We start from the raw sequence: 56149 nt of genomic DNA, 5'->3' as shown, positions 1-56149 counted from the left end.
CTTGAAGCCACTAATCAGTATTTAAAAGAACATCATACAGTTACTCCCGAGTTCGAAAAGTTAATTGCTGAGACTATGCCTAAAATAGACAACCTCCAAGCCGCGAATGGGGTGATGCGGGATGTGTTGAGGGACATGATCAAGATTGCAAAATATGCAAATCAACAAGTGCAAAGCGGAATGGTCAATGAAATTATAAAGCGTGGAGAATTATCGCTATCTGCTACACCAACTGAGGCCAGGGAACGGGTGCGGGGGCTGGTTGAGGCCTTAGAAAAATTAGCAAGGTTAGGAAATGGAGACCGATACGGCAACAGTATAGGTAATGAAATAGCTCAGGACGCCCTAGCAAAGTACCGAGGAAATAACGACGGTGAGTGACAAAATAGAAAACCAGCATATAGGTGGAGAAGTTATGAGTAGACAAATTTTTTTTTATTGGGGTATGGCTATAGTTCTCTTTGGGTTTGTTTTCGGTATAGCAGAATCGTATTGTTTCGGTTGGAACCCAAAACCTATGTCTTTTGCTGAAGTAATATGTGATTATATCTCCGCCGTATTGATAATAATCGGCGGAGTACTGTTAATTCTTTTCTTATCCAAGAAAGACAAACCTATTTTTGAATACACTTATTATTACAAAGTATATAATACATGGTGTTCACGAGCTTTCGGACCGAAACCGGAAGATGTTAATCATATTTACGGTAGATATACTATGCAGCGAGAGACTACATATACCAAGAAAGAAATCGAGTTTGGTCGTAATGTAATTATAAAATCTCACGTATTCAGCGATCCGGATGTGTCTCCGAAAGATGTTGTGTTTATAACAAAAGAAGAATACGAAGCCGGTACTGGCGGAGATAGCAAAGCCATAGGCTATCACTGGAATCGCGATAGTAAGGAGCCAATAAAAAATGAATATAATAATTGACATTAGCAAATGGGGTGGCTTCTGGACGGCTAATTATCCAGGAGCAAAGGGTATAAAACTAGGTTGGATCGGTTTTTTTTGGACCGGAAACGACGTGATTAATCAAGCAGCCGCTTGGAAAAAGACTGCTGCTGAAGCAGAAGAATTAGCTATTATAACGCTCAAAGACAATGTGAAATTGCTTGAGTTAATAGAGGAGGCATTGGCAAATGCTGATATCAATGCATTATCTAAGGGACTGTGTAGTACGATTAAACAGCGTACGCAAGCTGCTCGACAAAGCAAAGGATGACGAAGAGAACGGCATCGACCTTGACACTGTTAAATCAAATTTCTTTGGCATTACACTGGATATGCTCACCGCTTTGTCAGAATGCGAATTTAGCCTAACTAAACCATACATGTTCACTGGCTCATTAGCAACGCTTAAGCTTATGATAAAGTCAGTTCAGGCAACCCAAGACAAGAAGATCTTTATCGAAGCTATCGATGCTATAATCGCACCGTTTCAAGAATTCGATTACGAATCTTTTGATGCGTATGCCTATAAAGAAAACTTCCGATACGCGCATAGCTACAATGAAGCCGGTGTCGATTCGGAAGTAATAAGAGAGGTTGCTCGTTCTATACATTTGGATAATGATCGCGTCGTTAATGTGATCGATCCACGCTGCATTCAAGGAGTCAACGCGGAAAATTTTAAATCAAATTTCCATAATGCAAGACTATGGGGAATGGGATTATCGTCTAAACGTATCGATGAAACTAAAAAGAAATTTCATCGATACGTCATGGGCTCGTTAAAGGGTTCTAATGTAAGCAATGATGCGTTTGACGTGTTGATTCTGCAACCAGAGATTAGTCTGGACCGTGTCGGTGAAAGAATATTGCTTAAAAAAGAAAAGGAATTAATACATAAATCTATTAATTACTTGCGCCCTGGTGGGGTGATGGTATTAGCTTTGCCGTATTTCCGTTTTTACAAAGATATTTGTTTGTTATTGTCGAAGAACTTCGCTAACTTACAGATCCGAAAATACCAAAGCGAAGCTTTCTCTAAATCTGGATTTGTTTATGTCACCGGTGTCCGTAAGACTATCAAAGAAGTCGATGAAGATGCTTATGAAATACTTAGGTACGCATTTAATATCGAAAACATTCCTGACATAACAGAAGAACCACTCGAACAAATTACCTTACCCCAGAATGATTTAGAAATTAAATTATTTCGCGGTAGTATATTAGATCCTGATGAAATAAAGCGTATCTACGAAACTTCTCCTTGCGTGAGCCAATTTTGGAACGCGCAAAAAGTAGAGAAGTTATCAGAACACGCAAAAAATCCATTGTTGCCTTTCAATGAAGGACAACTGGGCTTAGTTTTATGCTCCGGCTGTCTGGACGGAGTGGTCGATGAAGGAAATGGACATTTCCATGTCGTTAAAGGTCGTGTCGTAAAGAAAATAGATAACGATAGCGACATCGATATGGAGAACAATCAAATAGAGGTTGTTGAAACGACTTCTAATCGTGTCGAAATCAACGTGTTTCTACCAGACGGAACACATAAAATATTAGCATAAAGATCTGGAGGGATAACCATGGCTGGTTTAACCAATGTAAATGTAGGCAATAGCTCCTACGTAAGTGGAAACATTGTTTCTTACGATATCAATAAACATGAAATTGTCTTTTTGTCGCTACTTGGATATTCAAGTGTTATTAAAGTGATCACAAAGGACATTAACCATCGTAATCAAGTCAGTATTGGAAGTCGATATTTTACAAGTGTACCAAAGGCTTATGAAATCATCAATTCGAAACAAGCCGATTCTGATTTTTCGCACGCCATTATTTATCGAAAAGACAATGTGTATACCGATGATCAAGGGAATGAGCAAATTCTCGCTTATATTTTCACTGAGTTACCTGCCGATTATAAATTCGACAATATCATAGATATTTATCCCGAAGAGCTCCTCAATAATATCTATGATAAAATTTATGCTCATGTTTCAGCGCCAGTATTGCGTGAATGGATGCCATATATAGTACGTAACTTAATAGCTAACAACTGTCTTGTTGAAGTTACAGTTATTAAGCCAGACGAAGTTAACATGAGAGTTTTTCGCATAGCATTTCAGTTTAGATTCTTGTCGGGATTAATCTCTAAAGGACTAGATGAGCGAGAAATTACTATCAACGGATGCGAGCAATCATCTGAAGAAATTATCGAGATAACCGGTCTCGATAGTTACCTGAATACTTTCGCTGAAACTCTTGCTGGCAAGATCCAACAAAGCTTCGTACCTAAGTTTATTCCTGGACAAGATAATTACAGTGAAGCATTACAGAATTTTGCTGATTATACTTCCTTGCGTGGCAACTTGGTATTGTATGAAGCGCAGAAGTCCACTATCCAAGCAGCTTCAAATAATCTAGATAAAAATGGCGTGGTTTACATAATTGGGGAAATGGGTTCAGGTAAAACGGGAATGGGTATTGGTACTGTAATGACTAATGCGAAGAAGACAGCCACCACAAACCTCATATTATGCCCGGGACACCTAGTTGAAAAGTGGAAGAGTGAAATCTTACGTCTTGCTCCGCTGTCTGAAGCAGTTATCGTTGATGATTTTAATTCCTTTAAAGCTTTAGAAAGCCGAATTACGGACCGTAGCCGCAAGAAACATCTCTGGTTAATATTAAGTAAAGAAACGGCTAAATTTGGTTATGAAATGCGGCCTGCTGTTAAATGGTCCAGAGGCACAGGCGAACGCCGTCGACCTTGTTATGTATGCCCTGAATGCGGCCAACCAGTATTTAAAATTGTTCACGTTGGCAGCGGCCGTCGCCGTACTGCAATAATGCAATTTCTAACTGAACGTGATTTCACGCAAGAGTACGCTCACAATCTCGTGTGTGGCAATCAAGTGAAGAAATGGAATAAAAAGACCAGAGAATACGAAGAAGTAAAGTGTGGCGCTAAACTATGGGCACCGGTTATCAAAGACGAAAATGCTACCTGGACGAAATTTGGTGAAAGCGGTTGGATTGAAAATCAACACATCGGCAATATTTTTAATAGACTTGCCGACACCAACGATCTTTCTAAAGAAGATACTAAATTAATGGTGGCTATTAGCGATTCCATGGATACAGGCAAGGTTGTTCAACATGCTCCTCGTAAGTATCCTATCGCAAAATATATTCGCAAATATTTCCGGCATAAAATTGATTACCTTTTGGCCGACGAGCTCCATTTGTATAAATCTGGTGACTCGGCTCAAGGCGAAGCTTTTGGTGATCTAGTACAAGCAGCTAAGAAATCTATTTGCCTGACTGGTACTCTTGTGAATGGATATGCATCTGGCATATTTCATATTCTGTTTCGTACCTTCGCTCATACCATGAAGAAGGAAGGTTATGATTTCAACGACGAAGAACAATTTTCTAGGGACTTCGGTGTAACTAAGAAAACATCTCGTTTTGAATGGAATAATGGCCAACAAGGAAGTCGTAGCGGTACTAGTAAAGTAAAGGCGTTGCCCGGAATAAGCCCATTGGTATTCACTAAGTTCTTGCTTGAAAATGCTGCTTTTATAGGGCTAGCAGATATCTCTGATGGATTACCTAGTTATACAGAAATCCCTGTACCTATTGAAATGGATCTCGAACTCAAAACTGCTTACGATAATCTTGAAAGAGATGTACGCAATTCATTTGGCGGCCGTAGGGGACGTGGCGGTATGAAGACTATGTCACAAATGCTCCAAAGCTTATCCGTGTATCCTGATCAACCTTATAGGCAGCCTCCTATTATCCATCCGGATACTGGAGAAGTTATTGCTACTCCCGATGAGTTAAGCGAAGAACCACGAGCCAAAGAAGCACGCTTCATGGACTTGGTTCGCGCTAAAGTGGCAGCTGGTGAAAAAGTCCTAGTGTATTATCACTGGACGAACCGTACTAACTTGGGAGCCCGTTTGTCTGCTATGCTTACAGCAGAAGGTTTTAGCACAGCAATTCTCACTTCTCACGTTAAATCGCGGGATCGCGAAGCTTGGATCAAGGAAAAAGTAGCGGAAGGTATTGATGCACTCATCTGTAATCCTGCGCTCGTTGAGACTGGTCTGGATTTGTTAGACTTTACTACAATAATTTATTATCAAGTGGGCTACAATCTACCTACGATGCGCCAGGCTAGCCGTAGAAGTTGGAGACTCAGCCAGACTCATGATATCGAGGTATATTTCCTGTATTATCAAGGTACTGTTCAGGAACAATGTTTAAGCTTAATGGCCACAAAACTTCAAGCGGCCATGAGCATCGAAGGTAAGTTCTCTGAAGAAGGACTCAATGCAATGAGTAACAACGAAGATCTGCTTACTCAAATTGCCAACAGTGTAGTCGAAGGTATTCGTAACTCTGTCGACATTCAAGTATTCCAGAAAACTTCTGTAAGCAGTAACCGTACTGAGAATATTGATACTGCAGCTATTACTCGCATATCAGTTCGCCATGATCTTAAACCTTATTCTATTTTTGTGCAGCATGGAAAGGGTAAAAAGAGTAAGAAAAAAGCAGAAACAACAGCTACGCAACTTTTAGTAAGAGAGTTATTTCGATTTCCTTCAAAGGTTGCAAATCTATATTAAAAAGCATGGATAATAAAAAGAGTCATTCTTTCTATTCAAGGATGACTCTTGCTTCTTTTTTATTAATTACTCGTTCTTCTATTTGGTTCATAATATTGCTAGTGTGCGGGCTTGAACTTCTAAGCTCTTTAATAAAATCAGATTCCAGTTCGGCAGCAGTAATAGGTTCTTCTTCGGCAAATAAAGAACTCATAACAGTAGGAGAAGTGGTAACCGGGACAAATGCGGCTTGTTTTTCGTTACGGTTTTTCTTTTCTTCATCGTCGAAGATAAATTTATAAAGAATTTTACCTAACTGTTCCGGTTTTTTATCTTTTGTCTTTACATGTGAATCAAAGTAAGCAATGTTTCTGCGTATTATATTCCATGATTTTTCATGAATAACCTTTTGAGCTAAACTGCGTGGGAATCCACGATGAATTAGATCATCTGTCATGTCTATCTTATCCATAAAAACTTCGATCGACTGACCTGGCTTCTCTTCAACCGTCCAGTTCCAGCCGAGAGTAGCGTAATTGCCGCCATGTCCAGTTTTATCTTCGACCTCTTCATATTCAACTTCGACAGGGCACTTACTGTGATTATTGATGTCGCGCCTAGACGGCACTAGTGCATTTTGATTAAAAGCTCCAACACTAAAGAGCGAGGAGTTTTCACCTTTTTCTTTTTTGCCGCCAAGCACAGAAAACATCATTTCTTCCTTGGCGATAAATACAGGATTCTGCTTTTTATTATCTAGCCAGGCTCGTATAACCTTTGCAAGAACTCTTGATGTGTATTTCGATCTAAAATCATACAACATAGTGAGTCGATAGATAGGTGTTTCAGGGTTCGCAATCAAGTATGGGATAAATTCTTCGTTAAAAATACCTAAAAGAAGATTTGATTCTTCCACGAAAGAAATCTTCTGAAATACTGGAATGCCATCGAAGGAAAATAAGTCTCCAGGTCGTTTCTTTTTAGTCGGATCAAGCTTGTAAAAAACCTTTCCAGGTAGCGTCACAGCGGCGGCGGCACACTGGCGTTTTACGTTGCTCAATTTCCTATTCGTGAGTTTAGCGATACTCCGAATGTCTACCGGTATTTCTTCTTTTGGAAATCTAGGGTCGAAATACGCCAACATGGTGTGCGTAGCCAATCCTTCAGCTTTATCAAGAGGCAAAGCTCCAAGTGATATTTCATTAGAATAAGGGACACGAGTGTTCTCATTTACCACCTTGCGTAGCATTTAGTAGCCTCCATTCATCACTGTATGACATCAATTTCTGTCAAAAGTTTCTTTTTCCTGCTTGGTAAGTATTGTTTTTGCTCAAAACCTTATTCATGATAAAAACCTATTCTTGATTAAACGTTTAGTTCTTTGTGTGTTATTATTTCACATAAAGACATACATATATAGGGCTATTTCGCTGTGGATAAGTCTTGGAAGCCGCGGTATTGCTAGCTCATACAGATAAGATTAAAACCTTATCCATAAGTATCAAAACCTTATCCGTATTTTTGTTACTGCATCGATAAGATTTTGAGCTACAAGGATAAGGTTTTAGCCTTACACTGTGGATGAATAAGGTTTTGAGCCATTATCTGTAGATGAAAAAGCATGGATAAGGTTTTGATACCAATATTTAAGCATGGATAATAAAAAGAGCCATTTATGAAAAGCATGAATAATGTTTTGAGCACGGATAATGTTTTGAGCAAAAATATTCATTTTGGCAAAATTGTATTTTTACATCCTGTAAATAGGCCCTAAAATAGCGTAATAAATTAACAGCAATTCTGTTCAATTTAAAAGGGGGCCTTGCTATTAATTATGGACTTAATTACTCTCCACAACAACATTGCCTGCAAACATCATATACTTGCATCTTATCTTAGAAATAAACAGCGCGCCATTTCTTCTTCTCTTTTCATTTCTAACCTTAATGCTGGGCTTAGAAGAGATCTTATGCAGACGAAGATGGTCGATGCTATACATGCAAGGGTTAAGAATGCAGATAACCTTATGATCGTAACGCACATTCGTGGAGAAAAGCATTTATATATGCTCAACACACTAACAGATGAAATACGCTATGTACAGGAGGGGTAATACAGGATGTTGGTTTTAAAAAGGGTACAAAATTTCAATGAATTTTTAAAATGTGGCTTGTCTGAACAGGTACTGATGTATGGTGACTTTTACTATGAAGATACTGACGATGGTTTGATTGTCAGTGCCACCTATTATCACGAACTCAAGACTAAAAAAGAAGAAGAAGAGTTCGATTATACCAAGCTAAATACCGCTACTTCTGAGAAAGAGTATAGCGATATGCTCAAACAAGCCGAACGCGAATATCTCAATGAGGTCATTTTCGATCGGAAGATTCTCGGCAAGGACATTAAGTAGGGGGCAGTTGAACTATGGCTGAAGAAACTAAAACAAATACGACGAACACGGCAACTAAATTGGCTAGGTATGATATATTAAGTTCCCAATACGAATCGAATGGAGATCCTGGATGTGTTTCAAGTGGTTCGGGTGATGCCGGTGGTGTATCATATGGCCTTTGGCAATTATCTTCTACCGCCGGTTCAGCAAAATCATTCGTAGAGTTCTGTGTGAGCCAAGGGTATTCTTGTGGGCCTACTTTAAGTGCAGCAGGAGATCCCGGTACGGATAGCTTTAGCTCAGCATGGAAGACAGTAGCTACACAAGATCCAACAGGTTTTACAGAAGCACAATATCAGTATATATTAGGTGCGTATTTTGAACCAGGTTGCGCGGCAGCAGCTTCGGTGGGTATTGACTTAAACAAGCATTCAGATGCATTAAAGTGTGTGGTATGGTCTGCTTCGGTACAGTATTCTTCAGGTAATATTGCAGATCTATTTCAGGATGCAGCCACTGTTCTTAGTCAACCTATATCTGTACTTGATGATGCTAAGTATGATAGTGATTTGATTCAAGCTATTTATCAAGTACGAGCAACAGATGAATGGACCAGCGGCAGTCCGGATCTACGACCAGGATTACGAGAGCGTTTTACGAACGAATGCAATGATGCTCTTATTCTATTATCAGGCGATGGAGCCGCCATTAGCAAACTTCTTATTAGAGGTAAAATAGCAGACGGTAAAAACGGAAAAGCATCAGACGATGGATTTTCTATCAAGATGAAAAGACACGGTAAACATGCCGATTCTGTAATAACTAAATTACCAAAAGGTAAGACTTTTTGTGAACCGGTCTATCCAGACTTAGTAACTGTTTCGGACAAAATTCCTCAATGGCTATTGGAAAAAGCAAATATTGCCACTGAAAAAATGGTCGACACTGGCATGTTAGTATATTCAATCCCTACACAAGTCCTAGAGGATGCTTGTGGCGGTGATTTAGATGCAATTCTTGGCGGTGCGGCCAATGCAAAAGAACGGCAGAGAATATTTGATCCGACGAAATACAAAAGTGAATTCAAAAAATCAAATCCCGGGAAGCCAGCCAATAATAACGATCCGTTTCCGGTTGATTTAAAGATAGAAGAGTTGGAAACTCACAAGCCTACGGTAAAGGTACATACGATTACGTGCTGCCCCGAGGCAGTATCTACAGCTAAGGCTGTTATTAACGTGTCAGACCGTGCTGAGAAGCGTATAGTTAAGCTTGAGAACATGATGGCAACTATGCTTCGATATCTTTTTAGAATAGGCACTAGAATGAACGTGAACTGTGTTTATTACGGTGGTCAAACTCCTTTCGAAAAGTATAATGCTATTCGTTGCTTGCAGGATGATCGAATCTCTGACGGGCAGTCAATGTCTTTAGATCAATGTATGAACTGCACCAGGTATGAACCAATTATAGGTCAGGTGTATGAAATTATGAATGATCTTGGAGTTAACTTAGCATCGGTGCTTGACGATAATCAAATGGCTTACATGGATATGAAAGACTATGTTGACTTTACAAGAACAGAGAACTACCATGAAGAAAAAGAAAAGGCAGAAATCAATATGTCTGGTGTTACTACTCGTAGCGCTCTGGAAAAGGACTTTAAAGATACTTGGCCAGCAGGCATAAAAATGAAATGGGATCTCGTTCCAGTTGAGCAGCAAAAGCCACATATCAACTGGCGTCAGAATATTAATGACGACGGTACCAAACTTAAAAAGTTAACATCGTTTCCCCAGGACGAAAAAAATATTGGCACCCCAATCACAACTAAACCTGCCAATACTAGTATTATGAAGAAAAACGCCGATGCAATGGATGCTAATTCAAATGCTGTACTACAGTCGAGAATTGATGTAGGTAAAGCAGCTGGCGCAGGTATGACAGACGAGCTTGTCAATAAAATGAAAGCCGGACTGGAAAAAGAAATCAAGTCTAAAATGAATGGCGATGCAGATATAGATCCACTTATTATCGCCGCGATTATGGCTATCGAAAATGTTTCTGATCCAGGACCGGTAATTAATAGGTATTCAGAAGTTATGGAGACGCTGCAGATCAAAAATCCGGCGATCGTAATTTCTGCATATAAAGCTGAAGCGACAACATTTCTTGGTGATGAAACAATTACTCCAAAATTACCACGCATTGATAAGGTTGTTAAGCCAGACGCTACGGACTCCGGTGTAGTAACAACTTTCAATTTAAACTGGGATAGTCGAGAAACCTGGTTATGGACTCAATTCTTTGAGCCAATGGAAATAAATCTGAATACTATCGGTGCAGCTAGTTCAAAACCTGATATGCTAAATTTTTTCCCAGAGGTTTGCTATATGTATATGGAATTAACCAAGGTAGCTAGGAGCAGTAAATTTGACGGAGATATTTTTGCTTTTCCATTTATAGAAGAGCAATTAAAAGGTGTCTGGTATGTATCTAAGTTTGGCATGAGGCAACTTGATAGCGAGACAGAACCAAGAATGCATCGAGGAATCGACTTAGCAACCGGAGACGAAGGAGCTGGCATGGAAATTCATGCAATTGCTGATGGCGTAGTTGTTGACGGATCTGGCTGGGCCGATTGGAACGGCGTTCTTATCCAACATGAGAACAACTATTTTAGCAGGTATCTTCACAATAGCTCGGTATTAGTTAGTGCTGGCCAGACCGTATTAAAAGGCGATGTAATAGCAGGAGTTGGATGTACGGGAAGTCCAGGTTGTTATCATCTGCATGTGGAAATAGGGCAAGGAGATATTTATCAAAAGGAAACCCTAGATCCAATGATGTTTTGGCCACTGCTTGAAGATAAATTAGGAGACGGAGGGGCACCTTTGTCTGAAAGATAATTGTTAATATAGGCATGTTAACCCCGTAATATGTACAATGAACAAAATAAAAAGGGGGACTTAACATGTCTATTATAGCTGTTAACGCAGGCCATTATTTGGGTGAGGATAACTACGATCCGGGCGCATGCAACGAGGAAATGGGCTTAAAGGAAGCTGAAATCAATGTTGCGGTTGCTCACAAAGTAGAGCAGATACTTGCTAACCGGGGCCACAAAGTAGTTTATATCCACGCTGGAGAACTTAATGAGATTACAGATGCTTCTAATACAGCTGGTGCTGATGTGTTCGCCAGTATTCACTGTAATAGCGCTGCCGATCCTGATGCCCATGGTGTCGAAACTTTCGCTTGTGCAGGAAGCACTGAAGGGCTCAAGCTTGCAAAGCTTGTACAAAAACAATTAGTGGCTTGTCTGGGCTTAACTGATCGAACTGTAAAAACTAACGGCTTGTACGTAACTCGGAACACAGATGCCATAGCGATTCTAGCAGAGATTGGATTCATTTCTAATCCTGAGGAAGCTACTCAAATGGCAACCGAGCAGTTCCAAGATAACGCGGCAGCCGCTATTGCTCAAGGGATTCTCGATTACCTTTGTTAAAGTAAGGGCCCATTAATTTGGTGGGCCTTTTCTTTTTTGTCTAAAATTGGTATACTTAGTAAAGAATTGATAAAATATTAATAATTATGGGAGTGGATGATTTGAAAGAAAAAGTAAAACTATTCGCAGCAAGTTTCTTGATGGCGATAATGCTAATGCTAGCGCCGAGTATAGGCGACGCGGCTATGCTTCGACCTTCGCCAGAGTCTGGGTCTAACGAGTTTGGCCAAATACTCGATGATTTTATGCTAAAAGAAACATTAACTTTTGGAAAGTATTATACCGTAGAAAAAAAGTATACAAACAATGGTGTTACGACTTATGTTATACAACAAGGGGCTATAACTAGGGCTAGTGAGACCCTAGAAATAAGTGCCAATTCAGAAACCGGATTTATCACAAAATTCACGTATAGATTTTTTTTACCAACAGCAAACAGTAATATGATGGAATCAATTTATAATTCATGGGGAGCACAAGTAAAACAAAGATATGGGAATCCTACCGAAGAAGGACGAACCGAATTTGGACATCCTTATGGAAAATTTATTGAAAACGGTAAATATAAATACAGAATCGCATCAGAGGTAGTTTCAGGACTCGGTCATTCGACAGCTGCTAGCAGGGGCTCAGGAATATTTACAGTTGAGATAGAAGCTTTATAATAGGTAAAAGCTCACTTCATGGTGAGCTTTTATTTTTTGTTTGTAGTGTATAAGAACTTTTCAATCAGTAATATGCAATATGAATACCTCCTCACAATACTCTTCTCTTCCATATTATCATCCTCCAATCCCCCTCTCAGTAGTCGACTTTATGTCGGCTATCTTTTTTGTCCGTTTTTAGGGGTAAGCCAATCATATTAACCTCTTTCTAAAAAACGCGTAGCGAGGCTAATAACGAGTGGTAAACTGTCAGATAATTTAAGTAAAAATTAAAAGAAGCTGGTAAGGGTTTAACTCTCCCCTATCAGCTTCTTTTTTTAAACATTTCACATGCGAGCGCCCTCTATTGAATGAAGGTAACGGATTCGGCTGCATGTATGTTATTGTACATCCTGGTCAAGTAACAACCCATGAAGTCTGCGGTAGTTGAGCTTTCTAACCACCGCCAGAATTTATAACTAATCATTTGGTGTGGCGTATTGTTCACTATGAAGATTTCATTGCTGCCATGTCGCTTAACTAAATCAAGATGCACATGAAAAACATTCTCTACCGGATGGAACCCAGGCACTTTCCAATCAATAGCTAGTCCTACGGAATAATGCTGAGCATTTGATGTAGTTTTAGAACTGAACAAAGAGTAGTTTGTTTTTCTAATGAGCTCATCGATGGAGATAGTACCCATAAAATCATTCTCTCCTCGCATCGACACAATATTTTTCGCCACAATCGCAACACTCGTAAGTAGTCTCAACATCGGAAGTAGTTTTAACGGTTACGCTGGTGGACCCGCAAGATGGACATTTCATCTTTACGTCGCCTCCTTTGTAATTTATATACAAAGTATACCACATTGCAAAGGACCGGCACAATATAGCGAAAGAATTTTAAACGCCGTCTTCATCTTCTGCGTCAGTGTCTCTTCCATTAGGAAACATTGTAGAATCATCGCCTAGCTCTGCTTTAATCTCGGTATACAAATTTTTGACTTCCTCATAAGACTGCTCTTTAAGTTTAGCTTCATCTTCACCATTGTGTTCGACTAGAAAGTTAATCATATCTTGTTTTACCATATAATGTACCTCCAGATTTATATGTATTAAAATTATATCATTTTACAAAGGTGACGTACTTACTTACTTCTTTTTACTATTACCAAATTTTTCATACGCCTTATCGACTACTTTTCTGCCGGCAACCATCCCCAATACTGCAACAGCCGAATACACAACTGGAAGTACAACACCTCGTAATAAGAAGTTACCCATGGTGACGCCTCCTAATTTATTATAAAAATATAAAGTTATGCAAATTATACCACTATTTCTTCTTTTAAATCAACATATGGCATAGCATTTAGTTCAGCTAAACTTTTGTCGGAGTAGCGGTCTAGAAATTTAGCCATAGCAGCTTTATCCATGTGGACGTACCTCCAGTTATATATTTACAATCGGAAAACATTGTATTTAATTATAACACTGAAGGAGATTAAGGAACAAGGGAGAAATGGCCTTAGTTGAAATAATAAAAAATATAGTTTATGAAGTAAAATAATGTAATTTATAAAAAATAAATGTGCAGGATGTTTTCCACTACCTATAAATGAAATTATAACAAGTCGAGGAAGTAATTTACATGCGGACAAGGCCGTGATATAATTAGGGCAATTATAACAAGTGGAGGTGCATGCATGGGACTAGATCCAGTAAATTTAAAAGCAGGGCACGAGCAATGGGAAGAATTTGTATCTGCTCTTCGTGGCAATCGACAATTAATTCAGTATGATTATCGTAACGAAGACGGAAGGCTATTCTCATGCGTTGCTGATTCGCTCGAAGAATGTCGTCACCGTCGAGATCTGTATGTTAACAAGAGAAAGTTGGTGAAAACAATTGACGGAGCAGAAGAGTCTACTACCGATTAAAAATAATATATCCAATGTCGAAATTATTGATCTTAATTTATTTGATGCGGAATCATTCGTAAATAATTATAAAGAATACCTCGTTAGAGAGCTGGCTGACGGGAAGCCGTCTGACGATACAAAAATTACATACTTCTCAAATATTGATCAGTTTCTGCGTTGGTGCAAAGAAGCTAACTGTAGTTCCCTCTCTCTTAGCGAATTCCATCTCAAGGGATATCGGGAGCTGCTGTGGCAGCGCGGCTACAAAACGCAAACTGTCGCTCTTAAATTAACAGCAATACGTCGCTTCTATCAATGCGCACTGAAGCTAAAATTAATTGAAGAAAATCCAATGAAGGATGTGCGGCCAGGTAAAGATCCCAACTCTTCTCTCCCTGAGGTGCAGTATCTTACTGCTGGCCAACTGGAATATCTGATCCGGTTGATACCGGTTAAAGACGGAGAAGGTAACTACCATGAAGAGAACTTTCGGAATCGATTAATTATTATTATCATGGGTATCGAGGGGCTGCGGACCATAGAAGTGAAACGGCTCAATGCGGAAGATATTAATTGGCATCTTGGTACAATTTTAGTTCGAGGTAAAGGTCATAATGATTTAATCTACCCCAGAGAAGATGTTATGGCTATGATAAAACAATACATCGATAATAAAACCTATCCGGTGCTCAAGGAGAAATATGGTACGCCAGTATTTACTGTAGTCAGCAACAATAATATGCACTGCCGTATTTCGCGCCAGGCGATCCGTGACGCGGTTGACTTCTGGTTTGAAAAAGCAGACATAAAAAAGAAGGGCGACAAGAGCGGCTTATCGTGCCATCTCCTTCGCCACACTTGTGGTACATTATTGTATGCTGAAACCAAAGACCTACAGGTAGTTAAAGAAACACTGCGTCATCGTGATCTGAAAATGTCGAGTAAGTATGCTCATCTGCAAAACAGATTGCTTAATCGTTACACAAAAGCTATACCGGTAAAGATAACGTAAGGAGTATTTAATGTCAGGGATATAATTGGTAAATATTTTGATGAGGTGATGAATGTGGCTAATTTTATTCCACATAGAGAAACTTTGGCAAGATATTGTAATACGGGGATAGAAGTAGTCGTTATTGGTACATTCGTTGGGCGAAGAAAAATCGTTGACTATTGTTATGATGAGAGAAGAGGGGTATTCAAACCTGAAAACCAAATAGAGCCAGAATGCAGAAATCTCATAAAAAAAATGAACCCTGATTTGCCGACTAGACCAGTTAGCCGCGTGAATTGGGCCTCGACGATTGTGTTTGTAAAAGGAGTAAGGGGATTCGGATCTATAAATGAAGATCATATTAATATACAAGAAAATATAATGCGTTGTACACCTGGAACAATTGTTAAAATATGGGGATGGGTAATTAAATATGAAGACAACAGCAAAGTTGATGGATATGATTATGGGATAGATACGCGAGGTTATTTTCAGTTTGATTATAATACTGAAAGGTGGACATAATCATGGAAAAAACACTATTAGAGAAATTAGTTATTATCGTAGCTGAAAAACAAATCATTGCGCCGGCAACCAGCGTTGCAAGAGAAATGATTTTATCAAGGCTCTCAAAAGAAGAGATCAATGAATACTTTATAGGTGATTCAAATCCGGCTAATTAGGAGGGATATACTGTGGTATATCAAAAGAAAGCTAAATATGAAAGTATCTATCAATGGTTAGATAGTAAAAAGGGGACTTGTTTTTATTGCTATGAAGACAAGCCAGTAGCTATTAAGCTTTTCGTAAACGGAGAAGGAGTGTGCCAGGATTGCTTGGATCGTTTCGAGATTGGTCATTTCGGAACAGATCGGCATGTTATTGAGCATTTGTGTGATGCTAAAAATCATAAACAAGCAGTGACTTGGATCAAAAGACATGGTGGTACATTAATTGATACTGGCGAAATCTCTGGCGATTGTCACTTCTATATTGGTGTTAACGATATAGAAGCATACAATCGATTTTTGAAACTCAGGGGCGAAGCTATGAATAATTCTCCTATACCTGGTAGTTATGCAATGTCAGAAGAAATGGCAGAACTTAGTCGGCAGAGCTATAATAGCGTAGAGATATATAAGGATGGACGTATACATATCATTTACTAATGAAATAAATAATTAAGCCGCCTAGCTGAATACCAGTAGGCGGCTTTTGTCTTAGGAGTTTTTGAGGTTGGGCAAGTCGGGTAACGCCAGCCCGCCAGCGCTAACCGTTCAGCAGGTGAACGTGGCTCGACCAAGCCTCTAAAGATATTTTACCAAACTTTGATGAAAACAGCAAGAGATATTAATACCATAATGTTTTAGCTTTGGCATTTGATTCTAAGTATTCTAGTACTGGGCGGAAACCAATATTTTGATTTGCATTTGATGTACCTACAAATATAGGTTTAAATATATTTTTAAAACCTCTTATTGTCCTATTAGCTGCAGCGGTTATACTTAATATTGGAGTATCTTTACACCATGTTGCAAGATTACTACTGTCAATCCAATGCCAAACATTATCATCGCCTGGGATTATCTTACCATCTAGATCGCTGTTAACTATGTATTTATCCCACTCGTTATTAACAGGCCAAGCACCTAAGCCTGCATCTGTCAGGCTCTTATTGCCATCTGTTCCTAGATAAGCATTTCCGCCTGAGAGAGAACGAATAATACTTTTTGTGTCGTATAATATTTCAAGATTAGTAACTATGATTTTACTTTTTCCATTATTAGCGCTTATGTTTAATCTATAAAAACTATACGCTTGGGTATTATTAAAACTGTATATTCTTTTTTGAGAAGTAGTCCAACTTGATTGATTGGTTTGAGTATCTAAAATTATCCAATTAATACCATTATTGCTTCCTTCAAAAGTCCAATTTTTAGGAAGCATTGCAAAACCATTAGCGCCAATACCCCATGGTCCGGCAGTCAAACTGTAGCCTTTTGAAATAAATGGCATAAAGGACTGATAAGATAACCATACAGGATAAGTATTTGGGGTTGTTTGCCAATAAGTATTTGGATCGTTGTCAAAAGCTAAATACGGCAAATAATTACTTCCGTCGATACTAATAGCATTAGCTATTCCAAACAAGCTACTGTTCGCAGTCATTGATGAAATAGCATTTAATAATAATGGCTTCCCTTGTATATACTTAGCACTATTTAAAGCATCCCATGAAATGCTATGCTGTACTACTCTATCTGATATCAGCAATCCCTTATCTACTTTACGGAAGAAAGCTAACCCATTCGGCGTAGCGGACCCGGTATATGGTATTTCTGTAGCAGTGCAAGCACCGAGTTCTGATACAGCACCTGCAACTCCGGAAGCAGCTGTGTAACGATAGGGTATGAGGTCACCAATAGTCATTTCGTCTATACTTTTGCATATCTTTGTTTTAGGATTTTCATCATATGGGCGGAGATATGCGTCGGAAGCGATATCTATGGCATCAACCCGAAAATTTCCGCTATTAGTACAGTTATTAATTATTGATGCATAATGTTCCTTATCCTCTAGTCCATCTATATCGCATTGTAACGCTTGTTTAAGAGCGTTACCTACTTGACTAAAATTTAATACTTTTGCCCCATCTATATAAATGTCAATAGAATTAGATCTGGAACTTCCGGTATAGTAGTCCCCTATAAGACGGAATTTAGTTCCTGTAAAATTAAATGTTAGTTTGGCATTACTATCAAACAATATACTAACCGTGCTTAAATAATAACTTGAAGTACCAGAATCAGCACTTACATTACCAGTATATACTATATTTAAATCTGTATTATCTACCCTTCGCCAACCTGCTTCCGGTGCTGTTAATGCTTGTCCTACTATTGCCATGATATCGCTCCTAACGGCATACTTTGCCGATAAATTTTCACTATTGATATTACCGCTAAAATAAGAATAGTAACAAAAAGAGCCACCCACTTTCTGATGACTCTTTCGTTTATGATCTTGTGAAGCTATTTGTTATTTTAAATCAATGTCGAGTGGTGTCGATGATGCCTTGGCGCTCTCGATCAGCTCCATGTATGGCATTTGATCAAACGGAATAGCTTCAAGCCGCCGCGGTTGAACATCTCTGTTCATATGCACGCCAGGTACGTAAGTCAATGCTTCTGCTACCGCATAAGAGCCGTCGGGATTCTGTTGTTGAGTTGTTACTTGAACGATACAACCACCTGGTACATTTGCCACTTTGCTCGATTTCATCCATCCTTGAGCATCGCTGCTAGCTTTACAAAGAAGGCCGAAAGTATCGCCATCACCGTATACTTTCAAGTCCGAAATATTTGCCTTAGCACCTTTTACTTCTGAAATGTCTAATGTTTTTGACATGTTAATCTCCCCTTATTTTATATTTATATTGTTAACGTACTTGTTAATTGAAACTAAGAACTGATCATTTCCTAACGGAGCCACACTGCCCATGCACTGCTCTTTTATCTTCGCTACTCCGTTAAAAGCTGTATTTCTTTGAGTATAACCTCCATCGACAGCGGTGAAGGTTCTTTTAGATAGTGTTCTGTGTGATTCTTCGAGTGTGATCGTAATATCTTTCTGTGTTCCATCTGAAGCGATAACACTTAGCAAGTTAACGCCTGTATCGAATTTACTTATAGGGATTATACGAGCATTATTTTGCGACAAAGTATCGAAGTCCATCCTATTAACAGCGATTTTGAAGTCTAGAGTGTTGCTAATACCTAAGAGTACTTTAACAATAATCCCGCAGCCGCTATGTTGATTATGATAAAGATGAGTAGGGGTTATTGAAGATACTATTATAGATGTGGGTGGTTTTGGATTACCGTCCCAAGTATCTGATTTTACATCCCAGTTAATGATTTTTGTTTCATCGCCTTCTATTGTATAGACAGCGCTAGGCTCCGGCTGTAACCAAGAATCTGTCCCCTGTGACCATCTTGCTACTTTAGTTTCATCCGCATCTACCGTAAATACAGCACTTTGTTCTAGATCTTCTACGTGTGTAAATATATCTGGGAGTATTAGCCATCTTACTATTTTAGTTTCATCGCTCATTATAGTATCCTCCTTTTAAAGAGCGAGGCGCGGGTTTGCAGTAGTACTCGCCGAAGCGTCTAAAGCTATACTAAATATACCAGGATAATGAGGAGTTGATGAACCATATGTTATAGAAGTTGCATTAAAAGTTCCTGTGCCTGTGCTATATCTGGAATTATCAAATAACCCACTTTCAATACCTGATACACTTGCTGCAAAAAAACCACCATTTGCATTAGTGTTTATTGTTTTGATGTAACTTCCACCTACTGGATTAGAACATATTATAGTACCCAAAGATACCATATTATATCGATAGTTTGTAGCGTATATATCTATTACGTATCCATTACATTGATTCACTATACCAGCTATATGGAAAGGTATATTACTTCCCCACAACCTTTCAATACCTCTATAACTCACATCATCAGAAGTCAGAGAAGTTCCATAACTATTGTTTCCAGATGTAAGCGTATGACCACTACTGATCGAGGTAGCTAATCCAATTCCAATATTTTTCTGTATGTCCGGATGTGCATATTCTGTTAAATATAACATTTGTAGTGCATTGTATAGATAATAATCGAATACACAATAACCTAGTCCGCTTGTTTTTGCTGCAGCAAAACCAGTAGCGAGGTTTGTGTTTGCAGGAGTTTTTTTTGGTAAGCTTCGTAATCTCCCATAAGAGTCTATCCATCCAGAAAAAGCACTAGCATATCTATAAGGCACCTCTACAGCCACAGACGTGTTATCGTCTAATGCTTTTTCTTGATCTTTCATAAAAGCCTGGTGCAAAACCCATTCACTTGATGAAATAAAATCTGTATCTTTTATAACGCTAGATACACCAAAATAAAAAGCCTGATTTGTTGCATCCCATTTTTTGCAATAATAAAACTTAGGTATTTGCACCATACAGTTTTGCCCGTTGGCCTCCACGGTAGTCCAATCTACTGCAGCACCGTCAAGCTTGAGGTCTGAATTATTTGGGTCAAGAAAGTAGCTAATTGTTTTATCTGGATTCATAATACATCTGGCCATAGCGCCATATGGATTACCTAAACTCATTCTGGATCATCCCCCCATATTACTGATGTAGCATGTTTTGCATGTGTTGAAATACTCGTTAGTGCCTACTGCTGGCAACCCGACGGTCCATGTATAAATATTAATAAAGTTTCTTAATACACTTAATGGTGTTTCGCAATCGACGAATTCATAAATGAGCTTTATAGCTCGTTCGCCTTCTATTCCTATTACTTTCACGTAGCAATCGTTTGGTAATGAAGGCAATGAATCGATACATTCGTCAAACGTAATAGAACTTTCTTTGCTAAGTGTTCCTATTGAACCAGGTGAACAAGATGCCACATAGTAACCTTTTTCGTTCAGCTCTTTAACAGCTGATAAAAAGAATTCTTGAGGATTGACTATTTTACCGTAACACTTCGGGCATATCTCTCCGCCGCCACGTTTCATAAGTGGTACATTTATTTCTTTCTGACAGTCTAAACAAATTTTCATAGCTGTTTACTACCTATGGCAATAGTAGGAAAATGCCCGATACGAGAAGTCCGGACAGTACTTATGTCGGTAAAAAAGATCACTCTACTATGTTCTTTATTTGCCGTATTTAAAATGTCATTAATATCATCTGGATCGGGCTCTCCGTAGGCATCGACAACAACCAAATCGTATTCTCTGCCGATTACACCGCGGCTAATGTTATCAGGGTATTGGTAATTGATTATACTGATATTCTTAATAACATTTGACGGTAGAAGCCGTTTTAGATAGTCAGTCATGTTTGTGTTGGCCGCAACATATAATATCTTCATTGATGGATTAGCGGAAAGCGCGGCTTCGATCAGCTCAGCGGCTAATGTTGTTTTGCCGGTCTGTCTGTCTCCGGCAATGATAGATTGCTTGTTATTACGAATGAATTTTACTACTTCTATTAATGTAAGCATTGTTACTATTCCTCCTGAGATACTTTGATGTTATATGTACAAAGTCTGCCTTCTTTGTTATCAAAGATGATTAATTTTTGTGCCGGTTTAGCAGTACGACGATGTTCTTTTGCGAAGGTGTCAGTGCCACATAGGCTGGAGTTAACAACTACTTCGCAGCCATGAATCTCGTCCTCTGCATTATGATGGTAGTGCGCCATAAATATAAAGTCTGGAAACTTCTTAATCATGAGTGCAAGGTTTTGAGTTACGCTGTTAACCTTGTCACGGTTGCCATGGACGGCAAAGATTGTTTGGCCACAAATCTCTGTGACTATAATTTCATCATCATACTCGTTCTTGATTAACTCGATATTAGATATATCTTTTAATCGAGCTTCTAAATACCAGGGGATCATATCGAAAAATGATTCGCTTGCAATTGATTCCTTAATATTGGCCAATACTCGGTCGTGATTACCGCGAGAGAAATAGATTTTAATATTTTCAAACTCTGAAGCCAACGAAACCAAGATCGTCGCTAAGATTTCCGTGACGGCCATGACCTGACGAATACTATTTTCAGTGTTATTGATTCTGGTGGTGACGTGGATCAGACCGTTAATCAAATCACCGAGAGCAAATACATGCATGCAACGTACATTATTATCATGGCCATAAGTAATTGCTTTACTGACAAGAGCTTCTATGCGTTTCTTAAATTCAACATCGTTGTAGATGTTCCAGTGGCTAGAGGTATGTTGACCTTTGTGCCAGTCTGATAGAAGTAATGCACCTTCCCGTGTCCCACCCTTTACTGGTTTGCTGTTAATCAATAATGGTTTAGACGTGGCGAGTTCTAATACTGCTTTTTGAAACTCTTCTTTGATGTGTTCGGCCCGGGCGTATTCACGCAGTAGTTTGTTAAGCTCTCGTTTTTGATCTTGCATGCGCATCGTCTGACGCCGGACATCAAATTCTTTCATTTCGAGTTCACCAAGATGAATCTTTTGATTGCCAGTTAGCTCGTCATTGTGCTTAGAGTCCTGGTATTCTGCATACTCAAGAACACCGTATGCTATCTTCCTCAAGTACTCTCCGCTACACCTTAGTCCAAGTAGGTTGCTTATTTCATTCCAGCTTAGCTTAATTTCTTTTTTGGCTTTGCCGAAGATTAATCTGTACTTCCAATCAAGAAGTTCTTCGTCTAGCTGCTGATTATATTCCGGTAATAGTGCCATATATTCTACCTCCTTGTTGACCTGGTCCCTGCTTTATTCATTACCCGAATATAATCAGCAATTCACTGTTTGTAGAAAGAAAATTTATTATATCGAATATATAAAAATTATGTTTTGTCCTATAGATTTCCATGTAACATTTTGGTATACTTTATGTATGGGCCACCCTTAGGGGTGTCGGACCCGAAGTGCGTCCTCCTACGCCGCGTGGGCGCCTGCGCAAATCGGTGCTTTATATAGATCGATTACGCGTAGGAGGTGATGAGTCATGAAAGATTGGTTCTTTTGGGCCATTTGCTTGATTTCGTTGCTTATCATTTTCGGATTTAGTGGGTTTGTGCAGTATGCTTGGTGCTGCTACGCAATGAAAGTAGTGCTGAGCCCCATTAATGACAAAATGAACAAACATCTAAACTAATAATCACTCACTTAAGGCTTCAACCTACGCACCGAAGAAGCCCGCAGAGCCGTCCATTGGCCGTACAAGGATTCGCGTTCTTGTACGGCTATTTACCTACAAAATGACAAACGAAAAAAGACCGGATATTATCCAGTCTTTTTTCGTCCTAATAATAACTCACTCAAGGCTTCAAAGCTACGCACTCTGTAGTCCACAGAGAGTTTCGCCGCAAAAAATGTTCGCGCATCTTCTGCTAGGGAGTTTCTAATCTATTATATGCAATTGATTGTATCTTTAACCTATCTATGAGCTTATTATATACTAATATTAAAAATTAGACAAGCTAATTTCGTAATTGTACTTAATAATACAGGGCTAAACTTCAATGTACTTAACTGATTTATCGCTATCTCGATAGATAACTCTGGCTAGCTGCGCATTACGTATAACTCGCTCACACATCAAACAGGGTTTGCCGCACGCTGCTGCTCCTGAGCTATCTACTCCGGCTATATAAATCGTGGCGCCTTTCGTATCAATCGGGTTACCATTTATGACGGCATTCATTTCGGCATGTACGGCCATGCATAGTTCATAGCGTTCGCCGGCCGGCACATTTAATTCCTGCCTGGCACATTTGCCGGCATCTGAACAGTTGGCTTCTCCTCTGGCTGATCCATTATAACCAGTGCTCGTTATCCTGTTGTCCTTAACGATAACGGCTCCATACTTTCTACGAAGACAGGTGCTTCTGGCGGCCAGATCCTCAGCTACGTTTAAGTAATACTCTTCCCATGATGGTCTCATTGTGTATCCTCTCCGATGCTTCTGCTTTTAATGTTGTTAATTAGCTTATCGAGTGTGTTGCCAATCGAATCATGAATGACAACCTTCGCTTTGTAATCTTGTTTTGTCTTAGCTTTGTTGATGATTGCATAATAGCCTACAGCTTTCGGTAGATCAGCGACAGGATATACTTCCAAGCTTGTTCCCATTACAAGCAGAAAATCTACATTCATTAGATCTTCTGCTTCGAACTGATGATATTCCATAGGCAACCTGTCGCCAAATAATACAACGCTCGGCCGCAATGTGTCACCGCAGCATGGTGATTTAGGATGGTAATGATCTTTATTCAGCTCGTCCTGTATGAGCTGGTAAGGATATATCTTACCGCAGTTCATACATATAGCATAGTTGAAGTTGCCATGCATTTCAAGAACATTTTTGCTGCCGGCTATCGTATGGAAACCGTCGACGTTTTGTGTTAACACCCGTTTGATGATACCCATCTGTTGCAGCTCAGCAAGAATATGATGGCCCTTATTAGGCTTGGCACCTTCTGTTATTTGAGCAAATAATTTAAAGTTCTTGTAAAATACTTCTGGCTCATCTTTAAGTACCGAGTAACAAATCAGACTTGGATCAAGTTTCGTCCAAATGCCTGTAAGACGGGTTCTGAAGTCCGGTATTCCACTCTCAGTGCTTATCCCAGCGCCAGTTAAAGCCATTGCATTTTTACTTAACATTAAATAGTCAGCAAGTTTAACTATATCGTTCATCGTTTACCTCTTCCCTCTTTGTTATGCTAGATATAATAATGGCTGCCTCCGCATTTTACTATAACCTCATCGATTGTAGACCTACTAGCATCGATTAAGATAGCTTCAAATTCTTCTTTTTCGCACCATGGCCCAAGAATAGATTCAAGTATGCATTTGTTAACAAAGTTATTGGCTGATCCTTTAAAATCATGAATTTTTTTACGTATTGATCTGCAATCAGAATCATTGAATAATGCGCCCGCACAGATTTCACGGAAAGGAACAGCCGGAGTTTTTACATATTGAAGATCTTTCATTGGCTCAATTTCTTTTGCGGCACAGATTATGCTCATCGTAGGATATACATCATCAATAGCGAACCCGCTAGTTTTCATTAACGGTTGTATGTCACGAATAACCATGTATTTGCGCTTGCCGTATTCATTAGCAAAACATAGAATCAAGTCTGAGCTATTTTCAATTTCCATCATCTCATCGAAGATGGCGCTTTCTATCCTCACTGCCACAGGGAATTCTTTGAGCATTTTCGCATCAGGATAATCAGAGTCGTCAAACATGATCTTAGCCATGACCGGATTTATACTGGCGTAGGTAACGGCTTGAATTTCTCCTACAGCTTTTCCATTAACAACAGTAACAATATCACAACCCGAAAAAGATGTGTAAATTTTTGCCGTACTTTTATTATCGCCAATCGCTGGAGGTGCCGTTGAAAAAATAAAATCCTCATCTGGCATTGTTGCAGGCTTACCTTTTTCAAAAGCACTTTCAAGTTCATAAGGCCTTTCCTGGAATCGGTTCGATTTGGCCTCCACTATCATCCCGTTTGTTTTGAGTAAATCCATATATATACTTTTCATTATTTTGTTTCCCTCCGCTATTAATTCATTATTTGTTACTGTGGTTGTTCGACAGAAATAATGGAGATAGTATCCTTAGCGTTTTCTATCAACATGTGCTTGAAGAAGTGTTCAGGGGTAATAGCATCCGGATCTTCATCGCTCATAAAGAAACTAAAAGGAGCTCTCATTATTTCTGTACCGATCTCAGAACAGTCCATGGTCGTATCGTCTTTTATTAATAGCTTGTCTGCAAGTTTGCCTGCCTTCTTCCCAAACACATCACGTATGCCGCCGACGATACATTCTCTATACCCGTAAGTGTAGCAATGTTCGGCTATCTCTATGGCTCGTTTTTGCATAAGGTCATATTGTTCATCGGTAACGGAAAGTGTTAAAACAGTTTTGTTGTCGATATCCTCATATTTATCTGCCGATGAAAAGCCTACCTTGCCACCCGTAGCTTCCAGTATCTTTGGGCCATAACCATCTATATACGGAAAGGATATGGCTACATGTGCGCAAAACTCTTCACCTCTTGTGAATAGCAAGATAATAAAACTAATCAATTTATCCCTGAGCGTTTTCTTTTTATTGACGAGTATAAAATCTACTGTTTTCATATCATTCTCTTCCTTTGCTATTAATTTATTATTTCACTACTGCTATTCCGCCCGAAGTTGTTAAGTAGATTGTGCATCCATTTTCTAAGTCTCTAAACTTAGCAATTCGTTGATTCTCAAGACCAGGCATTTCTACCAATTGATTAGCTTCAGGTCGTAGGTAGTTTGCACTGTCGCTTCTGCGAACTACAACAGCATCTGCGGCAGCAGCTACTTTGTTTTGCTCTACAACGATTGGACTTTGAACCCGGGTTGTCGTTGCACAGCCAGCGACAAAAATACCTATAACTATTGGGATTAGAAGATATTTAAGTAGGCTCATATTAGCTCCTCCGCTCTTTAGGCATGAATCGTTTGACTAATTGGTATCCGCAAAAGAAGAATATACTTGCTATCGCTAGCGTTTGCAGTACAGCCATCGCTGTGAGTATCACCACGTAAGTTAGTTTTAGGAATACGATAGCCACAGTAATTACTGCCAATAATATAATTAAGTTTACTGCTGTTTTTGTTTTCACAGTGTGCCTCCGTTTGCTAAGTATTCATCCACTTCTTTTTTACCGTAACATTGAGCTCCTGACCGGCTAGGATCTTCCGCTAACGGTGTTGATTGTACTTGAATATAGAATTCAGTTTCTCCGTCAGCGTCTTGATACGGAGTACCATCTTCTTCAAACAATCTAATAAGATCATTTATTTTGGCTTCGCTTAGCCGGATCTGTACCCATGCGCCGTCACGCAGTACTTCAACTTTTCTCATTACTCATTCTTCTTTCTATCATATCTTTCTTACGTCTCCCATTGTATAAGTTCCATATTTATAAATGCGCGGCATGTGCGCCACATAAGTCCAAAACTCTTCGTACATTGTCATTTGCTCACATCCTACTTAACGATCGTGATACCGATAAAACCGGCGCTGGCGAAGTGTAAACGTCCATCTGCTGTTACGAGCCTGTGTGATCCTGACGGCCGAATAATGAGCTCCACCACTTTTTCATACGTACTAGTAACGGTTTCGATTGTTCCGTCTGACTTTTCGTGGGCGTAAGTATAGATTCTTTTTTGCTCATCGAGTTTAATTGGGGTTCCAACGTGACCGTTGTCTGCTTCGAATTCCCTTGGTTTATCCATAACATTGTTTCTCCCATCTGAACCATATAGTTGTACCGAAGATCATCTGTGACTGGTTGAACCGGACCTAATTCTTTCATAGTTATGAGTACCTGGCTTTCTTTACTATTAACTCATTATGAGTTATACTTTTTGAAACTTGTAATCTTACCGGTATCATCATCGATAATGGCAACAATAGCTCCGTATCCTTTATCGTCTATACCGAATAGTCCGTTCATGATCCCGAGTAGGCCTACTACATAGTTATTATCGGGGCGCACACCGATCTGGATAGTAGGATGGTTAGCAAGGGTTTCGTTGCAACTAACCTTTGACCTATATAATGCATTAATTGCCTCCTGGTCCGCGGCAAGCGCTTCGTTAAGCAGTATGATAGCATCCTCGACAGTAACACTAGCTCTTATCATTGATCTTATCCTCCTTGAATCTGTTTTATTGCATCATGTAAATTACATTACCGGTATCGGCTAGTTATTTACCTAACCAGCAAAACAAAAAGCGGAGTTTTAGCAACCCCGCCGAGGATTGTTACGCTAGTATTCTTGTTGCGATATCGTTAGAATATATTTCTTCTTCTTCCCGTATAGGAAGCTTAACAACATTGTTAGGAATTTTATAGGCTTTGTTGATAAGGAAGGTACCTTTATCGTCTTTTTTACCTTCGATCATAATTTCTTTATGACGAGCCATATCGAACATATCTGCCATTTTGCAATATTTCGAGGCAAAAGCTAAAGCCTTTACTTGGCAGCCACTTATCTTGAGAGTAATGAAGCCCATCATATTCCCGTTCTTGTCAGGACGTTCATCGACTTTTATTAATTCGGCTGCTACTGTAAGCTTTTGGTTGGGTTCGACTGTATTCCACCATGGCTTATAAGTGATAGGGGTTCCAAGTACTTCTGCTTCCATGGTCATGCAAGCATCTTCATCGTAAAGGTTAACATCTAACTCATCATCTTTGTCTTTACGGAGATCTTTGAAATGATTAATGAGTTCGTAACGGTTGTTGCTAAGGAAGTCGAAGGCGCCTGATTTGATCAAGCTCACGCCCACAATTTTATTAAAAGCTTTCTTTTCAACACGAGCTATGGCATCTTCAAGCGACTGATATGGTTGGTTCGCTATGATCTGGGGCAATGCTTTGTCGCCGACTCCTTTAATAGAGCCGAGACCATAAAGAATCGTGTTGCCATTCGGAGTGAATGATAATCCGGACTTGTTAATATCAGGCACTGATACTTTGATTCCTGAACGTTCTGCTACCGATATGTATTTCCCTTTACCTTCATCGGTATCTTCCATTGAAAGAAGAGCAGCCAAGAACTGAGTTGGATAATACTTTTTAAGGAAGGCTGTTAATATAGTAATGTAGGAGTAGCAAGCAGCGTGGGATTTATTAAAGCAATAATCACAGAAACCAAGAATGTATTCCCAGTAGTGATTGAGTTCAGTTATAGTATAGCCGTTGTTAACTGCGCCCTTGATTGAGCCGCCGTACTTACCTTTAGGATCATACCATGGAGCCTTGTCATCGTTCTCCCAGCCTTCTGGACCTTCAGTATTTACCTTGCCGTAAAAGTGACAACGACGAAGCATCTCCATCATGTCCTTCTTTTTCTTGGCTGTTACTTTGCGTGTTAAGCTATCAGCCTGTCCAGCATCAAAGCCAGCGATCCGGCGTGATATAGCCATTAGTTGTTCTTGATAAGCGATAACACCATAGGTGTCTTTGAGAATATCCTCGATACCATGGACTGGATATGTAACTTCCTCAATGCCATTCTTTCGTTTAGCATAGTCAGCAGGCATTCCCGCTTTGAGTGGGCCGGGCCTTCCGAGTGATGTTATTGCGATTACGTCATTTAAGCTGTCCGGTTTAATCTCGCTAATCATACCTTTGAACATGTCAGATTCGATTTGGAACAAACCGTCGGTTTGCTTGTCGCATATCATATTAAACATTTCAGGATCGTTTTCATCGGTTGCATTATATAGATCATCGAATGTTATGGCGGGGTTGATAAAATTCAATGTTTGTTTTATCACTGTAAGCGTTTTGAGCCCAAGAATATCAAATTTGATGGCCGACAGATCTTCTAATTGTGGCCCAGTATACAGAGTGACTGTTGTACCATCTTTGGCTTTCCGAGTAGGGAATAAATCTGAGACAGGCATTGGCACTACTAGAATGCCACTTGCATGAACACCGAAGTTACGCGGGATGCCTTCAAAGGCACGAGCTAAACGGAAGAGCTCTGGGTTTTGTTTTTCGAGATCATTGAATTCTTTCCAGTGTTGACGATCTGCTGCATTGTCACTGTTTTCAAGATCATCGAAATCCTTAAATTTAGGCTGCGGTTTGTCGAGGATTTCATCGAGCTTCTTGCTAATAAGATTCATTGCGCCAAAGTCAACATCTAATACACGGCCTACATCTTTGAGTCCGCTCTTGACACCCATCTGAGTGTATGTGCCGATGTGAGCTACTTTCTCTTTACCGTAATAATCTTCAAGATGTTCGATAACTGAGTCACGTCCCGCCCAGCAGAAATCGGAATCGATGTCCGGCGGGGATGTCCGGTCATTTGTCAGGAAGCGCGAGAACAATAATTGATATTTGATTGGGTCAATCCGTTTAGTAATACCAAGCAAGAAAAGTGTTAAGCTGCCGGCGGCCGATCCGCGGCCTGGGCCAACAGGAACATCATGATTGCCAGACCAATTAATATACTCTTCAACAGTTAACATGTAAGGAGCGAATCCTTTGTTGTTAATAACGCGGAGTTCTTCATTTAAGCGAGCTTCGTACGTATGCAAATTAGACATAGCATAAGCATCTACTTTAGCGTAACTATATAGCTCTTGCCAGCATTTAGACGACAACCATTTTTCAGCAGTTAATCCGAAAGGTACTTGCACTTCAGGAAATAGAGGTTTATCAGAACCGAGTTTTACTTCCTCCACTAAGTCAGCTATTAACTTAGTATTGCCTATAGCTTCCATATAGAACTCTGTATATTCTTCCGTACAATGGGAAACGATGCCATCATCAATCATGCTGTCCAGTTGAATCTCAAAACTCTCTACCATCTCCCTGGCATCTTTAAGCCAGAAGTCATCAGAGTAATGCATGCGCTCAGGATCAAGTTTGTTTTTACCGGTGCCGATACAGAGCAGCGTGTCATGATCATCGTGGTCTTCTTTATTGGTCCAATGAACATCGTTAGTGGCAATTGCTTTAATGTCATGGCGCTTTGCCATCGACATATAAACCATGTTCACGCGGCGTTGTTTTTCAATATTAAGTGGTTGGATTTCTAAGAAGAGCCGATCGCCAAAGATTCTTTTCCAATGGAGAATCTGAGCTTCTGCATCTTCTATACGTCCACCATTAATCATGTGGGCGGGGTATGAACCGATACAAGCTGTTGTGAATACAATACCTTCGCTGTACTTAGCAAGCATAGCATCATCACACAGGAAGCGACCGTTATATGTGCATTTGTCGGCAGCTTCACTTTGCAACTTAACAAGATTCTTCCAACCGGTTTGATTAATTGCTATTAATAATATATGGTATTGCGTCATGTTATATTCGAATGGCGCGATGATATCTTTTACGTCGCTCTTTTTAAGAGCCTTTGCTTTCTTGGGTTTACCGGTCTTAGGGTTAATCTCTTCAGGTTCTTCTTCTGGAAGAGCTTGGGCTTCTCTAGCTCTGTCGATAGCCATTTGATTTCGTTCGGCCACAGGTAGGCTAGCTATATCGGTGTCTACCGTCCAGTACCCTTCAAGACCTAACATAGGTTTGATTCCTTGCTTTTTACATTCAGCTTGAAACTCTAAAGCTCCACCTAGGTGGTTGTGATCAGTGATAGCAAGAGAAGTCATGCCAAGTTCTTTGGCGCGGGCTACAAATTTCTTAATTGGATTATATCCATCTAAGAACGAGAACACAGTATGATTGTGGCAGCTAGAATATATCTCCATAAGTTCATCGGTTGTTAACATGTTATCGCCCTCCAAAGAATGGTAGTCCTAGCGCTTGCATGTTTATTTCTGCATTGCTTACGCTAAATGTTCCAGACAAACTTCTGCGTCGTCTTGAACCTACTTCCATATCACCAATTATTTCTTGCGAAAGAGCGGTGTCGATGCCTATAGTGTGCATGTTAACATTATTGGATGTGATGATCTGGCCGGGATTACGCATTAGCTCTTCTCGTATCTCTTGAAGTTCTTCGGGAGTTGGATTATACTGTACTTGTAGTTCAGCAGCGACATAGTCGCGACCTACAGGGCGCATATGGCCTATATCATCAATGAAAATATAACTTGCCTGCTGTCCTCGAATTTCTTGAGATGTATCAGCTCTTCTATATGGATAACCAGGGCCAGGGGATGTACTATTAGTATCGTGTGCTTGGCTAGCTATTATCCAGGTTTCTATACTAGAATCCCATACTCTTAATGCACTACTGGAGCCCCTTGCTCCTATGTTCATGTTTAACCACATATCTCCATTGATTGGATTCTCTGGTTCTGTTTTGCTAGTAAACATTGTAGCGGTGGTTCGTTTTGGTTTTGTCGCAGCTGCTATTTTGCGCTGGATTTCTCTGGAGTGTAGATATAAAGTAACTAAATCTACCACTTAAATCCTCCAGTTATATGTTAATTATAAATTCTTCTCAAAAGCTCTAGCATCAAATAATGATATAGGTTTTTTAAATTCAACATTGTACGGGGATGGTATATTCATTTGTTTATATAGATTATGAATATACAGTTTAACGATATATCCTTGCTCTTCATTATATAATTCAATAAGACAAATTGGTTTCATAGAATTGTCCTCCAGATTGGCCAGTAAGACTTTCAACCAAGAGTTCTATTTCGACTGTGTTCTCCCAACGTCGTCCTTCACAATTTAGTGAAATTACAGAACCGGTTATGCTTATACAATCTTCTTCATTCTTCTTTAAAGTTATTGGACCGATTGCCGTTCTTGACTCTGCAAATTTGAATAATCTTTGAAATTCGCCATTAGTAAGTCCAGCGAATTCAATCCTCGCTCTTACCTCAGTTTTACCATTTGTATATGATCTTGGACTATTCGAATTCATCATATAGATGGGGTGTCTTTGTCGCGTCGTTGTTATAGAGTAATCAATAATCCTATGAGCAGGGAATACTTGATTGGTTATATGAAGATCGATTAAACAAGGCATACTTGCAATACACCACTTTCATTGCTGTTAACTCATTATTGTTTCTCTTTGGTGTATTGATGGCTATGCCATTTTATCTAACCGTGTGTATAAACCCCTGGTGATGATGATCGTCCGCGAAATAGTTCCCCCGAGCTATTTCTTCTAACCCAAATATCTTCGGAGAGTTTACCACTAGGCCGCTCTTTTCGTAGTGCGTGCTGTTGGTAATCTCCACAGATAAATTTAACTATCATTGGCTCGTCAGGTTCAAAGAAATTACCGATTCCCATCACATCAGAAAATAAAGGTTTTCCTAAGATGCTGTAATTCGTCATGGTTTTTAGTTCGAGGTTTTTAATTGCTCCACACTTAACAAGTCTATTGAATTGCTCTAAAAATCTTACGATCGCTTCCGTGTCTTTACCTTTTTTTAAAAACACATTTACGGCGTGTTTCCCATGGACGCTCCTGCCGAAGTGTTCTACCCTCAGCAGGTTGTCTTTAATTAGTTGAATGTTTTCTGAGCAGTAATCAATATTGATAAACCTTTGGTTATGCAGTTCGATTAAGTCCATCCTGGCACTCCCTCATGTCGGCTACTTTCAATGTACATTTTTTCTTGTTCATAAAATCCTTATCAATAGAGCCGGCAAGGTCGATTTGTTTGGGGCAACCCATCGCTTTATATTGTTCTCCAAACTTCCATGCCCATATTTGAGATTGGTTACCATGGGTATCTTTGAGTGTTAAACAGATGTTGCTCTCGTTGTTCTTCGAGGACTTCATGTTGACTACTTCTAAGTTGCGAATGATAAAGGTTGGTGCGCTAAACGTTCTATCGTAAGGAAGCAGGTTAAGTTCGGCTATCGTATTATTGCTAATATCTGCTATGTTAATTTCACAATCGATAATAAGTTCTTTTTCGACTACTTGTATATCAGCATCGGTTATCATTTTTGCGATAGACTCATTTAAACTTTGTTTGAAATCATCTAGCTTATCAACCGATATGGCTAATCCGCAAGCAGCATCATGACCGCCGAAGCTAAGAATGTTTCCCTTAGCAAGCTCAAATGAAAGTAGAGCCTGGAGACTAATACCGTTTGCGCTGCGGGAAGAACCGCTCAAGACTTCGTCTCCTTGTAATACGAAAGCTGGTTTACCGAATTTCTCTGCTAACTTACCAGCTATTGGGCCTGCAATGCCTACAGGGTATTCGTTAGCATCAAAGATACATACGTAGTCATTGTCGAAGTTCAGGGCGTCTATGGCCTTCTCTGCCCGTTTGGTGTGAGATTTTCTTTCGTTGTTAACTTCTTCAATGTCAATAATAGCGTCGATGATTTCTTGCTTTTCGTTATCATTCATATAAAAGAGCACAGCTGCTTGCTGAATATCTCCCATGCGTCCACAAGCATTAAGTCTTGGGGCTACATCCCAGGCGATATCGGTAGCGTTTAGTGTTTCTTTGCCGAGACGATCTTTGAAAATTTGGAAGGCTTTAGGGCAAGTATTGTCTTGATTGAGTTGATGAAGTCCCATATTAACTAGTGCCATATTTTCAATGGTTAGCGGCATTACATCAGCAATGGTGCCAATTGCTACAGCGAATATGTATTCATCAACGATAGAAAGATCCAGCTTTTGATCAATCAATTGACACACTTTCCAAGCTACGCCTACCCCTGCTAAATGCTTCCCAGTATCATCTGGTCCAACATATGGATCACAGATAAGGCAATCAGGTAGAACAGGTTGTGGTTGGTGGTGATCTGTTACGACTACTTCAATGCCGTTAGCTTGTAAGTAAGCTATTTGCTCTAAGCAAGCCACGCCATTGTCTACAGTGATTACTAAGATATCTTTCACGCCATCTTGTTCTTTTCTGGCTACAAGGTTTTGGCAAAAGTTCATGTTCATACCATAGTGTTCGTAGCGATCAGGGTAGTAAACGAATACCTCATTATCAGTGATTCTACGGAGATAGTCGGTCATTACAAACCCGCTAGTAATTCCGTCTACGTCATAGTCGGCAAATATCCAGATTTCAGCATTAGGTTTACTTGTGTATTCAATTATTACATCAGCTACGGCGCCGGCATTAATGATAGAGGAAGGATCTTCAAGTAAGCTGTTTGGGTTATGCAAAAGAGCATTAGCAAGTTCTAACTCGATATTACGATTCAGAATAACTTTTGCCATCAAGTCGCTTATCTTTAGCTCTCTAGCGTATCTTTTTACTTGTAGAAGGTTTGGTGTTTTTAATTTCCAGTTCATTGGGTGTTCTCCTTTGTTCGTAATATTGCTCGACGATATAAGCGATTTGTCCTGATTTGCTACGTTTTTCTTTTGTAGCATCCTCAACTATTAGTTTAGCTATTTCAACGGGCAAGATTACCGATTCCTTGCTATGTGTTTCTTTATTGTATGCCATTATTCGGCACCACCTTATCGGATTGTTTGCAGTTCCGAACAGTTCGGAACTTATATTTATTATAATCTTTTTAGTGGTGAAAGTCAACATATTTTAGCAAGGCAAATGAAAAGCCCCCATGTTATGTGAGGGCTTAGCAACATTAATTTTTAGGAGTCAATCCGGTAAAAAAATCAATAAGCGCATCTTGGGTAGCGGATTCATTAATTGCTTCGAAAATCGCATTGGCTATTTCTTGAGCTTGCGCTGAAACAACAGGAGGTGGGTTAGTAATGCGATCCTGTGGGAACATGATTAACTTGGCACCATAATCAGGCTTGGGTGAACCTTGGGGTTTTTTGGGGCAGCAGCTTCCTTGCCCAGCATCGGTTTGATAACTAACAACAGATACAGTATTTACATTAAGCTCTTTCATTTGACCATTACCATACTGGTAAGCAAATGCCACCATAATTTCATCTTCCATCGCTTCACGCAGCTGCTCTTTTGTACCTTCGAAGGCAACTTCTTCAAATACCTGACCATCACTTAAACATAATGCTGTAACTTTTAACATCTTAACATCTCTCCCTACGCATATTTTAGTGGTATAACTGCTTTCTTACCGGATTTCCGGTTTCTCTTGATGTCTTTTTCATCAATACCTAACACGCCAGCAAGTTTTGCTACGGCTTGACGCCGCTTCTGATTACATGTGTTGATATGAATTCCGAACTCTTCGGCGATTTGCCTATCGTTCCATTCTTCTATGTAATATTTGATTAGCAACTTGCGTTCAAGTGGTGTTAAGCACTGGAATATCTCAGAGCAGTTTTTTCCACTAACCCAGCTTAGGTCGGGTATGCCGATGCTGTTCTCGTAGAATTTATCTTCGAAGCAGTTTTCCTCTGCAGCCTCTTCGCTAGAGGGCTGCATGTAATCTTCGTATTCACAATTGCGGTAATGAATGTTTAATGGATTGCGCGTGAACTTCTTAATATGACGGCTTACTTCATAGCGAAAACTATTATATAAGTAGCCACAAAAGCTACGGCCCATCTGTTTGTATCGTTTGGCCATATCCAAGAAGATAACATCAAGGTCAATCTTAATTTCATCCTCAGGTAATGAGCCATACGTTTCTTTGATGAAGTTGAATCGTTGATAAATTTGTTGACGGAATACTGCTTTTTGTTTCCGCCGGTGGAGTGCTTTCTTAAGTGGATCTTCATCGATGAAGCTCGATACGAATAATTTCATTTCGCTGTCGTTAAAATCGATCTGCCCGCTTTTTAATAGCATTGTGTATTTCTTAAACAACGGATAGAATTTTTTAATTAGCTCCTCGGCTGCATCCTTGGCGTCTTCTTTGTCGTCTTCATTTGCTTCTGGCTGAAACTGATTCTGATATATAAGCACTAGCGCTTCAACATCTGCCCATTCTTTTTCGCGCTTTGCTTTCTTTTCAGTTTCAGTAAGTTCTACGATCTCTGGTTCTTTATCTGCCAAAGCATCAAGGCCCTGAACATTTTTGTCTGCAGTATCAACAGTACTTTGTTGATCTGCCAAATATAACTACGCTCCTATCCTGCCTCCTTTAATTTTTTTATCTTACGTTTTTCTTTCTTAATGTCTTCCAAGTCCATCCATGAGTTTGACTTGGGGTCCCACTGTACACACATCAAGGGTAAACTTCTGTATTTATAACCGAACATCTTTTTCTTTAGCTTGAAGTCTGCAGTCTCACGTCCCTTAACATCGATTACAAGTTGTAAGCCATCTAAGTTAGTGATAACAAAGTCTGATATATATGTGATAGCTCTGACCCATTTGTTAGTCGCTGGATCTTTGTACTTCTCTTGCAATTCATACACAACCTGGCGTTCAAAACCTTTTATACAGCCATCACGTAGTAGTTCTAGTAGATAGATATAGAATTTAGCTTCCATAACGGAATCAAATACAAACCCATCAATCTCTGCTTTTAATGCACCATACTTAGATTTCTTCTGCCCATCACCGACCGTAGGGAGCGTGAATGACTTGATAAGTTTGAACTGTTTTTGTCCCTTGAGCTCTTTGTGTAGATCCATTAAACTCTTAGACTTGTACCGGCAACCGTCAATGTCATAGAACTTCTTAGGCTTCGGTATAGTCGCTATGGCAGGCTTAGCTGCTTTTGTACTTGCTCTATTTCGAAACCTAGCCATTGATGTGCCTCCTATTAATTACTTGCCTCTAGCAGCCGATTTTTTGATAGCTGGTTTTTTAACAGCTGCTTTTGGTTTAGGAAATTTCTGCTCGTCCACTTTCTTGGGGGTGTGGCCGACATATTCCTTGATCTCCATCGCCATATCTATGCACCTCCTAGTATTAATTATTCTTCTGGCTCGTACTTAGCACATTCATATACGGGAGTAACAATACCATTTTCGACGCACGCATCGTAGATCTTTTGCGCGATTGGGCAATTGTACTTGCGACAATCAGGAACAAAATTCTCACAGGTATAACATAGACAATGTTCTCTGTTCTTTCCTTTTAATTCGCTTTGCACTGACATCGTCAAGCCATGATGCTCATACTGAATAATCATTATGCTACCTCCTATACGATTTGATGTTAACACCATACCTTACAATATTCTTTTGCATTACAGGAAGCACACATAATGCTTTCTCTTGGATAGTACAAGTTTTGGCTAATGCAAGTTGCTACGTTAGCAACCGTTTGTTCGAGTCTGCGGTAATCATCTTGCGAACGGAAAGTGAGAAAATCTTTTGCGTTTTTCACATTACGTACTCTTATTCCGTCAACCTGTCTATTATATACACCCTGGAAGGCATAGCTGTCAAGTGTATATTTTAATTTCATATCAACAATGGTTTGATCTGGTATCTTATTTGAGAAGTCTGTGATAAGCAATTCGTATTTATTATTAGGCAGAGATAAGATTGCCCCCATGTCGCCGATTAACTCAATCGGGCCTATATTGGATTTAAACATCAGCCTATACGGTGAATCAATATCTACCACGATGATTTCTTCACTACCCGCCCATTGGAGTAGCTTCATGATTAGTCCCATGCCTTCTAGGCTTTTTTTGGAGTCAACATAATCTATATACTGATTACAGACGCTATCCCACTTCTTTTTAAGATCATTCGAACTCGGTACTTTACCATTTAACAAATTAACGTAGAAGTATTTTGCTACTTTATTAAGTAGTTTAGCTGTGCTAACCGTTTCGCCAATTTGAATATGTTTGTTATGCTTAACATCATACATGGCTGGACAGGTAATGTAATCAAATAGCTGTTGCTCGTTTATTACCATGGCATTTCTTCTCCTTTGACTATAAAAGCTACGACCGCTGTTTTACTATCACATAAAGAATTTGAATATACATAGGCAAGGCTTTCTGGCAATACGAATACCTGCCCAGGGTAAATATGCGAACCCCTGACATATAATGCTTCATCGTCCATGTTTTCTATAAAGATGTAGCTTTCATTTGCATCGTATTTTAGCTTGCAGGTGTTCATGATTGCCAGATAAACCAAGTCCATTATACCGTCTCCTTAATAAGTATTATGACGTGCCCATCGTGGCACAAGAGCTACCGGCTGGGGAATAGTAATTACATTGCCTTCAATTTGCATTGAGTCTGCTGTTATCTCGTGGCCATAGTCATCAACCAGTGTGAGATTGTCTTGGGTAAGTTTAAACAAATAATTTCTAAATTGCTCTTTGAGCGCAGCATGATTTTGTTGAGCATTGAATTCCCCAATAAAAGGTTCGATGATTTCTCTGATACTATCTTCTATATGTTTCAATATGCGTTCCGGACTCGTCTTGGTTAACGACGAATCCGAATCGACAATTGTTATAACGCTATTGATACTATCTGCCATTTGGTTTTCTTTCTTTGGACTTCCATAAGCGATAAGCATAGTAAGTAATTCCGCCAAGAAGACCGAGTACAAATATCCAACTGATAGCCCAGATAATCCAGCCTAGGAAACTAAATCCGGAAGGGGCGCCTACGCCACCATACCCGCCGCCGTATCCACCGCCATAGTAACCACCACCGTGGCTAGGCATGGTAAGTAAAGAACCGATGGCTGCGCCTGTTAAGAACCCGCCCCAGCCAGAACCAGAACTTCTATAACCGCTGCCGCTATCATAATAACTACTTGCTGTAGACCCAGAAGTATTAGGAGTTTGTGCTGCTTGCGTGTTTGCTGTTGTTTTCGGTGCTAAGTTATTTGTGGAGTTAGGTGCTGACTTATAACCAGATACGCTGCCACCGCCACTTGTTACTGTACTTCCATCGGAAGTCTTATATGATGAACCAGCAGATGGCGTTGATTTATAGCCAGACACAGAACCTGAACTGCTTGGACTAGGACTGCTCGAAGAACCAGATTTAAAGCCTGATGAACTACTACTGCTTTTGAAGCTGCTTGAGCCCTTGGCGTCAACTGCTCCGCCGGCAAAGAATACTAGCACAGTAAAGACTAACAGCAATGATAGCCACTTTTTCATGTTAGCCCACCACCTTAATAACAAGGGCATCGATATTCTCAGGAGCGATTATTACTTCTTGCCCGTCGCCGATGTCGATAATTAAAAGCTCTTGCTCTTTAATGAAGCCGATCACATGATCCTGGCTCGGCATCATAAATGTGCCTGTAAATTCATTTCCTGCTGTTGTTAAAAATTTTACTTCAAACTTCTTGTTCATAATTGATAAACCCTCCAATAATTTTTTTACCTGCAATTTCACAGGGGGTTTATCTTGTGTGCTTTATTATTATTTCATCTTATTTTGAATCCCTTAGCTATCTTTTTACACTGTGACTATTGTTATATTCAACAAACCATACCGCCCATACAAAGAGATCGGTAGGTGTGCTAGGGATCGGTCTACACGCCACAACTGGCATGTCATCACCAAGTTGAGCTTCTATCGCCTGAAAGATAGCATCTCGGCCGTTTTCGGGTAGCTCTACACTGTCGGCGATAGGCGTAAGCTTTTCTCTTGCTTCAAAGATTGATGGTAAAGTACCATCATAGAATAGATTATGAAGTAATGTCGCTGCAAGAAGGATCTCAACGAAGGTCTGCGAACCATGCTCTGTGATCTGTTTCTTCTTTTTGAGCATGTCAATAAGGACATCTGCTACTTTATTTGCGTGCTTTAGATTGTGAAAGCTACCGTATTGTGCGTATGATTGAATAACAAATTCCTTAATTTCTTTAATTTTTATATTGTTGAGATGCCTTCCTTCTTCATACTTGAAATGTTCTGTTACTAAATCCATGTCCATCATTTTAAGTTCAATCCTTTCAAATACTATCCTGGTATACCTAAACTATTAAGCATGGCATTTCACTACGATCTGTTCTTTGGTTATCATACGAGCCAATAGATCAGATCGATGCTTTTTGGTATTACAAACATTGAACTTTTCGTTCTGGCCACACTGGTTAAGGCATTTAACATGGCTAGGGGTGTATGCGCGGCAACCATAACAGAGAGGACACATTTCATAGTTAGGGCAATCGATTTGTGTGCCTTTCACTTCAGAAGCGGTCTTCTGTTTATTCATCATTAGGAGTCACCTCTCTATTAGCATCAGACAGCCTGTGTAGATGGTCAAAACAGATAATCACATTTGTGCCGCTGATTGGAATTTTTAATAGCTTCTTACCTTCGAGCTCTCCGCGAAGCTTTATGTTTGCTTCGGAAACGCCCATGCGCTCAGCTTGAGATTTTTCCCTTTCACAGAGAGTACATACATCGCTATGGTTACCAAAATGAATATTGTCTTTGCCTGTAGTAATTCCGAATAGTCCCATTGTGATATCCTCCTAAAATTTAATTGGTATAAATTAACGCATCATAGCGCTTCATCGTGTCGACAGGGCACTCAGTGATCTTAGAATAGTTAGGTGAAAAATAGTGATAGGTCTTGCCCTTATATGACGACTTCTTGTTTTTTGCCCAATCAAGTTCTAGGATTGGCATTTTTTCATCAGTGCCTTCTTCGTTATAATAAATAGTGGCTGACTGCTTATTGCGGTTAACATCACTATGTACTAAAAATAATACGCTTGCTTCGTAAACATACCTGCCAGATTCTTTAACATCACCGACGGTAGGCCGACGGTTCTGCTCTATTTTTTTCAAATGGAGTGAGCCAAATATAGGAACCTTCAATTCTTCAACGGCCCATTTCTTAACCTGCTTAGCGATATGATCGTTAAGCTCCTTATCTGATTTAAAATTCTTGCTGGCAAAAGTCATATCAGATAAGGAATCTATGCCTATGATAATATTATAATCGGGATCATACGCTTTTACATACATCTGTACTTTTTTAGCGTGGTCGATTAGTTGCTCACCGCAAGTGATTTTAGTGCCGTCAGTAAGCAGGAATTGCTTATTTAGATCCTTTAGGTACTGAAGTCCTGATTCGCGCTTGTCGAGCCACTCCTGACATTGAGCAGCTCCTTCTTCAGCGTTGTCTATCATTTCCTGATAGCGCTGCGGTTTCGAGGCTACTGATATAGGAATGAGTTCGTTCATAGCAATCAAGCGAGGGATGATTTCTTCTTTGGCATCATCGAGTGAGTAATATAAGCCAAATAGTTTATTGTCAGGGTTTGTGCAGTAGTCAAATAACAAGTTTAACATTAAAGCAGATTTACCGGTATTTGATTCGCCAGCAAACATAAATAGACCGAGCTCTAATCCTTCCATTCTTCTGTCGAATTCAGAGAAGCTGGGGCAACTATAACCCTTGCCTTTCTTCCATGCTTGCTCATTAAATTCGTCGTACTCGCCCTCTGCCATTTCAAAAAAGTCTTCCATTTCAACAGAGTACGGGTTTTTCAAAAGATTATCAATTAAGGATTTATCTTCGGCCATGGTAGTTTCCCCCTAGTCTTTTAGCTTACACTCTCCACCTACGCACATCCCAATATCTCTAAAGGAAGCACATCCGTATGTCTTACCGGACCGAAGCATTTCGTAGGCGCTTGTCGCTGTAGTGTTAATCTCTTTTTCATCTAGGGGAGGATCATTAAGTTCGTTCCACTCGTTCAAAATCTCAATGACATCCTGCAGTTGTTTGCCTGATTGCATGAGGCTTGACGCCAGAGCTACTGTAGTATTGTTGCGCTGTCCCTTTTGTGAGCCTATGGACAAGATTTCTTTTACGCAAGGCAGTAGTTTTTTCGGCGTTGACGGGATTATAAATTCACGTCTCTCTTTGCTTACAGTTTTATCTTTAGCTTTATTAAGTGTATCGACTATAGTGCGAAACTTAATCGTGCTATAGTACAATGTCCTAGGAGCAGTAACTTCAATCTCTCTTGGCTCTGATGCCCATTCTTGTATAGATTCGAGTGTGCAAACCCATAACATATCAGAAGAGATTGGTACTTTATATAGTCCTGTTTTACTATTAATGCTGTTCGGTAGTCTAAACAATCGTTTACGGTCATAGATTCGTGTATCAATTGTTTCGCATTTCATTTCATCGGCAACGTTTACGGCGATTGCTTTAAAGGTAGTATTAAGATCTTTGCATGGTGAAATGCCAAGTATCTCGGCTGGTATAATGACATGAAACCCTTTAGCTCCAGAGAAGTAGATTTGAAACATGTCCCGGGGGATCTTGAAGTAATCCTCCAAGAACTGAATCGTCATCATGGCGTCTCGTTTGACCTTTTCGAAACTTTTTTCGTCTGCAATATCTAAGTCTAGGTCGATATACATATCGCCATATATATTACAGCTCGTAATCTCTTCTGTTTCATAGCTGTAGATGCAGCGGTAAACATCGGTGTTCTTAAAATCTTTGATAACTTTCTGCATTTTATTGTCGAAGTCATCATCTTGTGGTAGATAGATATTGCGCCGGAAGAATCCATTCTTGGCGCCACCAAACTCTGCTATAAATCCATCCATTGCTCAGCCCTCCAAATGATATGGTTGGCTTTGCTAAGTTCCGCTTGAGCTGCTGTATGCTTCAGATTTTCATATACTTGAGCTTCATATCGTGTAATATCAAGTACGTTAGTAACCTTGGCGATTTGGTTCTTATCAGCATTAACAGCGTCAATTAGTGACAGTATAAAGTCAAGCGGTCGTACAAAGCCTAGCTTGCTGTATTTGCTTAATAAATAGTTTAAAGAACCAGAGTCGCGCTTGCGGTCTACTAAGTCCTTGCTTATCATTGAAGTGGTGTAGAAGTAATCAACAAGCTGGTCTATTGTAAAACGTATCCGCATCTCCATATAAAAAGCAGTTTTTGTTTCTATCTTTGTATGAGGATTGAATCGCGGTACAGGCGGCAATAGGTGGAGAATATGATGATAGTAGTATGTGTTTCGCTCGACCAAACTGTTCTCCCACAGCCAATCTGGTAGCTTATCAGGTGTTAAGCAATCTCCTGGTTTACTAGTTTCGATTGCTTTGATTACTTCTTTTTCGCTGAGCTCGGAATCAAACAAATAATCTATCGTTGCTTGAGTTATCAGCTTTTCTCTTTCTGTGTTGTGAGGGTAATATCCAAGTGTGTTTATATAATAGAACTCTGAGTAATCTATCATATTACTCCGCCTTGTCTTCTAGGAGCTGCTGCTCTAGCATAAAACTGGCTTGTGCGGTCTTGGAACGCTTTTCCTTTGTAGCAATCTCCAGAAGTCTTTTGTGCGTTTTTAAGGATATTGGCACAGAAATTACTTTCACAATACCATTGTCGTATGCCATATGTATCAACTCCCTACACATAGTATAGCATGCGAGTTGTTAACTTAGCAAGTAAAAGTTAATAACTGTTCCGAACATAAAGGACGCTGGGCGGGCGTCCAACTTGTAAAGTATATAGTTAGCAAGTGATATTTGTCAAGCTACCGACCAGAAACATTTTCAAATTCTAAACTTATTACACTACGCGATAGCTTTAGCTTAGTGTATAGTACGTTCGTATTACGAGAGAGAATGTTTTCTGCTAATCCTTTTGATGTTCCTATTTTATATAGAAGTAGCTCGTTATCGTAAGACATGTATAATTCGATTCCTTGCGCTGCGCACGAGCTATTGTATAGGCCCGATTGATCGCGAATAGTTACATCTTCACTTATCCAATCGATGTATTTGTTTTTCTCGATCTTGGCTACGACATAAGAATCGGGTTTAAAGTCTGCATTATAGAAATACAGATGCCGCAAACCGAACGGATATTTCCCATTGCGATTTTTATAATTAACAGTAATATTCATGACAAACTTATAGAGGTCGTATTTATTATCGAGCATGATTCTGCAGGCGCCTACTTTATCGATGGCGGTGGTCATTTCATAGTCAGGCAGAATCGATTGTGTTAGATAGCTTTGAATTTTGTACACTTCAATGCTGTTGATAGTAAAGCTGCCAGGTAGGTAAGGCGCAATTTCAATCATATTAAACTGAGTACTACCCAATAAGTCTCCTACGTTTACTTCTACCTCCAATGTAATGCTGGGCGAATCAAATTCGCTGAACGCCGTATCCTTGCCGGCGATACTATCGTGCATTAAAATAGAACGAAACTTTTCACTGACAGCTGTATTGATACGCACATTGGCGTTGTTCTTAAAAACTGGACCTACTGTGGTTACAAAATTAAATATGTTGTTGGGATCTCTAACGAATTTAGGATGCACAGTAGAACCGTACATATCATATTCTCCTGCTAACCAATTCTGACGTGCATAGACGATACGGTTCCTTAAATCGTTATTGGCAGCGCCGTTCAAAAGTTCCTTAATATTTAATAGCTCTTGCATAGAGTACTCTTGCTCGTTTTTAATTACGGCTAGCTTACTGGACATATCCTTTTTAACCAGGCTCATGTCTGTTTCTATTTGAGTGATTGATTCTTGCGACTTGCCAAGAATTTCACTAAGCTCTTTTGAATCCATTTTCGGTATCATCGATAATCCCCCTATTCAAATTGATATGATAGTAATAACATTTCCTGAGACAAACTCTCGTTGCTAGTTAGTTGGTCAAACACAGTATCGAACTCTTGCTTTGTTTTTGCTAACTGACTAACTTCGCCTTTATTTAAGTTTTGTTCTAGCAGAGAGATTTCATTGCATAGCTGAAATATATTAAGTATAAATTTATCGTATTCGTATGGACCACGATGCCGAAAATTATACAAGATCATCATTCGCTAAGCACCTCCAACGAGCTGAGCTCTTTAATGGCTATGGTATTAATGGCAACCGGATCAGTGCCAACATCAGCCACGGTTACTTTTACATTGCTATACGTAACCTTTTCGCCTGGCAAGGATTCTTCTATTAAGAAGTCAACGAGCTGTACGGCATTGGGATAGTATAATTTACTATCTTTGATGATGCCATCTTCACGTACGGCGTATGCCTGGCCATCTGTGATAAAATTAAAAGTGAAGCTGCTGTCACATTCGATAATAATCTTGTGTCGTTTTTTTAGATTGTTGATGGTGGTATCGGTAAAGTTTTTACTAAGCGGCTGCTCCGAGAAATCAAAGTTAATAAAAGAACCGCCATATACATAAAATTCAATACGTCCAGCCGTATTTACGACGCAAGGGCTACCTTGCTCCTTGGCTATGAGCGTCTGTGATCCACTTGCATCGTAGACTGCTATCGTGTCCTTGCCACCAAACACTACATACTGGCTGTCCGCTTTAGGTGTAAAATTAGCAATGTTTAATTGAAATAACGAATTGATCGCCGAGTCCGCAGGTAAGCTATAGTTATATGTAGCAGTTTTAGCTTCGCCAGGAACCTTAAAAAAATCTTTGTTGTAACTGTACGGAGAACAGTTCGCGCCGTCGAAGCTAAAAATAACATCGCTAATGGTTGCATTAGTGGATTCGAATACACAGGCAAGCCGAGAACCTTTTGTTACGGAAATTGGACCCAAAGAAACTACGGCCGTGTTGTCTTTATAAGCAATATTGTAGCCACTTGCCTGAAAGAAGATTGTTTTACCAAGCGATGTACTACTAATCTCTAGCTGAGTCCTGTAGCTATATGCCTGGGCCATATCTTCTAGTTCGGTCATATGGCAATCTACATAGGATTTAAGACTAACATAATCTCTTACAGATAGTTCATGTACTAGTTTGTATAAAAAATAGAGATCTTGCCAAATATATAATAGATCAATATTAAATTTTTCTGTATCGAAATCTGTACGCGAGGTGACTTGTGTATGGCGAAAAATAGATAATCGATCATCGATATCGTCTATACGGCTTTGCACTGTAACCATATCAGGATAGATTCCTCGCTTGGTTAGCTCTTGCATAATCTGCGATTTATAGAAATCTATTTTGAGAATAGCATCTTTATACACCTTTTAATTCCTCCTCTCCAAAACACACCTTCACATTAGATAAATAAGGAGTCTCTGTTTTATTCGGAGCTATAATAACAATGGATAAACTCGCACTTTTAATGCTCTCATCGACATGTTTAATTGTCGGATCTGACTGGTTATAATCAGAGGTCTTGATAATCTTAATACCAGAACGCTGCGAGTTGATCGGTGTTACTTCGTGACTCGTTCCATTGATGGTGAGTACATATTTAAAATAGTTGGCTGACGGGAAATGACCAGGCACATATTCGTTAGCAAAGATGGCTATGTTTTTTACAGGCGATCCTACGAGCTCGCCTGTAGTTAATACGGTCTGGGTAGTAAACGTTCCTGTCCTGGCTGCTATATCATTAATACGGACAATGTGACGCTTAGCACTATCAACAACGATAATAGTTTCCTTGGGATTAACCGCGTCCGTGGTATCTATATTTTTAAAAGCAATTTTGTCCGTGGTAGCACCATTAGAACGAAAAGTAATCTTGAGGTATTTTGTCGCCGGGAAACAAATGACGCCAGAGCCATAAGCGTATTCGCCACTTTCGTATACTGCATTTCGATTATTGATTTGAATCGGTTTGGTAATTGTGGAAGTAAAAGTAGTTCCGTCATCAGACAGCGTCAGTACATCTTTAATAATGACACTGTCAATATCACTGGTAACTTTGACTGTATTAAAATAATCTACCGAGCCAATTGTTACGCTGCATTCTGCTTCTTCGTTATCAAAGTTGACCGCGGATGGATAAAGCTTTTCGTCAGAGTTTGCTGTTAACCGGGAGTATTCATATGCAGTTATTGAGCTCGTATCGTTAATAAATTCCTGTTTAGAAGTATCAATCGTTTCTTTTAAGAATTTGTTATTGGTATAAACATATTCGTTGCCTTCGTAGCCATTACCGCGAACTTGCATGATATCGATAGCGACTGGGGTAAGACCAGTAGCATATGCCATGAATGTTTTACTATTCTCGACAGAGAAGTTGCCTTCGAAGTAGTCAGAAGTCAAAGCAACTACCCGGGCAAACTCATTATAGTTACCGCAGAGGATATTAATATCTTTCAGTCGTTCCTCTTCTGTACACAGCCGTTCTTCAACGGCTGCTAGGCGAAGCTTCATATTATTCATTAGTGCATCAAGAGCAGTACCCGCCCCAGCGACCTCTCTATTTAAGATAGCCATATCCATACCAATTTCAACAAGAGCGTTATTCATATCGTTTATGCTTGGCTCTGCCTCTGGATGCACTCGCAGCACTGTAAAAATAGGTTCATATAATTCTTTGCCGGCGAGCTCCATCGCTTTGGCCGTCTTGCCGTTTTCGATCAAATCTTGTTGATAGGTATTTTTGATTATGTCTATTCCTACTCGGTCCATGGAATACCACCTCCATATTTCCGGATTAACACATTTGTAACATAAGAAGGTTCCGCATCTTCATTATACAAACGCTGAATAGCTTTCACGTTGATGGTGTCGTTCTCAGGGTAATACTGGTAGGCGTTAGTCGGAGTGTAACTGATAGTGTAAAGACCATCGCTTAAATCAAGATTTTCTAATCCATCTGTGGTCCGCTTAATGATTTCGCCATTTTTCTTTATCTCGATATCTTTTTTTGTATCAACGCTGAAACGTGGATTCATATTAAAGAACAGCTTTTCATTTACGACTCGCTCACATGATAGAGGTAGTATAGGAGTTTCTTTAGTACCGTCAACAATGTAGAACTCCACTGAGCAATTATCATTAGTAACAGTATCGGCTACCAGCTCGATATAACTGCAGCGGCCGGTCGTTATGCTCTTGAAGATAACGCCACAGGTTTTATTAGTCATTCGATAGTATGAGGAAATTTCATCAATGCCGAAAAAGTACGTTGCTTTGGTTGTATCTTGCGTTTCGGCATCAACCGCCGGAGTTGGGTTGTTGAATGCTTCGACTGGCAACCGGGCGGGAGCGCTCGGTATCGGAGGAGTTTCATACGGCCCCTGAACGTCAATAGTAATATTCTCTATTTCGCTGGCCGGGGTAAAACGCCAACCGCCATTAGCCATCGTTTCTGTGATGCCATTATCGTCCGAAACAAACACGTTATCTTTATTGGCAGCCACTTTGTTGAATTTGTTTCGAGAAGTAACTATACGCTCTGGCGTGCTTAAAATACTCATTATGCATCACCTCCAAACTTTTGTGCCATTGCGATATTGCGTTTATCGACTTCACTCTTCGTTTGTGTCCAGGTTTCAACGTCCTGCGAAAATTTGTTTTGCTCTGAATTATAATGAGCTTCACTGGCTAACTGCTCCATTTGATATAAACTAAGCATGTTAGTAGTACGAGAGAATTGATCTTCCCCAACCGTGTTCCAAAAGTCGCTCTTAATCTGGCCAGCATCAACCTGAAATATTTCGTTTTGAAAGCTAGTAGAGCAAACGGTTATCTTTAGTCCTTTTGCATTTTTGAGCTCGTTGTATATGTTGTTAATATCACCTGCCGACTCTTCTGAATCGGCTTCGTTAATATACTTAACATCTGTGACGGTGCAATTAGATGTTTTGATATTAAGAAAATTACACTTGTATGTACCGTTGAAGGTGATTGTAATTTCTTCTTCTATCCCGCCCTCGATTGGAGTGTCGAAAGTGTAAAATACACGGTACGGTTGATGGTTAACTAATTTGTCGAGGCTGTCTCGATAGTGAGGATATTTTTGCTTTTTAGAAATACTCTTAAACAGTGTTTCTTCTATCTCCTGGCTAGATTGAACAACTGCACTGTTAATGATGTTTGATCCAGGGATGACGGTACCGTCACGATCGCGGACAACTTCATTGCTGTCAGCAAACGGAACCTCGCAGGCGATAAATGAAGTGTCTTGATAACTGTCGACATTGTTCTCGATAACCTTTAACTTTGATTCAAATTTTTGTCGTTTTTCAGCAATCTCTTTTATTGCATATTCACGGCAATAGTTTTGCACATCTTCAAGTACTCTGGTTTTTTCGTAGAGGCTAATCAACTGCGCCTCGATGCTATTGAATATATAATTAAAATCTCCAGAACTCATTTTTTCATTTATATCGCCTATATCAACAGTAGCTTCTTCGGTTAAAAGAGCTATAGCTGCATTGTAATCGCTCGCTGTTTCTATCAATTTGTATTCACCTCGTTGTATATATTACCTGATGTATACCTTATAATCAGTAAAAAAACAAAAAGACGCTCAAGGCGTCTCTTCTGCTTGTATCGGGTGATATAATCCTGGCCAGTCAACTGAATCATGTGGGAGCTGCTCATCTAGATTGACAGGAACAACGAAATAATAACTTGTTTTACAAGCGGCTTCCGCTAGTTCCTGACTGCTAAATACACCTTGAAAATCCCATGCTACCATTGTATATTCGTTTTTTCGTATATTCCACAAGCCTGATGTATGTTGACCAACTAACCATAATTCTTTCACAATTTACCACTCCATTATTTGGTTTAGATTGTCCGATCCATACTTATTGTTAAATCATGGATTCGACCCACGAAATCAGCTTTGTACTTGCTGTCTTCGTACATACCGGAATATTCGGTATGCCAATATAACTGGAGTTCGAAATCATTAAAGTATCTGGCTGCAAAATCTTCAGTAAGGTAGTCACCTTCATAAATGAGTCGATCTGAGATACGGATATCTTTTTTGTGCTGGTCAGGCATGACAGATACAAGTGGTAACTGAATCCTTACTTGATCGGTAGTTATGAATCTACATTTTGTGGTATCCCATTCGATACGCTTAGCTTTCAAGGTTGCTTCATATCCGGCTCTATAAACCGGCTGCCCTGGTTCAGTATAAAGCCCTTTCTTGATAATAATCTCTGAAGAGTTCTGATTGGCAATACGTCTGATCGTAGTGCCGATAATAACATCTTCTTCATCCTTTTGTAAGCCGAACCCGCCCAGTTCGCTCATATCATAATTGTACGTGAGCCCTTCTGCTTTTTTAACGGGTATCGCACTATTGTCCTCGTAGGCGATAGCTTTCGATAAGTTGGTAGTGTAGTAACCTTCACGAGCGATACGGAGCATCAAACGAGCTCGTGAAATTTCAATCGGTTCGTGGGTACTGAACTTCGCACTATATACCCCTTCGCGATAAGGCACGAAACCGTTATTAACAACGCCACGAGTAACGAGGCCGTAATACAAATCAGAAGCATTGATTTCAGCGTCGGTCTTACAGCATAGTTCGAGAGAACTGTCTTCTTTTCTTTCATAAAGGTAGGTGATATTATTCAGCTGCAAATCACCTCTAGTGCCATCTTCGCGTTTGTTTTGAAGAAAGACAATATCGTAGTAGTTGCTACTATCGGCATCAAGAGCTTCAATGATTGCGCAATAACGGATCTTTCTCTCTATTGTATCCGGCTCATTTAACAGCGGAAACCGTATACCGTCCCAGAAACTAAAGCTAACAATACGTTCACCGTAGGAAGCATCGTGATTTAATGGTTGGGATTTAGCTAAGAGAATACCTTCCGCTGCCGCCTGAACAGGATTCTTCCATTTATCGATGTTAAGTTCATCGATAATATAACACATTAGTGATCCTGGTGCTCCATATGTTTTAGCTTGAATATCGAATTTTACTAAGAAACCTTTTTGTGCGTCAGGAATCCGAAAGGTATAGGCAAAACCGGTATTCTTATTTTTAATTTGACGACGCAACCGGAAAGTGTCATCATCTAAGCAGCTGTGCATTTCTACGCTGTCTGGCAGTAGTGTTTCTTTTTCCAAAAAACAGAAAGCGCCATTTATATTCTCGCCTATGCTTTTGTAGATGTTAACTAATTTAGCTTTTAAATCATACGAGGTGGATGGTGTGAATTTGAGTGTCTGGCCATCGATTGATTTCTCGATAATCTTTGCTACATGATAACGAGCCATGTCGGTGATGTGAAGTACGATCCAGTCGCCTTCATCAAATTTTGCAAAATCACTATCGTCCAGGATAATTTCACTATGGTTTGCTGAGTCTTCAATACTAGTTGCCAAAATATCTACTTCGTGGACCGGAGCATTGGTTCTAAATAGATCATGATAACCGGCGTATGGTTTGTAATCTGTTACTACACCTGCCTTGGCTAATTCCATACGAAGTTGATATAATTCATCGCGCAAATCCCTGAACTCTGTTTCATGAATAACTTTAGCGGCAACAGCATTGTGCTCGATACGATCTCCTTCCGATCTTGGAAGGAAGAACGCTGCCGGATGCTCCTCAAGATTCAATGCGTTTCTTACCGTGGTTCTGTCTTTGGGATCGACAGCAACTGCGATGTATTCGGCATCGACACCGGCCACTTTTTCTACGTCAGATGCTTTGTCAGCTTTAGTAATAAAATCATAACCATCATGCAGTAGCGCAATTATATCTTCAATAGGCAACAGGCTTGTCGATATTTTTGTAAGATCATTATCAGACATTGTTATCTATCTCCATTCCAATGTTAATTTATTTTTGGTCGGTGGCACATATTCCGTTTTGCCTGTGCGGAGTTTCCATGCTTGGTATCTGCTTTTGTCGATCGTAAAGATTTTAAGCAGAGGATCTACACTTAAGACATCAATAATATCGGGACTTAGGATCGAAAGGCAATTCTTAGCTAGATCCAAACGATAACCGATGTTTGCTCTTAGGCCGGCAAATGTACCGTTAACAAAAATCATTACTTCGTCTGGAGTTTCTAACATATCTCGCGGTAGATCGTAATCGTTCATAGAAACATCCCAACTTGAATAATTTTCAAAGTCGAAGGTTCTTTCTTGCTTTTTGTAGTCTTGTCTTTTTTCGATAAGTATTTCATCGTACCGGACAACGTCAACCTCTTTGGCCGTGCCATCACTACGCAGTAAAGTTCGTTTGGGATAATTGCTCTTATCTCCGAGTAGCTCTACCTTTTTATCTTTAACAATTAGAGTATGATTATCTAAAATAATCCAAGAGTTGGTTGGTTGCCTGACACCACTAACATAAACAGTTAGGTGGCCAGGGTATAATGACATCTCTGTATTGTAAACATTGGGGCACCCGTAAACAAGATCGTCTGGCCCGAGGATTTCTTTTTCGCACGTTGTATCAGATCCGGTTTCAGGAGGCTCAATTACATATGTGAGCTTTCCAGTAAACTTCTTAGGTAATCTAAAACCTGTTCCATCTTTAAGCTCGACAATGTAATACTGTCTTATCCCGTCTAACCATACGGCAATTGCGCCAGCATCGTATTTGTATGGTACACAAGTCGTGAATTCATCATCATCATGAGCATCTACATTACGGATGATAAGTGGATTAGAGATGCTCTGAGCGAAGTTGAACGCGTACATATGAAAGATATCCATATCAGTATAAGGCACATTAATTTTGACGCCTTGCAAAGTATTTTCGTAGGTATAACAAATCATTTTGATGGCTGCAATATCATCGGCGTTTAACGCATCCCAGGTTTTAGTGTAACTGTTCCAGGTGCAGTATTCGCCTAGTTGCTTATCTTCAAGACTAGTGAGGAATATCTTAATTTCCCCGTTTGTAGCGGTTAGCTCTTCGGCGTCTTTTTCTTTTAAAGTGATGACTGGCGTCTCGTTACTGATGAGCTTATAGTTCATGTAAATAAGAGACTCATCGGTACGGCCAAGATAGAATGCGGGAATAAGCTTGCCCTCATCAAACAAGTTTAAATACTTGTCGTTGAGGATAATATATTCCTGATCTTTCATTAAGCCGTCGACGGTTAATTCTCCAAGAACATCGTCTCGATGAATATCGTTTTGACGAATTAACATCCCATCGACAAATAAAACAATTTTGCTATCAGGCTCTATTTTGGTGACATCGTACTTAACAACGTAATTGGTGCCGGCCGCGTTCATGTCGGTTACAAAACTGGCTTCGTACAGCATGTTATAATTCTTAATCAAGTCTTTCATCTCGATGATAGACCAAACCATATTACGTTTAGCGCCGACAACATAGATTTTGTCATTATCAAATTCAAGATCGCCGGGGTGTATTACTTCACCGTTAACGAATACCAGCGGTGTGTCGAACTTATTTAAGAGCTTAATGATGCCGCGTCCATCGGCCAGGTACTCTTTAAGATAACCATACTCATGCTGCGTGGAACGCATGATCTGTAAATCGAATGTGTTGCCAGGAACATTGGCCGATACTACCTTAGTAATATTATCGTAGTCCCATTCTGCATCTTCTAGGTTGTAGCCGTTAGCAAATACGTTTAATGGGTAACCAAAGTCACCGATGTAATAGCTCGTGCTGATATCTTTATTGCAGGTGATGCTCATCTTGCCTGAATTTCTTACCCATGTGAATTTAAAAGTTACGGCTAGGATATAATCATATCGTTGGGCCGCATCATGATTGAGCACGATGCCACCGGGGACGCTGCAATAATCATGAGTGTTGGAGTCTAAGCTATGGATTAAGAAATCGCCGTAGATGCTTTCTTTTGTGTATCCATAGAACTCTGTATTCACCGGAGAGATATTGATCTGTGGGTTGTCCTTATTGATCTTAACAAAACGTTTATCTAGCCCTGTAACTTTACCGGCGTTAACATGTACCCATGATGGAGTCTTGCCCCATATTTTATTTTTTGGATAGTTGAAGACAACATCATTTACTTTGATAAGTTCCTTGTTAAGTGAATGATCAACAAAGAATCTGCCCTTCTTAACACTAGGAACAATATACTGGGCCATGGCGTCATCTGGAAAAATAACTTTAGGTGAAACTACGCAAGGAGAGCAAGAGTGCTCACAATTAGCGCTTTTCTTCGGACACAGACTATCATGGCATTTATCACAGGTGAGTGGTGGATCTGTAAGGCAATCCTTGTCCATCGTAAATTTTTCGTCGTTATCGAGTAATACTAGGTTGCCCCTTAAATTAAGAGGGCTAAGCATTACATAGTCATCAAACATAGCTAAATTAATATCGGAAGAATCCACGTTGACTGCTTTGACTGGTTGCCATGAGTTACCGTCCCAGTACATTAAGACTCCTTCATAGATCCACAATTGACCATTAACCGGATCGTCAGGTTGTCCTATGTTTAAAATATGATCGGTTATTTGGAACCGGTCTTTAAAAGATAACATCCATTCTTTTTTGTTCTTGTTGTACCAGCGAATTTCATTGTCTTCGGTGTTATTCCAGACGGCACCATGCACGTTTGCTTGCTCTGGAAAAGCATCTTCGCCGGGGTTGTCTACTATGTGCTTAGTAGCCTCGAATATTTTTCTAAGCTCTTCGTTTTGAATGAGCTCAGATTGCCGGCCGGGTTTGAATTTTCTATAGTCTTCAGCCAAAATAACTCGCCTCCTTGGTTATGAATTAAAATGGCGACGTAGGCCATATGGGATTATCAATGTCGCAAGTATTTGGAAATTCTCGTAATTCTTGCATATAGAGATAGATTTCTTTAATTTTTTCTGGAGAGTCTGTGGTTACTATATTGATTGCCGATTGATTGTTGTATCTGTCTATTTTTTCCTGAGTCAACTTAATTAATTTGTTACGCTCTGCTCTGATAGATTCTATTTTTATCTGTTTCGGCTTTTCTGGCTCATACAAAGAAATTGGTTTTTCAGAAAATACTGCGCGTTGACCTCTGGTTGCTAAATCATCTATATTTGGCTTTATCGAACATTTACCTATACATTGATTGTTTTTATTGAAAATGTACCACATTTTATTTGACTCCAATTACTAAATAATTTACGTACATTCCTGATGTGACCAGACCATATCTTCCATGAGAACAAGTAACAGGATTTTGCAATGTACCGCCATGACATAAATGATAATGAAGAACTTTTCTGCCTTCTAAGCGACATTCTTCGTAGTCGTCATCATCCCATTTATTCCAATCATTGTCACCGCCCGAACTGTAAGTGTTAAACCCTATATTCATTGGGGACACGAAAAATGTACACTGGCTTTCAGTATATCCGTTAGGGACAGGTAAAAGTTCACCATGTTGTGCAATTCCGGAAAGAATTGATATATCTCCACTCCCAGTGGTTGTAGTTGGTGTTGTTGATGGAGGTATCGTTGGTCCACCAGATTCACCGGTAGGTTTTGGTATACTGTCAATGGCTCCCTTTAATGCGTCGATTTGACTTTGTAACGAACCGTCAGTTGAAGCTCTGGCGCCTGCTTCTGCTGTATCTGCTGCTATTCTGGCCGCTTCCTCTGCATCTACGTCTGCAATTCGATCAGCAATTTCTCTATCTAGTTTTGCGTTCAACCAGATGAACGTATTTTTGCAAATTGTGATCCACTTGCTTCCATCCCACCATTTTATAGTAGGCCCGTCGCCAGCGTTTAAATAATAGTCGTCTGGATCGATCCAGAAGTCGCCATATTCTTTCACGGCAGGCTCATTGACATTCTGAAAAAAGCGGGGATAGGGATTGCCGATTTTAAGCGAACAGAAATACTCAGCCATAACAACTGTACCAGCGGGATGTGCTTCTTTAAGAGCGAACCGGATTTCATCACTCTCGATAATGCCGGTGTTTTTTTCATTTAGAATTTTATTATCAACAACAACGCTGAGGTTATTACGCTTTAATATATAACAACCTTCTTCTAATTCAAATAATGGGTAGCCATCGTCGCTTAGTCGCTTTGTCCGTTTTTCTCCTTTAGCGTTCTTATACGTAAAAGTCCTATCACCGTTATCAGTAGTGAGAATAGTAAATACTTCGATGAAACGATTAGTGTCTTTATCGATACAAAGAGTACCGTCGCCTCGGATTCCTGCCGGAACCCAGTCTGTTTCTCCGGTCAATTTAATATAAATCGTTCCAGTAATCTTATCTACTTTTAAAGTACCATCTTGGATAAGTTCCCAAGATAACTTCGAGTCGTCATTTTCTGTGATAACTAATGATCTGCCATTTTGTGTAATGACTTCATTGACTTTCCTTACGCCACGAGGTTCTAGTGTAGGCATAAGCAGTACCTCCTTCGTTAGTTCGTTTCACTGGTTATATTACTTTTTGTAGAGCCTATATACAGTGAACAAAAAAGAACTTCGTTTCGCTAAAAACAAAGTTCTCGAATCTTTACTTTTCTTTTTTGTCTCGTTCTTTCATACTGCTGCTAAAATCCCA

General features: G+C 39.7%; 69 protein-coding genes (2 of these 69 only partly in view). 16 read left to right on the top strand and 53 right to left on the bottom strand.

The window, feature by feature from the left end; translation table 11 throughout:
* The 5 genes in view from ACZ449_RS01260 to ACZ449_RS01240 are tightly spaced (at most 34 nt apart) and all read left to right on the top strand, a layout consistent with a single transcriptional unit that may run on beyond the window.
* A protein-coding gene (locus tag ACZ449_RS01260) for a hypothetical protein (RefSeq protein ID WP_464256696.1) crosses the window boundary here: on the top strand, positions 1 to 381 show its 3' portion. It extends 258 nt beyond the left edge of the window; the window shows 381 of its 639 coding nt (coding positions 259-639); its start codon lies beyond the left edge, outside the window; its stop codon occupies positions 379 to 381.
* Positions 382 to 415: 34 nt separating this feature from the next.
* On the top strand, positions 416 to 937 hold the full coding sequence (locus ACZ449_RS01255) for a hypothetical protein (protein ID WP_464256695.1): 522 nt from the start codon (positions 416 to 418) through the stop codon (positions 935 to 937).
* Positions 921 to 1229 (top strand): hypothetical protein, encoded by a 309-nt coding sequence (locus ACZ449_RS01250; RefSeq protein ID WP_464256694.1) that lies wholly within the window; start codon positions 921 to 923, stop codon positions 1227 to 1229. Before ACZ449_RS01255 ends, ACZ449_RS01250 begins: the two co-directional genes overlap by 17 nt.
* The gene (locus ACZ449_RS01245) at positions 1147 to 2520 is read left to right on the top strand and encodes a DUF6094 domain-containing protein (protein ID WP_464256693.1); all 1374 of its coding nucleotides are present in this window, start codon (positions 1147 to 1149) and stop codon (positions 2518 to 2520) included. The genes ACZ449_RS01250 and ACZ449_RS01245 overlap by 83 nt, the downstream gene beginning before the upstream one ends.
* Positions 2521 to 2538: 18 nt before the next feature.
* Entirely contained in the window at positions 2539 to 5595 is a 3057-nt protein-coding gene (locus tag ACZ449_RS01240) for a helicase-related protein (RefSeq protein WP_464256692.1), read from the top strand.
* 31 nt (positions 5596 to 5626) lie between these two features.
* On the opposite strand, the gene ACZ449_RS01235 is transcribed toward ACZ449_RS01240, so the two are convergent.
* Positions 5627 to 6823 carry a RepB family plasmid replication initiator protein gene (locus ACZ449_RS01235; protein ID WP_464256691.1) on the bottom strand — a complete coding sequence of 399 codons (1197 nt, stop codon included), beginning with the start codon at positions 6821 to 6823 and terminating at the stop codon, positions 5627 to 5629.
* 585 nt (positions 6824 to 7408) lie between these two features.
* Here ACZ449_RS01235 and ACZ449_RS01230 point away from each other — a divergent pair.
* The 5 genes from ACZ449_RS01230 (at position 7409) to ACZ449_RS01210 (ending at position 12145) form a co-directional block, all read left to right on the top strand.
* The gene (locus ACZ449_RS01230) at positions 7409 to 7687 is read left to right on the top strand and encodes a hypothetical protein (RefSeq protein ID WP_464256690.1); all 279 of its coding nucleotides are present in this window, start codon (positions 7409 to 7411) and stop codon (positions 7685 to 7687) included.
* A 6-nt stretch (positions 7688 to 7693) separates the two neighbouring features.
* Positions 7694 to 7987 carry a hypothetical protein gene (locus ACZ449_RS01225; RefSeq protein WP_464256689.1) on the top strand — a complete coding sequence of 98 codons (294 nt, stop codon included), beginning with the start codon at positions 7694 to 7696 and terminating at the stop codon, positions 7985 to 7987.
* Positions 7988 to 8001: 14 nt separating this feature from the next.
* A complete protein-coding gene (locus ACZ449_RS01220) occupies positions 8002 to 10878 on the top strand; it encodes a M23 family metallopeptidase (RefSeq protein ID WP_464256688.1) in 2877 nt (958 codons plus the stop codon).
* A 65-nt stretch (positions 10879 to 10943) separates the two neighbouring features.
* Entirely contained in the window at positions 10944 to 11480 is a 537-nt protein-coding gene (locus tag ACZ449_RS01215; protein ID WP_464256687.1) for an N-acetylmuramoyl-L-alanine amidase family protein, read from the top strand.
* A 101-nt stretch (positions 11481 to 11581) separates the two neighbouring features.
* Positions 11582 to 12145, top strand: a complete 564-nt coding sequence (locus tag ACZ449_RS01210; protein ID WP_464256686.1) for a hypothetical protein — start codon at positions 11582 to 11584, stop codon at positions 12143 to 12145.
* Positions 12146 to 12488: 343 nt separating this feature from the next.
* Here ACZ449_RS01210 and ACZ449_RS01205 read toward each other — a convergent pair whose 3' ends face one another.
* The 3 genes from ACZ449_RS01205 to ACZ449_RS01195 all read right to left on the bottom strand — a co-directional run bounded on the left by ACZ449_RS01205 (position 12489) and on the right by ACZ449_RS01195 (position 13413).
* A complete protein-coding gene (locus ACZ449_RS01205; protein ID WP_464256685.1) occupies positions 12489 to 12857 on the bottom strand; it encodes a hypothetical protein in 369 nt (122 codons plus the stop codon).
* Between the two features lie 175 nt (positions 12858 to 13032).
* Positions 13033 to 13218 (bottom strand): hypothetical protein, encoded by a 186-nt coding sequence (locus ACZ449_RS01200; RefSeq protein WP_464256684.1) that lies wholly within the window; start codon positions 13216 to 13218, stop codon positions 13033 to 13035.
* 63 nt (positions 13219 to 13281) lie between these two features.
* Positions 13282 to 13413, bottom strand: a complete 132-nt coding sequence (locus ACZ449_RS01195; protein WP_464256683.1) for a hypothetical protein — start codon at positions 13411 to 13413, stop codon at positions 13282 to 13284.
* Between the two features lie 422 nt (positions 13414 to 13835).
* On the opposite strand from ACZ449_RS01195, the gene ACZ449_RS01190 reads away from it, so the two are divergent.
* From ACZ449_RS01190 to ACZ449_RS01170, 5 genes are read left to right on the top strand one after another with little or no spacing between them, the layout of a single operon-like run.
* Positions 13836 to 14069, top strand: coding sequence for a DUF3873 family protein (locus tag ACZ449_RS01190; protein WP_464256682.1), 234 nt, complete (start codon positions 13836 to 13838; stop codon positions 14067 to 14069).
* Positions 14038 to 15063, top strand: coding sequence for a tyrosine-type recombinase/integrase (locus tag ACZ449_RS01185; protein ID WP_464256681.1), 1026 nt, complete (start codon positions 14038 to 14040; stop codon positions 15061 to 15063). The genes ACZ449_RS01190 and ACZ449_RS01185 overlap by 32 nt, the downstream gene beginning before the upstream one ends.
* A 54-nt stretch (positions 15064 to 15117) precedes the next feature.
* On the top strand, positions 15118 to 15570 hold the full coding sequence (locus tag ACZ449_RS01180) for a hypothetical protein (RefSeq protein ID WP_464256680.1): 453 nt from the start codon (positions 15118 to 15120) through the stop codon (positions 15568 to 15570).
* A 2-nt stretch (positions 15571 to 15572) separates the two neighbouring features.
* Entirely contained in the window at positions 15573 to 15728 is a 156-nt protein-coding gene (locus ACZ449_RS01175) for a hypothetical protein (protein ID WP_464256679.1), read from the top strand.
* Positions 15729 to 15740: 12 nt separating this feature from the next.
* Positions 15741 to 16214: a hypothetical protein gene (locus ACZ449_RS01170; protein ID WP_464256678.1), complete on the top strand. Its 474-nt coding sequence runs from the start codon at positions 15741 to 15743 to the stop codon at positions 16212 to 16214.
* A gap of 181 nt (positions 16215 to 16395) precedes the next feature.
* Here ACZ449_RS01170 and ACZ449_RS01165 read toward each other — a convergent pair whose 3' ends face one another.
* The 7 genes from ACZ449_RS01165 to ACZ449_RS01135 form a co-directional block, all read right to left on the bottom strand.
* On the bottom strand, positions 16396 to 17952 hold the full coding sequence (locus tag ACZ449_RS01165; RefSeq protein ID WP_464256677.1) for a discoidin domain-containing protein: 1557 nt from the start codon (positions 17950 to 17952) through the stop codon (positions 16396 to 16398).
* A 132-nt stretch (positions 17953 to 18084) separates the two neighbouring features.
* A complete protein-coding gene (locus ACZ449_RS01160; RefSeq protein WP_464256676.1) occupies positions 18085 to 18453 on the bottom strand; it encodes a hypothetical protein in 369 nt (122 codons plus the stop codon).
* 12 nt (positions 18454 to 18465) lie between these two features.
* Entirely contained in the window at positions 18466 to 19158 is a 693-nt protein-coding gene (locus ACZ449_RS01155) for a hypothetical protein (RefSeq protein WP_464256675.1), read from the bottom strand.
* A gap of 15 nt (positions 19159 to 19173) precedes the next feature.
* The gene (locus tag ACZ449_RS01150; RefSeq protein WP_464256674.1) at positions 19174 to 20214 is read right to left on the bottom strand and encodes a hypothetical protein; all 1041 of its coding nucleotides are present in this window, start codon (positions 20212 to 20214) and stop codon (positions 19174 to 19176) included.
* A 6-nt stretch (positions 20215 to 20220) separates the two neighbouring features.
* Positions 20221 to 20670 (bottom strand): hypothetical protein, encoded by a 450-nt coding sequence (locus tag ACZ449_RS01145; protein ID WP_464256673.1) that lies wholly within the window; start codon positions 20668 to 20670, stop codon positions 20221 to 20223.
* Positions 20667 to 21116 (bottom strand): hypothetical protein, encoded by a 450-nt coding sequence (locus ACZ449_RS01140; protein ID WP_464256672.1) that lies wholly within the window; start codon positions 21114 to 21116, stop codon positions 20667 to 20669. The genes ACZ449_RS01145 and ACZ449_RS01140 overlap by 4 nt, the downstream gene beginning before the upstream one ends.
* A 5-nt stretch (positions 21117 to 21121) precedes the next feature.
* Positions 21122 to 22336, bottom strand: a complete 1215-nt coding sequence (locus ACZ449_RS01135; RefSeq protein WP_464256671.1) for a metallophosphoesterase — start codon at positions 22334 to 22336, stop codon at positions 21122 to 21124.
* A 268-nt stretch (positions 22337 to 22604) separates the two neighbouring features.
* Here ACZ449_RS01135 and ACZ449_RS01130 point away from each other — a divergent pair, with 268 nt between their 5' ends.
* Positions 22605 to 22754 (top strand): hypothetical protein, encoded by a 150-nt coding sequence (locus tag ACZ449_RS01130; protein WP_464256670.1) that lies wholly within the window; start codon positions 22605 to 22607, stop codon positions 22752 to 22754.
* A gap of 357 nt (positions 22755 to 23111) precedes the next feature.
* Here ACZ449_RS01130 and ACZ449_RS01125 read toward each other — a convergent pair whose 3' ends face one another.
* From ACZ449_RS01125 to ACZ449_RS00920, 42 genes are all read right to left on the bottom strand, one after another.
* Complete coding sequence (locus tag ACZ449_RS01125) at positions 23112 to 23543, bottom strand: deoxycytidylate deaminase (RefSeq protein WP_464256669.1); 432 nt, start codon at positions 23541 to 23543, stop codon at positions 23112 to 23114.
* Entirely contained in the window at positions 23540 to 24298 is a 759-nt protein-coding gene (locus tag ACZ449_RS01120; protein ID WP_464256668.1) for an SIR2 family NAD-dependent protein deacylase, read from the bottom strand. Before ACZ449_RS01120 ends, ACZ449_RS01125 begins: the two co-directional genes overlap by 4 nt.
* Before the next feature lie 26 nt (positions 24299 to 24324).
* Positions 24325 to 25161, bottom strand: a complete 837-nt coding sequence (locus ACZ449_RS01115) for a hypothetical protein (RefSeq protein ID WP_464256667.1) — start codon at positions 25159 to 25161, stop codon at positions 24325 to 24327.
* A 35-nt stretch (positions 25162 to 25196) separates the two neighbouring features.
* Positions 25197 to 25763 (bottom strand): hypothetical protein, encoded by a 567-nt coding sequence (locus tag ACZ449_RS01110; protein WP_464256666.1) that lies wholly within the window; start codon positions 25761 to 25763, stop codon positions 25197 to 25199.
* Between the two features lie 28 nt (positions 25764 to 25791).
* A complete protein-coding gene (locus ACZ449_RS01105) occupies positions 25792 to 26085 on the bottom strand; it encodes a hypothetical protein (RefSeq protein WP_464256665.1) in 294 nt (97 codons plus the stop codon).
* Between the two features lies 1 nt (position 26086).
* Positions 26087 to 26281 carry a hypothetical protein gene (locus tag ACZ449_RS01100; protein WP_464256664.1) on the bottom strand — a complete coding sequence of 65 codons (195 nt, stop codon included), beginning with the start codon at positions 26279 to 26281 and terminating at the stop codon, positions 26087 to 26089.
* Complete coding sequence (locus tag ACZ449_RS01095) at positions 26278 to 26523, bottom strand: hypothetical protein (RefSeq protein ID WP_464256663.1); 246 nt, start codon at positions 26521 to 26523, stop codon at positions 26278 to 26280. Before ACZ449_RS01095 ends, ACZ449_RS01100 begins: the two co-directional genes overlap by 4 nt.
* 125 nt (positions 26524 to 26648) lie before the next feature.
* The gene (locus ACZ449_RS01090) at positions 26649 to 26897 is read right to left on the bottom strand and encodes a hypothetical protein (protein WP_464256662.1); all 249 of its coding nucleotides are present in this window, start codon (positions 26895 to 26897) and stop codon (positions 26649 to 26651) included.
* A 116-nt stretch (positions 26898 to 27013) separates the two neighbouring features.
* Positions 27014 to 27307: a hypothetical protein gene (locus ACZ449_RS01085; RefSeq protein ID WP_464256661.1), complete on the bottom strand. Its 294-nt coding sequence runs from the start codon at positions 27305 to 27307 to the stop codon at positions 27014 to 27016.
* 121 nt (positions 27308 to 27428) lie between these two features.
* Entirely contained in the window at positions 27429 to 30914 is a 3486-nt protein-coding gene (dnaE, locus tag ACZ449_RS01080) for a DNA polymerase III subunit alpha (RefSeq protein WP_464256660.1), read from the bottom strand.
* A 1-nt stretch (position 30915) separates the two neighbouring features.
* On the bottom strand, positions 30916 to 31554 hold the full coding sequence (locus ACZ449_RS01075) for a hypothetical protein (protein WP_464256659.1): 639 nt from the start codon (positions 31552 to 31554) through the stop codon (positions 30916 to 30918).
* A gap of 654 nt (positions 31555 to 32208) precedes the next feature.
* Positions 32209 to 32688, bottom strand: a complete 480-nt coding sequence (locus ACZ449_RS01070) for a hypothetical protein (RefSeq protein ID WP_464256658.1) — start codon at positions 32686 to 32688, stop codon at positions 32209 to 32211.
* Positions 32666 to 34390, bottom strand: a complete 1725-nt coding sequence (locus ACZ449_RS01065; RefSeq protein WP_464256657.1) for a single-stranded-DNA-specific exonuclease RecJ — start codon at positions 34388 to 34390, stop codon at positions 32666 to 32668. The genes ACZ449_RS01070 and ACZ449_RS01065 overlap by 23 nt, the downstream gene beginning before the upstream one ends.
* The gene (locus ACZ449_RS01060) at positions 34338 to 34547 is read right to left on the bottom strand and encodes a hypothetical protein (protein ID WP_464256656.1); all 210 of its coding nucleotides are present in this window, start codon (positions 34545 to 34547) and stop codon (positions 34338 to 34340) included. The genes ACZ449_RS01065 and ACZ449_RS01060 overlap by 53 nt, the downstream gene beginning before the upstream one ends.
* Before the next feature lie 142 nt (positions 34548 to 34689).
* Positions 34690 to 35103 carry a hypothetical protein gene (locus ACZ449_RS01055; RefSeq protein ID WP_464256655.1) on the bottom strand — a complete coding sequence of 138 codons (414 nt, stop codon included), beginning with the start codon at positions 35101 to 35103 and terminating at the stop codon, positions 34690 to 34692.
* A 14-nt stretch (positions 35104 to 35117) separates the two neighbouring features.
* Entirely contained in the window at positions 35118 to 36095 is a 978-nt protein-coding gene (locus ACZ449_RS01050; RefSeq protein ID WP_464256654.1) for an RNA polymerase sigma factor, read from the bottom strand.
* A 14-nt stretch (positions 36096 to 36109) separates the two neighbouring features.
* Positions 36110 to 36736 carry a DUF1064 domain-containing protein gene (locus tag ACZ449_RS01045; protein WP_464256653.1) on the bottom strand — a complete coding sequence of 209 codons (627 nt, stop codon included), beginning with the start codon at positions 36734 to 36736 and terminating at the stop codon, positions 36110 to 36112.
* Between the two features lie 18 nt (positions 36737 to 36754).
* On the bottom strand, positions 36755 to 36880 hold the full coding sequence (locus ACZ449_RS01040) for a hypothetical protein (RefSeq protein ID WP_464256652.1): 126 nt from the start codon (positions 36878 to 36880) through the stop codon (positions 36755 to 36757).
* Between the two features lie 23 nt (positions 36881 to 36903).
* Positions 36904 to 37122 carry a hypothetical protein gene (locus ACZ449_RS01035; RefSeq protein ID WP_464256651.1) on the bottom strand — a complete coding sequence of 73 codons (219 nt, stop codon included), beginning with the start codon at positions 37120 to 37122 and terminating at the stop codon, positions 36904 to 36906.
* 26 nt (positions 37123 to 37148) lie between these two features.
* On the bottom strand, positions 37149 to 37862 hold the full coding sequence (locus ACZ449_RS01030) for a hypothetical protein (protein WP_464256650.1): 714 nt from the start codon (positions 37860 to 37862) through the stop codon (positions 37149 to 37151).
* Positions 37856 to 38095 carry a hypothetical protein gene (locus tag ACZ449_RS01025; RefSeq protein WP_464256649.1) on the bottom strand — a complete coding sequence of 80 codons (240 nt, stop codon included), beginning with the start codon at positions 38093 to 38095 and terminating at the stop codon, positions 37856 to 37858. Before ACZ449_RS01025 ends, ACZ449_RS01030 begins: the two co-directional genes overlap by 7 nt.
* A gap of 12 nt (positions 38096 to 38107) precedes the next feature.
* Positions 38108 to 38440: a hypothetical protein gene (locus ACZ449_RS01020; protein WP_464256648.1), complete on the bottom strand. Its 333-nt coding sequence runs from the start codon at positions 38438 to 38440 to the stop codon at positions 38108 to 38110.
* On the bottom strand, positions 38430 to 39074 hold the full coding sequence (locus tag ACZ449_RS01015) for a hypothetical protein (protein WP_464256647.1): 645 nt from the start codon (positions 39072 to 39074) through the stop codon (positions 38430 to 38432). The genes ACZ449_RS01020 and ACZ449_RS01015 overlap by 11 nt, the downstream gene beginning before the upstream one ends.
* A 1-nt stretch (position 39075) precedes the next feature.
* Positions 39076 to 39273, bottom strand: a complete 198-nt coding sequence (locus ACZ449_RS01010; protein ID WP_464256646.1) for a hypothetical protein — start codon at positions 39271 to 39273, stop codon at positions 39076 to 39078.
* Between the two features lie 97 nt (positions 39274 to 39370).
* A complete protein-coding gene (locus ACZ449_RS01005) occupies positions 39371 to 39862 on the bottom strand; it encodes a hypothetical protein (protein ID WP_464256645.1) in 492 nt (163 codons plus the stop codon).
* Positions 39863 to 39907: 45 nt separating this feature from the next.
* Entirely contained in the window at positions 39908 to 40144 is a 237-nt protein-coding gene (locus tag ACZ449_RS01000) for a hypothetical protein (protein ID WP_464256644.1), read from the bottom strand.
* Complete coding sequence (locus ACZ449_RS00995) at positions 40134 to 40391, bottom strand: hypothetical protein (protein ID WP_464256643.1); 258 nt, start codon at positions 40389 to 40391, stop codon at positions 40134 to 40136. The genes ACZ449_RS01000 and ACZ449_RS00995 overlap by 11 nt, the downstream gene beginning before the upstream one ends.
* 19 nt (positions 40392 to 40410) lie before the next feature.
* Positions 40411 to 41463, bottom strand: a complete 1053-nt coding sequence (locus ACZ449_RS00990; RefSeq protein WP_464256642.1) for a DnaB-like helicase C-terminal domain-containing protein — start codon at positions 41461 to 41463, stop codon at positions 40411 to 40413.
* Between the two features lie 12 nt (positions 41464 to 41475).
* Entirely contained in the window at positions 41476 to 42507 is a 1032-nt protein-coding gene (locus ACZ449_RS00985; RefSeq protein ID WP_464256641.1) for a primase alpha helix C-terminal domain-containing protein, read from the bottom strand.
* Positions 42492 to 43151 (bottom strand): hypothetical protein, encoded by a 660-nt coding sequence (locus ACZ449_RS00980; RefSeq protein WP_464256640.1) that lies wholly within the window; start codon positions 43149 to 43151, stop codon positions 42492 to 42494. Before ACZ449_RS00980 ends, ACZ449_RS00985 begins: the two co-directional genes overlap by 16 nt.
* 1 nt (position 43152) lies before the next feature.
* Positions 43153 to 43311, bottom strand: a complete 159-nt coding sequence (locus ACZ449_RS00975; protein WP_464256639.1) for a hypothetical protein — start codon at positions 43309 to 43311, stop codon at positions 43153 to 43155.
* Positions 43312 to 43451: 140 nt separating this feature from the next.
* Positions 43452 to 44516: a hypothetical protein gene (locus ACZ449_RS00970; RefSeq protein ID WP_464256638.1), complete on the bottom strand. Its 1065-nt coding sequence runs from the start codon at positions 44514 to 44516 to the stop codon at positions 43452 to 43454.
* A 238-nt stretch (positions 44517 to 44754) separates the two neighbouring features.
* A complete protein-coding gene (locus ACZ449_RS00965) occupies positions 44755 to 45936 on the bottom strand; it encodes a hypothetical protein (RefSeq protein ID WP_464256637.1) in 1182 nt (393 codons plus the stop codon).
* A complete protein-coding gene (locus ACZ449_RS00960) occupies positions 45929 to 47338 on the bottom strand; it encodes a hypothetical protein (protein ID WP_464256636.1) in 1410 nt (469 codons plus the stop codon). The genes ACZ449_RS00965 and ACZ449_RS00960 overlap by 8 nt, the downstream gene beginning before the upstream one ends.
* Entirely contained in the window at positions 47326 to 48129 is an 804-nt protein-coding gene (locus tag ACZ449_RS00955; RefSeq protein ID WP_464256635.1) for a hypothetical protein, read from the bottom strand. Before ACZ449_RS00955 ends, ACZ449_RS00960 begins: the two co-directional genes overlap by 13 nt.
* Positions 48129 to 49115, bottom strand: coding sequence for a hypothetical protein (locus ACZ449_RS00950; protein WP_464256634.1), 987 nt, complete (start codon positions 49113 to 49115; stop codon positions 48129 to 48131). Before ACZ449_RS00950 ends, ACZ449_RS00955 begins: the two co-directional genes overlap by 1 nt.
* Before the next feature lie 69 nt (positions 49116 to 49184).
* Complete coding sequence (locus ACZ449_RS00945) at positions 49185 to 49424, bottom strand: hypothetical protein (protein ID WP_464256633.1); 240 nt, start codon at positions 49422 to 49424, stop codon at positions 49185 to 49187.
* Between the two features lie 23 nt (positions 49425 to 49447).
* Entirely contained in the window at positions 49448 to 51436 is a 1989-nt protein-coding gene (locus ACZ449_RS00940; protein WP_464256632.1) for a hypothetical protein, read from the bottom strand.
* A gap of 6 nt (positions 51437 to 51442) precedes the next feature.
* A complete protein-coding gene (locus tag ACZ449_RS00935; protein ID WP_464256631.1) occupies positions 51443 to 54337 on the bottom strand; it encodes a hypothetical protein in 2895 nt (964 codons plus the stop codon).
* 25 nt (positions 54338 to 54362) lie between these two features.
* Entirely contained in the window at positions 54363 to 54719 is a 357-nt protein-coding gene (locus ACZ449_RS00930; RefSeq protein WP_464256630.1) for a hypothetical protein, read from the bottom strand.
* Position 54720: 1 nt separating this feature from the next.
* Complete coding sequence (locus ACZ449_RS00925; protein WP_464256629.1) at positions 54721 to 55989, bottom strand: hypothetical protein; 1269 nt, start codon at positions 55987 to 55989, stop codon at positions 54721 to 54723.
* 112 nt (positions 55990 to 56101) lie between these two features.
* Positions 56102 to 56149: the 3' portion of a hypothetical protein gene (locus ACZ449_RS00920; RefSeq protein WP_464256628.1), read on the bottom strand. Its footprint extends 318 nt past the window's final position; 48 of the gene's 366 nt are visible here — the last part of the coding sequence; its start codon lies beyond the right edge, outside the window; the stop codon is at positions 56102 to 56104.

This window comes from Desulfosporomusa polytropa (assembly GCF_055380075.1).
This window is presented reverse-complemented; position numbering and strand designations above follow the sequence as displayed.

Excerpts from the sequence above, each read along its gene's own strand:
- ACZ449_RS01255 (WP_464256695.1), top strand. The coding sequence starts at position 416 with ATGAGTAGACAAATTTTTTTTTATTGGGGTATGGCTATAGTTCTCTTT.
- ACZ449_RS01250 (WP_464256694.1), top strand. The coding sequence starts at position 921 with ATGAATATAATAATTGACATTAGCAAATGGGGTGGCTTCTGGACGGCT.
- ACZ449_RS01245 (WP_464256693.1), top strand. The coding sequence starts at position 1,147 with ATGCTGATATCAATGCATTATCTAAGGGACTGTGTAGTACGATTAAAC.
- ACZ449_RS01240 (WP_464256692.1), top strand. The coding sequence starts at position 2,539 with ATGGCTGGTTTAACCAATGTAAATGTAGGCAATAGCTCCTACGTAAGT.
- ACZ449_RS01235 (WP_464256691.1), bottom strand. The coding sequence starts at position 6,823 with ATGCTACGCAAGGTGGTAAATGAGAACACTCGTGTCCCTTATTCTAAT.
- ACZ449_RS01230 (WP_464256690.1), top strand. The coding sequence starts at position 7,409 with ATGGACTTAATTACTCTCCACAACAACATTGCCTGCAAACATCATATA.
- ACZ449_RS01225 (WP_464256689.1), top strand. The coding sequence starts at position 7,694 with ATGTTGGTTTTAAAAAGGGTACAAAATTTCAATGAATTTTTAAAATGT.
- ACZ449_RS01220 (WP_464256688.1), top strand. The coding sequence starts at position 8,002 with ATGGCTGAAGAAACTAAAACAAATACGACGAACACGGCAACTAAATTG.
- ACZ449_RS01215 (WP_464256687.1), top strand. The coding sequence starts at position 10,944 with ATGTCTATTATAGCTGTTAACGCAGGCCATTATTTGGGTGAGGATAAC.
- ACZ449_RS01200 (WP_464256684.1), bottom strand. The coding sequence starts at position 13,218 with ATGGTAAAACAAGATATGATTAACTTTCTAGTCGAACACAATGGTGAA.
- ACZ449_RS01195 (WP_464256683.1), bottom strand. The coding sequence starts at position 13,413 with ATGGGTAACTTCTTATTACGAGGTGTTGTACTTCCAGTTGTGTATTCG.
- ACZ449_RS01190 (WP_464256682.1), top strand. The coding sequence starts at position 13,836 with ATGGGACTAGATCCAGTAAATTTAAAAGCAGGGCACGAGCAATGGGAA.
- ACZ449_RS01175 (WP_464256679.1), top strand. The coding sequence starts at position 15,573 with ATGGAAAAAACACTATTAGAGAAATTAGTTATTATCGTAGCTGAAAAA.
- ACZ449_RS01165 (WP_464256677.1), bottom strand. The coding sequence starts at position 17,952 with ATGGCAATAGTAGGACAAGCATTAACAGCACCGGAAGCAGGTTGGCGA.
- ACZ449_RS01160 (WP_464256676.1), bottom strand. The coding sequence starts at position 18,453 with ATGTCAAAAACATTAGACATTTCAGAAGTAAAAGGTGCTAAGGCAAAT.
- ACZ449_RS01155 (WP_464256675.1), bottom strand. The coding sequence starts at position 19,158 with ATGAGCGATGAAACTAAAATAGTAAGATGGCTAATACTCCCAGATATA.
- ACZ449_RS01150 (WP_464256674.1), bottom strand. The coding sequence starts at position 20,214 with ATGAGTTTAGGTAATCCATATGGCGCTATGGCCAGATGTATTATGAAT.
- ACZ449_RS01145 (WP_464256673.1), bottom strand. The coding sequence starts at position 20,670 with ATGAAAATTTGTTTAGACTGTCAGAAAGAAATAAATGTACCACTTATG.
- ACZ449_RS01140 (WP_464256672.1), bottom strand. The coding sequence starts at position 21,116 with ATGCTTACATTAATAGAAGTAGTAAAATTCATTCGTAATAACAAGCAA.
- ACZ449_RS01135 (WP_464256671.1), bottom strand. The coding sequence starts at position 22,336 with ATGGCACTATTACCGGAATATAATCAGCAGCTAGACGAAGAACTTCTT.
- ACZ449_RS01130 (WP_464256670.1), top strand. The coding sequence starts at position 22,605 with ATGAAAGATTGGTTCTTTTGGGCCATTTGCTTGATTTCGTTGCTTATC.
- ACZ449_RS01125 (WP_464256669.1), bottom strand. The coding sequence starts at position 23,543 with ATGAGACCATCATGGGAAGAGTATTACTTAAACGTAGCTGAGGATCTG.
- ACZ449_RS01120 (WP_464256668.1), bottom strand. The coding sequence starts at position 24,298 with ATGAACGATATAGTTAAACTTGCTGACTATTTAATGTTAAGTAAAAAT.
- ACZ449_RS01115 (WP_464256667.1), bottom strand. The coding sequence starts at position 25,161 with ATGAAAAGTATATATATGGATTTACTCAAAACAAACGGGATGATAGTG.
- ACZ449_RS01110 (WP_464256666.1), bottom strand. The coding sequence starts at position 25,763 with ATGAAAACAGTAGATTTTATACTCGTCAATAAAAAGAAAACGCTCAGG.
- ACZ449_RS01105 (WP_464256665.1), bottom strand. The coding sequence starts at position 26,085 with ATGAGCCTACTTAAATATCTTCTAATCCCAATAGTTATAGGTATTTTT.
- ACZ449_RS01095 (WP_464256663.1), bottom strand. The coding sequence starts at position 26,523 with ATGAGAAAAGTTGAAGTACTGCGTGACGGCGCATGGGTACAGATCCGG.
- ACZ449_RS01090 (WP_464256662.1), bottom strand. The coding sequence starts at position 26,897 with ATGGATAAACCAAGGGAATTCGAAGCAGACAACGGTCACGTTGGAACC.
- ACZ449_RS01085 (WP_464256661.1), bottom strand. The coding sequence starts at position 27,307 with ATGATAAGAGCTAGTGTTACTGTCGAGGATGCTATCATACTGCTTAAC.
- dnaE (WP_464256660.1), bottom strand. The coding sequence starts at position 30,914 with ATGTTAACAACCGATGAACTTATGGAGATATATTCTAGCTGCCACAAT.
- ACZ449_RS01070 (WP_464256658.1), bottom strand. The coding sequence starts at position 32,688 with ATGGACTTAATCGAACTGCATAACCAAAGGTTTATCAATATTGATTAC.
- ACZ449_RS01065 (WP_464256657.1), bottom strand. The coding sequence starts at position 34,390 with ATGAACTGGAAATTAAAAACACCAAACCTTCTACAAGTAAAAAGATAC.
- ACZ449_RS01060 (WP_464256656.1), bottom strand. The coding sequence starts at position 34,547 with ATGGCATACAATAAAGAAACACATAGCAAGGAATCGGTAATCTTGCCC.
- ACZ449_RS01055 (WP_464256655.1), bottom strand. The coding sequence starts at position 35,103 with ATGTTAAAAGTTACAGCATTATGTTTAAGTGATGGTCAGGTATTTGAA.
- ACZ449_RS01045 (WP_464256653.1), bottom strand. The coding sequence starts at position 36,736 with ATGGCTAGGTTTCGAAATAGAGCAAGTACAAAAGCAGCTAAGCCTGCC.
- ACZ449_RS01040 (WP_464256652.1), bottom strand. The coding sequence starts at position 36,880 with ATGGCGATGGAGATCAAGGAATATGTCGGCCACACCCCCAAGAAAGTG.
- ACZ449_RS01035 (WP_464256651.1), bottom strand. The coding sequence starts at position 37,122 with ATGATTATTCAGTATGAGCATCATGGCTTGACGATGTCAGTGCAAAGC.
- ACZ449_RS01030 (WP_464256650.1), bottom strand. The coding sequence starts at position 37,862 with ATGGTAATAAACGAGCAACAGCTATTTGATTACATTACCTGTCCAGCC.
- ACZ449_RS01025 (WP_464256649.1), bottom strand. The coding sequence starts at position 38,095 with ATGGACTTGGTTTATCTGGCAATCATGAACACCTGCAAGCTAAAATAC.
- ACZ449_RS01020 (WP_464256648.1), bottom strand. The coding sequence starts at position 38,440 with ATGGCAGATAGTATCAATAGCGTTATAACAATTGTCGATTCGGATTCG.
- ACZ449_RS01015 (WP_464256647.1), bottom strand. The coding sequence starts at position 39,074 with ATGAAAAAGTGGCTATCATTGCTGTTAGTCTTTACTGTGCTAGTATTC.
- ACZ449_RS01010 (WP_464256646.1), bottom strand. The coding sequence starts at position 39,273 with ATGAACAAGAAGTTTGAAGTAAAATTTTTAACAACAGCAGGAAATGAA.
- ACZ449_RS01005 (WP_464256645.1), bottom strand. The coding sequence starts at position 39,862 with ATGATGGACATGGATTTAGTAACAGAACATTTCAAGTATGAAGAAGGA.
- ACZ449_RS01000 (WP_464256644.1), bottom strand. The coding sequence starts at position 40,144 with ATGATGAATAAACAGAAGACCGCTTCTGAAGTGAAAGGCACACAAATC.
- ACZ449_RS00995 (WP_464256643.1), bottom strand. The coding sequence starts at position 40,391 with ATGGGACTATTCGGAATTACTACAGGCAAAGACAATATTCATTTTGGT.
- ACZ449_RS00990 (WP_464256642.1), bottom strand. The coding sequence starts at position 41,463 with ATGGCCGAAGATAAATCCTTAATTGATAATCTTTTGAAAAACCCGTAC.
- ACZ449_RS00985 (WP_464256641.1), bottom strand. The coding sequence starts at position 42,507 with ATGGATGGATTTATAGCAGAGTTTGGTGGCGCCAAGAATGGATTCTTC.
- ACZ449_RS00980 (WP_464256640.1), bottom strand. The coding sequence starts at position 43,151 with ATGATAGATTACTCAGAGTTCTATTATATAAACACACTTGGATATTAC.
- ACZ449_RS00975 (WP_464256639.1), bottom strand. The coding sequence starts at position 43,311 with ATGGCATACGACAATGGTATTGTGAAAGTAATTTCTGTGCCAATATCC.
- ACZ449_RS00970 (WP_464256638.1), bottom strand. The coding sequence starts at position 44,516 with ATGATACCGAAAATGGATTCAAAAGAGCTTAGTGAAATTCTTGGCAAG.
- ACZ449_RS00960 (WP_464256636.1), bottom strand. The coding sequence starts at position 47,338 with ATGGACCGAGTAGGAATAGACATAATCAAAAATACCTATCAACAAGAT.
- ACZ449_RS00955 (WP_464256635.1), bottom strand. The coding sequence starts at position 48,129 with ATGAGTATTTTAAGCACGCCAGAGCGTATAGTTACTTCTCGAAACAAA.
- ACZ449_RS00940 (WP_464256632.1), bottom strand. The coding sequence starts at position 51,436 with ATGTCTGATAATGATCTTACAAAAATATCGACAAGCCTGTTGCCTATT.
- ACZ449_RS00930 (WP_464256630.1), bottom strand. The coding sequence starts at position 54,719 with ATGTGGTACATTTTCAATAAAAACAATCAATGTATAGGTAAATGTTCG.
- ACZ449_RS00925 (WP_464256629.1), bottom strand. The coding sequence starts at position 55,989 with ATGCCTACACTAGAACCTCGTGGCGTAAGGAAAGTCAATGAAGTCATT.